The organism is uncultured Aquitalea sp., from assembly GCF_945957525.1.
GTDB lineage: Bacteria > Pseudomonadota > Gammaproteobacteria > Burkholderiales > Chromobacteriaceae > Aquitalea.
In genome coordinates, this window is sequence record NZ_CAMFLA010000027.1 from 1 (window position 1) to 51,152 (window position 51,152).

The following is a 51,152-nucleotide window of genomic DNA, read 5'->3' on the forward strand; positions in this document are numbered from 1 at the left end:
CGCGAGTTCAGCCGCGCCTGTGGCGACGGATTTTGCCCGGGGTTTCGCGCGACGCAGGGTCGCCTTTTCTTTGGGTACTTTCTTTTTGGCGAAGCAAAAGAAAGTACCTCGCCAGCGGGGCGAGACCCGCAAACATGACGGGGTAAAGGCGTAGCCGTCAGCCAAGGTATTAGTACAAGGTTGGCCGAAGGGGGGACAAGCCGTTTTGACTCTGGTGGCCTGCTGCGCGGGCGGGCCTGTGCGACAGCTTCGCCGTTTCTGCCTGGCAGGCGGGCGGGTGCGGGTCGCCGCCCCTGTATTTATTTGACGCGTTATCAAGTCTAACCGGAAGAAGTCAAATACCCTTCTTTGGTATTTTCACAATAAATTCTACGTGTGCAAATTTTTTTTGGTTTAGTAGAGCATTTTTCGGAGCGCTGTTAACTGTTATTTCTGTTTGATTTGCCTCAGCGCAAAGCTTGGCAATATACAGACCGAATCCACTGCCTTCGGCATCGACGCCAATGTTATTTCCGCGATATCCTTTTTCAAAAATTCGCTCCCTTTCATATTCTTCTATGTGAGGGCTTATTGTTTCAATGCGTATATACACATTTTCAGCATCTTCTGAAATTACTGCTGATATCTCTTGATTGCTAATTGAGTATTTAATAGCATTGTCAAGCAGTGATAGCAAAATTATTTTGAATGAGCTAAATAGGGTTATCTTTGCAAAGCAGTTGCCCTTGATGGCAATTTTCTTTTTTTGCTCTTTTGCCTGGGAATTGTTTAAAATTGTTGCAATTTTTACAAGTAAGCTGTGTATTGTTATTGACCCCTTTTTTTTCTTGGTGGCAGAACTGTTGTGTAAAATCGAGACTAAGTCTAGTGTGTCTTTTAGTAAAGTGGCTGTTTCATATATTGATTTTTCCAACGCTGAAGATGTGTTATATTTATCTTCAAAAGAGTGCCCTTTGTTGTTGTCAATAAGAGTGTTCGCGAGTCTGGCTAGTTGCCCTGACCATTTGTCAATGTCGTGCAGGGAGTCGTATGTGTTTTTTTGAATTAAATCGGATTCTTTGTAGATTTCTTGAATTATATTTTCAATTCGCTCAAATATTCTATCGATATCATCTGTTGTTCCTCTGAGCTTCTTGTATAATTTTTTTGTCCCAAAGAAGCTATTTTTTCCAGAAGTTAAGTCGACATCGACTGAGCAAATAATAATGCTTCTTCCTGAAATTATTCTTTTGTGATAGGAGAGTTTGTGCTTGCAAAATATAACGCCTTCATCCTGACTTTCAATGCTTGTCTTTAAGCATTCTTCGGTGCATGGCTTCTGCATGGGGATAGTCATCTCGCCTAGCTTATCATCTATGCAGATTGGCCATTTTGAATTGGTTATATTTGATATTATATATTTCATTTTTTGAAAAATTTTATTCTGTGAATTGTGTTAGCTATTCTTTGAGCTTCTTGGGATGTGCTTTTGTTTTTTATAATTTCTTCCACTGCAGCCAAGTCAAGTTTGCCTTGAATGTAGTCATAAGTGGCATTGCGTATTTTTATGCGATGAATTACGGACTGTTTGTTGGTAAAAATTTTAAATTCGTTAACTAAACTATTTATGTTCAGGTGCTCACTAATTAGAGAGGCGAACTTATCATCCCATTCGGCATTGTTTTCAAAATTTTTATCCCATTCGGCATCTGCACTTCGCATGTATTTGTTATTGCTTAGGTCAAATTTATTGTTCGATATTGCAACAAGTACCGGCCTGTCAGAATGCGCCCCTAATTTTTCAATGATGCGTCCTCCACCAGTTCTTTTGTCATCGGGTGAAACTCCAGTAAAGTCGATTAGGGCTATTTCATAGCTCAAAAGATCTTTATATTGATTTATCGGCAGCGATGTAATTTGCGATATGCTATTTTTGTTTGATAGGTATGCGTGAGGGTAGTATTCTTGCTCATCATCCAGTATTGCTAGTTTCCACTTTCCCTTTTCTTTGTTGATGAGACTTTCGATGTTTTTTTGGCTTTTTACTAAGGTTTTTCCAGTATTTGTTATTTTCTCCCAAAGCAAAAGGATTACAGCTATTAATCCTACTCCAGAGAGTGTGACAATGTTGGAAAGCCATGCAATGTTGTTACCAAAATCTTGAATGATCGACATGGCAGATGATGATGAATGCGGCATTGCTGATAAATCCAAAAAAAAAGGCACACCGAAGTGTGCCTTTGTCATTAGTGAGAGTCAATGCGCTATGTCAAATCAATCCCAGCTCAGCGCTCCGCCAGTCTGATACTCGGTAACCCGCGTCTCAAAGAAGTTCTTCTCCTTCTTCAAGTCGATCATCTCGCTCATCCACGGGAAGGGGTTGTTCACGCCCGGGAACAACTGGTCCAGACCAATCTGCTGCATGCGGCGGTTGGCGATAAAGCGCAGATATTCCTTGAACATGGCCGCGTTCAGGCCCAGTACGCCGCGCGGCATGGTGTCTTCCGCGTAAGCGTATTCCAGATCCACCGCCTGCTTGAACAGCTCGGTGATTTCCGCCTTGAAGCTGTCCGTCCACAGATGCGGGTTTTCCAGCTTGATGGTGTTGATCAGGTCGATGCCGAAATTGCAGTGGCTGGACTCGTCGCGCAGGATGTACTGGTACTGCTCGGCGGCTCCGGTCATCTTGTTCTGACGGCCCAGGGCCAGAATCTGCACAAAGCCCACATAGAAGAACAGGCCTTCCATGATGCAGGCAAACACGATCAGCGACTTCAGCAGCTTTTGATCGTTTTCCGGCGTGCCGGTCTTGAAGGCCGGGTCGCACAGCACATCGATGAAGGGGATGAGGAACTCGTCCTTGTCACGGATGGAAGTCACCTCGTGATAGGCGTTGAACACTTCGCCTTCGTCCAGGCCCAGGCTTTCCACGATGTACTGGTAAGCGTGGGTGTGGATGGCCTCGTCGAAAGCCTGACGCAGCAGGTACTGGCGGCATTCCGGGCTGGTGATCTGACGGTAGGTGCCCAGCACGATGTTGTTGGCGGCCAGGCTGTCGGCGGTGACGAAGAAGCCGAGGTTGCGCTTGACGATGCGCATTTCGTCTTCGGTCAGCTGGCCGGTTTTCCACTGTTCGATGTCGCGCTGCATGTTCACTTCTTGCGGCATCCAGTGGTTGGCGCACTGGGCGAGGTATTTTTCCCAGGCCCACTTGTGCTTGAAGGGCACCAGCTGGTTGACGTCGGTGGTGCCGTTGATGACTTTCTTGTCCACAACATTGACGCGGCCGGTGCCGTGGGCATCCATGGAATTGGTAGCGGCGGTGGCCGGTGCGTCGTCAAAGCTCAGCATGGGGTATCTCCGTTGATTCTGTTATTTGCCGGCAACGCCCGCGGGGACGCTGCGCTGGATGGTGATGGGTGTCTTGTTGCCACAGCCGGCGGTGTCGGCGTGGATGTTTTCCTGTTGCATGGCCAGGTTGAAATCACACTGGCGGATGATGCGGATGGCGGTGCGCGGCGGCGGCGGGTTGCGCGCGGCATCGCTCAGCGCCACGTTGATGCGGCCCAGCTTGCGGAAGCGGTCGGCTTCCGGGTTGGCCCCGGCGCGGGCAGCGGTACAAAAGAGGGTGGTGCTCATGCCTGCCTTCTCCTTGCGTGGATGCTGCTGGCCCGTGGGCCGTGTGTTGCGGTTGGCGGCGCGGCCTGCGGTGTTGGCCGAAGGCGCGCCCTGTTTGTGTCAGTTGGGGTGGTCGTCGTACTGCACGACGCCATACACCCGCCATTCGCCCTGGCTGCGCTTGAGGTGGTAGCCGGTGTGAAACCGCCAGGGCTCGGCATCAAGCCGGTGTACGGTCCAGTGCAGTTTCACGTTGGCCACGTCATCGCCAAAGCGCTGGGCTTCGGTAATCAATCCGTCGGCGCCTGTGGCGCCTTGCGCGCGGTAGTAGGCCATGATGCCGTGCGTGGCCTGCCGCAGCGCTTCGCCATCCTGTTCGCCGTACACGGTGGTTTCGCCGTGGTGAATGGCGATCAGCGGCATGGTGAACAGCTGGCTGATGCTATCCGCGTCCAGCGCCGAGTAGGCCTGGATATAGCGGTGAAAAAATTCTTGCAGTGTCATGCGTGTGCTCGCCTGTAGAAGCCCGGGGGCTTGTTCAGTAAGCGGTTGCCGTATCTTGAGCCGGCTGGCCGCTGCGCTTGGTCACACTTCACCCATTCAGAAACCGGCTGGGGTCAACCGGTTTGAGACTGGGGGTTGGCCGAAGGCTTCGGCCAACCTTGCCGTGCATCAACTGGTCCTGCTTGCTCGCCCTGGTGGGCTGCACCCCGTCGCCATGCTCCGGGGTGGTCCGGGTTGTTGCTTCGCATCAACCCTTCCTGCTTATTGGCCTTGCTTGCAAGCTTCGCAAGCCCGGCGGGCTGCACCCCGGTCGCCATGCCCCGGGGTGGTCCGGGTTGTTGCTTCGCATCAACCCTTCCTGCTCGCTTGCCTTACTGGCAAGCTTCGCAGTCCGGGTTGTCAATGCTGCAGAACTTCACGTCGGTGGCCGGGGTGTCGTCCACTTCCGGTGCCGCGGCCTGTTCGGCGGCGGCGTTGTAGCCGGCGGACGGGATGTTGCTGGACACGGCGTTCAGTTCGCCACCCTTGCCGGTGGACTTCTCGGCGCTGGAGGCGGCGAGGGTGCGCAGGTAGTAGGTGGTCTTGATGCCGCGAATCCACGCCAGCTTGTACAGGTCGTCCAGCTTCTTGCCGGAAGCGCCGGCCATGTACAGGTTGAGCGACTGCGCCTGGTCGATCCATTTCTGGCGACGGGCGGCGGCTTCAACCAGCCATTTCGGGTCGATTTCGAAGGCGGTGGCGTAGATGGCTTTCAGATCGGCCGGGATGCGGTCGATGCGGCCCAGGCTGCCGTCGAAGTACTTGAGATCGGCCACCATCACTTCGTCCCACAGGCCGGCTTTTTTCAGGTCGCGCACCAGGTATTCGTTGGTGACGGTGAATTCGCCGGACAGGTTGGATTTGACGAATAGGTTCTGGAAGGTGGGTTCGATGGACGCCGACACGCCAATGATGTTGGCGATGGTGGCGGTGGGCGCAATCGCCAGCGTGTTGGAGTTGCGCATGCCGTGCAGCTTGATGCGCTCGCGCAGGGCGTTCCAGTTCATGCGTTCGGTGCGGTCCACTTCCAGATAGCCGCCGCGCTCGGCCGCCAGCAGGTTGTTGCTGTCGTGCGGCAGGATGCCGCGATCCCACAGGCTGCCCTTGTAGGACGGGTAGCGGCCGCGTTCTTCGGCCAGATCGCAAGAGGCGGAGTAGGCGTAGAAGGCCACCATTTCCATGGATTCGTCGGCAAATTCCACGGCGGCGTCGGAGGCGTACGGGATGCGCTTGATGTGCAGGCAATCCTGGAAGCCCATGATGCCCATGCCCACCGGACGGTGCTTGAGGTTGGAGTTGCGCGCCTTCTTCACCGGGTAGAAGTTGATGTCGATCACGTTGTCCAGCATGCGCAGGGCGATGCGGATGGTGCGCTGCAGCTTCTCGGCGTTCAGGCTGCCGTCTTCCTTGAGGTGGGCGGCCAGGTTGACGGAGCCGAGGTTGCACACGGCGATCTCGTTCTCGTTGGTGTTGAGGGTGATCTCGGTGCAGAGGTTGGAGCTGTGCACCACGCCCATGTGTTGCTGCGGGCTGCGGATGTTGCACGGGTCCTTGAAGGTGATCCAGGGATGGCCGGTTTCAAACAGCATGGTCAGCATCTTGCGCCACAGCGACAGGGCCGGGATGCGCTTGTACACGCGCAGCTCGCCGCGCTCGCCCATGGCTTCGTATTCCTTGTAGCGCTTCTCGAAGGCGCTGCCGAACAGGTCGTGCAGGTCCGGTGCTTCGGACGGGGAGAACAGGCTCCAGTCCGCGCCTTCCATCACGCGCTTCATGAATAGGTCCGGAATCCAGTTGGCGGTGTTCATGTCGTGGGTGCGGCGGCGGTCGTCGCCGGTGTTCTTGCGCAGCTCGAGGAATTCTTCCACGTCGGCGTGCCAGGTTTCCAGGTAGGCGCAGACCGCGCCCTTGCGCTTGCCGCCCTGGTTGACCGCCACGGCGGTGTCGTTCACTACCTTGAGGAAGGGGACAATGCCCTGGCTCTTGCCGTTGGTGCCCTTGATGTGGGAGCCCATGGCGCGCACCGGAGTCCAGTCGTTGCCCAGGCCGCCGGCAAACTTGGACAGCAGGGCGTTTTCCTTCAGGCCTTCGTAGATGCCGTCCAGGTCATCGGCGATGGTGGTCAGGTAGCAGCTGGACAGCTGGCTGCGACGGGTACCGGAGTTGAACAGCGTGGGGGTGGACGACATGAAGTCGAAGCTGGACAGGATGTTGTAGAACTCGATGGCGCGGGCTTCGCGGTCCACTTCGTTCAGGGCCAGGCCCATGGCGACGCGCATGTAGAAAGCCTGCGGCATTTCGATGCGGGTGCCGTCGATGTGCAGGAAGTAGCGGTCGAACAGGGTTTGCAGGCCGAGGTAGCCGAATTTCAGGTCGCGCTTCGGGTCCAGCGCCGCGCCCAGCTTTTTCAGGTCGAACTGGGCGAGGGTTTCATCCAGCAGTTCGGCCTTGATGCCTTTTTTGATGAATTCCGGGAAGTAGTCGGCGTAGCGCTCGGCCATTTCTTCCTGGCTGAGGGATTCGCCGATGATTTCCAGGCGGATGCTGTCCATCAGCAGGCGGGCAGTGACATAGTCGTAGGTGGGGTCCTGCTCGATCATAGAGCGAGCGGCCAGAATGGCGGACTTGTTCACTTCGTCTTCCGGCACGCCGTCGTAAATGTTCTTCAGCGTTTCGGAGAGGATGGCGTCGATGTCGATATTGGCCAGGCCCTGGCTGGCGGATTCGATGCGGGCGCGCAGACGGGCGATGTCCAGCGGCTGCTTGCGGCCATCCTTGCGGATGATGTTGATCTGGATCTGGGTGAGGGCTTCGCCGCGGGCGGCGCGCTCTTGCGAGCGCTGTTCGCGGTACAGCACGTAGGCGCGGGCCACGTCGTGTTCGCCGAAGCGCATCAGCGACAGTTCCACTTGGTCCTGGATGTCTTCAATGTGAATGGCGCCGCCTTCCGGCTTGCGACGCATCAGGGCGTTGACCACCTGTTCGGTCAGCTGGGCCACCTTGTCGCGGATGCTGGCGGACGTGGCGCCTTGATGCCCCATCACGGCCAGAAAAGCCTTGGTCATGGCGATGGAGATCTTCACCGGCTCGAAAGCTACCACGGCACCGTTGCGGCGGATGGTCTTGTACAGGCTGAAATCAGCCTGCGGAGCGGCGGCCCGGCCCAGTTCTGCGGCGGTTTGCCCTTCAAAGGTGGTCAATTGCATTCGTGCCCTCTTTGGGTGGTTGGTCCCGCCGCTGGGCCGTCGTTTTCCAGCGAGGCGGCAGGGGCTGTGGACAATTCTGTTGAAAAGCTGTGTGTTTGCTGTGGGTAAACACAATATGTACTGTTTGTACTGCTCAATGGACCCAAATTCTAGGGGTGCGAGCACGCTCCGACAAGTCTTGACAGTGTTTTAAAACCTCGAAATCCGCGTCAGGCAAGGCTTGGCGGGGTGTAAGATTTTTTTGGCATTTTGTTGGGGGAGCGTGGCGAAAATGCTAATAGCTTGATTATCAAGCTTGTGGGGGCGGGTGTGTTGCGCAGCACAAGATGTGGTGGAAATACGTAGTTGCACACATGCCACGCCGTCGGCATGAATTGTTTGTGACGCGTCATGAAACATGTTGTGGGTCGGTTTGCGGCTTGCACGCAGGATTCATGACAGGCGCGGGGCGGCGTTGGCTGGGCTGGGGCGGGCGGACTAGGGGGTAAGGCGCATTGATCGGGCCGACTTGTCGCCCTGGCGAGCAGGGTGGGTAAGACGGCCCGGTGCTGGCTCAGTCTTGCAACCAGATCAGGCTTGCCATGCGGCCGGTGACGCGGTCGCGGCGGTAGGAGTAGAAGCGGGGACGGTCGATAACGGTGCAGAAATCTCCGCCGTACACTTCGGTCACGCCCAGGGCCTGCAGGCGCTGGCGCGCCAGCAGGTAGATGTCGGCCAGGTATTTGCCGTCAGCGATGGGGCTGAAGGCGGCGTCTGCCGCCGGGTCTGCCGCCATGAAGGCGTCGCGTACTTCGCCGCCCACTTCGAAAGCGTCCGGGCCGATGGCGGGGCCCAGCCAGGCCATCAGGGTGGCCGGCTCGGCGCCCATGCTTTCCACGGTGGCTTCGATAACGCCATCGCACAGGCCGCGCCAACCTGCATGGGCCGCGCCAACCGTTGTGCCTTCGCGGTTGGTCAGCAACACCGGCAGGCAGTCGGCTGTCATTACCACGCACACCGCTCCCGGCGCGCGCGCTACGCTGGCGTCGGCGTCGACCAGGATTTCGCCGATGTCGGCGGCATCAACCACATGCGTGCCGTGCACCTGATTGAGCCAGGCCGGCTCGGCGGGCAGCAACTGGCGCAGCTGCTCGCGATTGGCCGCTACGTGGGCTGGGTCGTCCCCCACGTGGGTGCCAAGATTGAAGCCGGCATACGGGCCCTGGCTGGCACCGCCCTGACGGGTGGTGATCAGGGTGCGTACGCGAGCCGGTGCGGGCCAGTCGGCGCTCAGCCATGCCGGCTGGGCATTACTCTCGGACATAGATCACCTCGATGTCGCCATCGTCTTCGTCGTCCCAGTCTTCGTCATCGTCTTCTTCATTGTGCGTCGGGGCGGCTTCCATGAATTCGCCTTCTTCGCCGCGCAGGGTTTCCAGCAGGCGGCGGAAATCGTCCGGCAGTGGCGCTTGCCAGCTGCGTTCCTCACCGGTGGCGGGGTGAACCAGCGCCAGCTTGTAGGCGTGCAAGGCCTGGCGGCCCAGCGCTTTCACCGCGTCGGCGACCGGTTCGTCCATCTTGTGGCGCGGATTGCCGTACAGTGCGTCGCCGGCCAGCGGATGGCGGGCTTCTTTCATGTGTACGCGAATCTGATGGGTGCGACCGGTTTCCAGCTTGCATTCGATGAGGGAGTGGCTGTCGAAGCGTTCCAGCACGCGCACGTGGGTGATGGCCGTCTTGCCGCCAAATTTCAGCACCGCCATTTTGAGGCGGTTGTGCGGGTCGCGGCCAATCAGTGTATTGATGACGCCGTCGAAGGGTACGACGCCGTCGGCAATGGCGCGGTAGATGCGCTTGACAGTGCGGGCCTGCAGCTGGCGCACCAGCTCGGTTTGCGCTGGCACGGTTTTGGCCACCACCATCAGTCCGCTTGTGTCCTTGTCCAGCCGGTGCACGATGCCGGCGCGGGGCACCTGGGCCAGTTGCGGGCAAAGATGCAGCAGGCCGTTGAGCAGGGTGCCGGACCAGTTGCCGGACGCCGGGTGCACGACCAAGCCCGCCGGTTTGTTGATCACCAGGATGTGTTCGTCCTCGAAAACGATGGGGATGTCCATCGGCTCCGGATGAAAAGCCATTTCTTCATTGGACTGAACAATGGTAACTTCCAGCTTTTCGCCGCCCAGCAGCTTGGTTTTGGGTGCGACAGTCTTGCCGTCTACCAGTACCGCGCCGTCCTTGATCCATTGGGTCAGGCGGCTGCGGGAGTAATCGGGGAGGAGTTTCGCCAACGCGGCGTCCAGTCGCTCGCCGCAAAGCGAGAGGGGGACGTCGATCTGTTGTCGAGCGGGTACCTCGTTTTCGGAGATATCGCTATAATCCTCCGAGTCAAAGTAAGGATCGGTCATGAAAAGATACGTTGTGGCAGCAATGTTGGTGATGGGGCTTGCGGGTTGCGCAACCACGGAAACCTACGACGAAACGCGCGGATGGACCGTGGAAAAGCTCTACTCGGAAGCCCGGGATGAGTTGAATAGCGGTAATTATACCCGCGCTGTCAAGCTGTACGAAACGCTGCAAGCCCGTTACCCCTACGGTCGCTTTGCGCAGCAGGCCGAAATGGATCTGGCTTACACCCACTACAAGGATAACGAGCCCGAGCTAGCTATTGCGGCGGCCGATCGCTTCATCAAGCTGCACCCGGCGCATCCCAACGTCGACTACATGTACTACCTGAAGGGCTTGGTCTATTACAACGACGACCAGGGCCTGCTGTCCAAGTGGGCCGGCCAGGACATGAGCGAGCGCGACCCGAAGGCCGCGCGCGAATCCTTCCTCGCTTTTCGCGAGCTGACCACCCGTTTCCCCGCCAGTAAATATAGCCCGGATGCGCTGGCCAAGATGAACCGTCTGGTGGATGCGCTGGGCGGCAGCGAAATGCACATCGCCCGCTACTACATGAAGCGCGGCGCCTGGTTGGCCGCGGCCAACCGCGCGCAGGGCGTGGTGAAGGACTATTCCAACACCAAGTACCCGGAAGAAGCGCTGGCGGTGATGGTGGTGGCTTACCAGAAACTGGACATGCCCAAGCTGAGCGACGACGCCAAGCGCGTGCTGGTACTGAATTATCCTAACAGCCAGTATCTGCAAACACCGTGGCAAGTGAAAGAAATGCCCTGGTGGAAACTCTGGAAGTAAGCTCCCTTGCTCGGCCATTCCGGCCGGGCAGGCAAGAAAAAAGGCCGCGGAAGCGGCCTTTTTTCTTGGGTGGTCAGGTGCCGGCTCAGATGGCTTCTTCGTTGATTTCGCCAGTGCGGATGCGCACAACCTGTTCCACGGGCGTGACGAAAATCTTGCCGTCGCCAATCTTGCCGGTGCGGGCGGAAGCTACCACGGCTTCAATGGCGCGCTCGACCAGATCGTCCGGAATCACCACTTCCACTTTGACCTTGGGCAGGAAATCCACCACGTACTCAGCGCCCCGATAGAGCTCGGTGTGGCCTTTTTGGCGGCCAAAGCCTTTCACCTCGGTCACGGTGAGGCCGTTGATGCCGATGTCAGACAGGGCTTCGCGCACCTCGTCCAGCTTGAAAGGCTTGATCACGGCTTCCACTTTTTTCATGCTGTTCTGCTCCTTGACGCAAGATGAATATTCCGAATGGCGCGGCAGTATAGGTATTTGTCCCGAAATCTACCGTGAATGGCCTTAAATTGCAGGCCGTTTTGCTGTATTATGACGCGCTTTCCTGATACTTGTCGCGGGTGTTGCATGTCGCACATTCTCAAGCTGCGGGGCGGTGCTGCCCTGTCCCAGTTTCGTCTTGAAAAACTTCTTGCCGCGGCGGCCGAAGCCGGCCTGCCGGACCTGAGCCTGAAGGCGGAATTCTGGCATTTTGCCGAGAGTGAAACCCCGCTTTCCACCGAGCAGCAGGGCACGCTGGGCAAGCTGCTGAGCTACGGCGAAGCGCCGTACGCCGAAACGCCGGAAGGCGAACTCTTTATGGTGACGCCGCGCCTGGGTACGTTGTCGCCCTGGGCTTCCAAGGCCACCGACATCGCCAGGCACTGCGGCCTGGAGCAGGTGCAACGCATCGAACGCGGCACCGCCTTCTGGGTAAAAACCAGCGGAATATCTTTAAGTGAAGAGGCTCGTCAGATTCTGACGGGCCTCTTGCACGACAGGATGACGGAAACGGTATTGTCCTCGCTGGACGACGCCGACCGCCTCTTCGTGCACATCGATCCGCAGCCGATGACCAGCGTGGACATCCTCGCCGGCGGCCGCGCGGCTCTGGCTTCGGCCAACCAGACGCTGGGTCTGGCCTTGTCCGAAGATGAAATCGATTATCTGGTGGAAAACTTCATCAAGCTGGGCCGCAATCCCAGCGACGTGGAACTGATGATGTTCGCGCAGGCCAATTCCGAGCACTGCCGCCACAAGATTTTCAACGCGCAATTCATCATTGACGGCGTAGAGCAGGGCAAATCCCTGTTCCGCATGATTCGCGACACGCACGACGCGCATCCCGAAGGCACGCTGGTGGCCTACAAGGACAACGCTTCCGTGATTGAAGGCGCCTTCATCGACCGCTTCTATCCGGCGCCGGAAACCCACGCTTACGCCTACAGCACCGAACCCACCGACATCCTGATGAAGGTGGAAACGCATAATCACCCGACGGCCATTTCGCCGTTCCCGGGCGCGGCCACCGGCTCCGGCGGCGAAATCCGCGACGAAGGCGCTACCGGTCGTGGTTCCCGCCCGAAAGCCGGCCTCACCGGCTTTACCGTGTCCAACCTGAACATCCCGGGCTTTACCCAGCCTTGGGAAAAATTCAGCGACGCGCAAGCGGAATACGGCCGTCCGGGCCGCATCGCGTCGGCCCTGCAAATCATGCTGGACGGCCCGATTGGCGGCGCGGCCTTCAACAATGAATTCGGTCGCCCGAACCTGACCGGTTACTTCCGCACCTTTGAAGAGCTGTTTGAAGGCGAAATGCGCGGCTACCACAAGCCGATCATGATTGCCGGCGGTCTGGGCAATATCCAGCAACAGCAGATCCACAAGAATGAAATCCCGGAAGGCGCGTTGCTGATCCAGCTGGGAGGCCCGAGCCTGCTGATCGGTCTGGGCGGCGGCGCGGCATCCTCGATGGACACCGGCGCCAATAGCGAAAATCTGGACTTCGATTCCGTGCAGCGCGGCAATCCGGAAATCCAGCGCCGCTGTCAGGAAGTGATCGACCGTTGCTGGCAGTACGGCGATGCCAACCCCATCGTGTCCATTCATGACGTGGGCGCCGGAGGTCTGTCCAACGCCTTCCCCGAGCTGGTGAACGACGCCGGCCGCGGCGCCATCTTCGAGCTGCGCAAAGTGCATCTGGAAGAAAAGGGCATGACGCCGATGCAGATCTGGTCCAACGAGTCGCAAGAGCGCTATGTGCTGGCCATCCTGCCGCAGGATCTGGATCGCTTCACCGCTTTGGCCGAGCGTGAGCGTTGCCCCTTCGCCGTGCTGGGCGTGGCCACCGACGACGGCCATCTGCAGGTGCGCGACGATGTGTTCGGCAACAGCCCGGTGGACATGCCGCTGAATGTTCTGCTGGGCAAGCCGCCGCGCATGACGCGCGACGTGAAAACCCGCGACAGCGAATTCAAGGTGTTCGACGCATCCCGCTTCGATCTGAAAGAAACCGCCTTCCGCGTTCTGCGCCACCCCACCGTGGCGGACAAGAGCTTCCTGATCACCATCGGCGACCGTACCGTGGGCGGCATGACCGCGCGCGACCAGATGGTGGGCCGCTGGCAGGTACCAGTAGCCGACGTGGCCGTGACCACCATGGGCTTCAACAGCTATCGCGGCGAAGCCATGGCCATGGGCGAGCGCACGCCGGCGGCGCTGTTCAACGCCGCCGCATCCGGCCGCATGGCGATTGGCGAATCGCTGACCAATATTGCCGCCAGCTTCGTCGGCAATCTGGGCAATGTGAAGCTGTCCGCCAACTGGATGGCCGCTGCCGGTCACCCCGGCGAGGAAGCCAAGCTGTACCAGACCGTGGCCGCCGTGTCCGAGCTGAGCCAGCAGCTGGGCGTCAGCATTCCGGTGGGCAAGGACTCTCTGTCCATGAAAACCGTCTGGGAAGATCAAGGCGAGAAGAAGGCTGTTACCGCGCCGGTATCGCTGATCGTTACCGCCTTCGCCCCGGTTGAGGATGTGCGCAAGACCGTCACCCCGGCACTGAAGGACGAGAAAGACACCGATATCATTCTGGTGGACCTGGGCTATGGCCGGTGCCGTCTGGGCGGTTCTATCTATGGTCAGGTATGGAAAGCCATGGAAGGCCGTGCGCCGGATGTGGAAAGCCCGTCGCAATTGGCGTCGTTCTTCCATGTGGTGCAGAGCCTGCTGCGCGACGACATGCTGCTGGCCTACCACGACCGCTCGGACGGCGGCCTGTTCGCCACCCTGAGCGAGATGATGTTCGCCGGCCATGTGGGCCTGACCGTGGACCTGCAAGAGCTGGTGATCGAGCGCAAGAACACCCAGCGCATCATCGACGACTTCGTGCAGCCCACCCCGGCTGCCGCCACGCACGGCCGCATCATGCGCGTTTTGTTCAATGAAGAGCTGGGCGCCGTGCTGCAGGTGAAAAAGGCGCATACCTCCGAGGTGATCTCGCGCTTCATGGGCGCAGGCATCGGTCGCGAGCTGTTTGTACTGGGCAAGCTCAACAGCAAGGATCGCTTGGTGATCAACCATCGCGGCGAAGAGCTGTTCAGCGAAAGCCGCGTGGAGTTGCACAAGGCCTGGTCCGAGACCAGCTATCAGTTGCAACGCCTGCGCGACAATCCGGCCGGCGCCGACAGCGAGCATCTGCTGCTGTCCAACGCCAAGTCGCGCGGTCTGTTCGCCAACCTGAGCTTTGACGTCAACGAAAACCCGGCGGCGCCGTTCATCGCCACCGGCGCCCGTCCGCGCATGGCCATCCTGCGCGAGCAGGGCGTCAACGGCCAGATCGAAATGGCCGCCGCGTTTGATCGCGCCGGTTTCGATAGCGTGGATGTGCACATGAGCGACATCATCAGCGGCCGCGTGTCGCTGGCTGATTTCAAGGGCCTGGCCGCTTGCGGCGGCTTCAGCTACGGCGACGTGCTGGGCGCAGGCGAAGGTTGGGCGAAGAGCGTGCTGTTCAATCCGCGCGCCCGCGACCAGTTCGAGGCTTTCTTCGGCCGTGCCGATACCTTCGCGCTGGGCGTGTGCAATGGCTGCCAGATGATGTCCAACCTGTCGTCCATCATCCCGGGCGCCGAGTTCTGGCCGAAGTTCCAGCGCAACGCTTCCGAGCAGTTTGAAGCCCGCTTCGCTATGGTGGAAGTCACCCGTTCGCCATCCATCTTCCTCTCGGACATGGTAGGCAGCATGCTGCCGGTGGTGGTAAGCCATGGCGAAGGCCGCGCGGTGTTTGCGCCGGGTAGTCAGGACAAGGTGAGCATGGCGCTGCGCTACGTGGACTTTGACGGTCGCGCCACCGAAACCTACCCGCTGAACCCCAACGGTTCGCCGGCAGGCGTGACGGGCGTTACTACGGCTGATGGTCGCTTCACCATCATGATGCCGCACCCTGAGCGCGTGTTCCGCACCGTGCAGAACAGCTGGCATCCGGCAGAGTGGGGCGAGAACGGCGGCTGGTTCCGCATGTTCGCCTCCGCCCGTCGCTGGGTGGGTTGATCGCCCGCCTTGGCGGCAAAGCAAAACGGAAGCCTGCGGGCTTCCGTTTTTTTATGGCTGAGCTGCTGGGCGTGTCAGCCGGCGGCGTCGGTCAGGTTTTTCGGGCCAAAGGCGTGCGGCAATAGCTGGTCCAGCGTGGTCTCTATCACCTCGTCGCCATCGCAGACGCAGCGCACGGCCATGGCCGGGCCGAATTCATTGAGCACCTGACGGCATGCGCCACAAGGCGTGGTAGCGCGGGCGGTGGGGGTGTACACCACCACGGAGATGATTTCCTGCAGGTCGTGCAGCACGCGGGCCGAGTAAATGGCGGTGCGTTCGGCGCAGTTGCCTAGGCCGTAAGACGCGTTTTCCACATTGCAGCCCGGGTGGATGCCGCCCTGGCTATCCAGAATGGCGGCGCCCACGGCAAAGCGGCTGTAGGGTACGTAGGCGCGCTTGGCCGCCAGACGGGCGGCGCGCTCGAGTTGCGCCCATTGTTCGGGCGTGGGAGTGAGGGGCGTTGTCATGCAAGGCTCCTTGTGGGCGGGGCGTGATCTTGCGCCGGCTGTCTCCGGCTGTCAATCGCCGCCGCGCGAGGGTGCGGCAAGACCTTGTTGCAGATGGGTTTTCCCATAGCGCACCAGCGCTTCTGCCAACTCGCGCGCCAGCGAGGACTCCACGCGCCAGTGGTGCCACCACAAGGGCAAGTCCACGTAACGGCCGGGCAGCAGATCTACCAGCCGGCCTTGCTGCAGGTCGTCGCCTATCATCAATTCCGGCAGCAGGCTGTAGGCTAGGCCAAGCCGGGTGGCTTCGACAAAGCCCTGCGGCGTGGGCAGCAGAAAATGGGGATAGGGGCCGTCATAACCGGTTTCCTGTTGCAGGAACTGGTGGTGCAGGTCGTCCTTGCGGCTGAACACAATCGCCGGTGCGCGCGATAGGGCGTCGGCGTTGACGCCTTGCGGGAAGTAGTCTTCGGCAAACCCCGGCGTGGCCAGGCACAGGTAGCGCATGCTGCCAAGAAAGTGGCATTCACCGCCCTGTATCGGCGTAGGCTTGGTGCCGACGCAGCCGGCCACGTGGCCGCTGCGCATCAGCTCATGGGTGTAGTCCTGATCGTCCATGGCGATGTCCAGCAGCAAGCGGCGCGAACGGATTACCGGCGCGGCGGCTTCCAGAAACCAGGTGGCCATGCTGTCGTTGTTGACGCCCACCGCCAGCGTGGTGAAGGCCTGCTCCGCCGACTCCGGCCCCAGCGCCGACATCAGCTCTCCCTCCATCAGCGATAGCTGACGATAATGTTGCAGCAGTTTGCGTCCGGCGGCGGTGGCGTCCACCGGAGAGGTGCGGGTGAGGACGGGTTGCCCCAGTTGCTCCTCCAACTGACGAATGCGTTGCGAGATGGCGGACTGGGTGAGAAACAGCTTGCGCGCGGCCTTGTCGAAACCGCCGGTTTCCAGTACGGCGGACAGGGCTTGCAGGTGGCGTGGGTCCAGCATGGCACTTCCATTGGCTTTATTAGTAAAAATGATGATACATAAAAATTATCAGTTTTACTTGTTATGCGAATGGCCTTAGCCTGACAGGCAACAAGGAGTTCGCCATGTTCAATTTCAATGTGTATTTGGCTGCGCTGGGGCTGTCCACCAGCCAGATCGTGGGCATCGGCCCGCAAAACGCCTATGTATTGCGGCAAGGCATCGGCCGCAGCCATATCCTGCCCATCGTGCTGATCTGCATCGTGGCCGATGTGTTGCTGATCAGTGCCGGCGTGCTGGGCATGGGGCAGGTGATTGCCGGCATTCCGGGCTTCATTCGCGTAGTGACCTGGCTGGGTGCGGCCTTTTTGCTGTGGCTGGGCATCAAGTCGTTCCGGGCGGCGTGGAGCGCCGGCGGCATGCAACTGGAAGGCAGCGTGGAGCGCGATCGGCAGCGCGCCATTCGCACCATTCTGGTGGTGACGCTGCTCAACCCTTACGTTTGGCTGGATACGGTGATCCTGATCGGCAGCGTGGCGTCGGTATACGGCAGTCATGCCGCGCCGTCCTTCATTCTTGGCAGCATCACGGCGTCCATCTGCTGGTTCGCCGGCATTGGCTTCTTTGCCGGCAAGCTGGCGCCTTGGTTCAAGAAGCCGGGCAGCTGGCGGGCGCTGGATATCATCATCGGTCTGGTGATGGTGTTTACCAGCAGCATGCTGGTCTGGAATTACGGCCTCAATCACTGAGCGCGGCCAATAGCGCTCCTGATGCTGCGTGCGCCTGCATGTGTTGCCTGTGTCGGCGCGCCTTGGCTCAGTCGGGATGCTGATTGTTGTCAGCCGCTCTGAATCGCCCGCGCATAAAAGCCTTCGGCCAACCTTTACAACAGGTTGGCCGAAGGCTTTTTCGGACTGGCGCGCCGCGTGGACCCGCTGACAAAACTGCAGATCCTGCGTTGCGCTATCTTGGCGTACTGCATGCACCGCCTGTGTCGGTGCGCGACACAGGCTTGTGTGAGTCGCTCTTAGTTGTCGGCAGCCAGTCCGGCTACCAGCTCTTCGCGTGTCAGCAGGAAAACGAAGCCGTCGCCGCTGGCGGTTTCCAGCCAGGTGAAGGGCAGGCTGGGGAAGCACTCTTCCAGCATGTCGCGGTTGTGGCCAATCTCCACCAGCAGCACGCCGCCGTCGTTCAGGCGGTCTGCGGCCTGGCGCAGGATTTCGCGGGTGGCATCCAGGCCGTCTTCGCCGGAACCCAGCGCCAGTTCCGGTTCGTGCAGGTATTCCTGCGGCAACGCGTCTACCGATTCCGCATCGACATAGGGCGGATTGGAGATGATCAAGTCGTACTTGTCTTCCAGGCCTTCGAACAAGTCGGTATGGATCAGCTGCACCTGTTCTTCCAGGCCGTAGTTCTGCACATTGATGGCCGCCACTTCCAGCGCGTCCAGCGAGATGTCCACGGCGTCCACCTCGGCATCCGGATAGTGATGCGCCAGCTGGATGGCCAGGCAGCCGGAGCCGGTGCACAAATCCAGCGCGCGGTGCACCAGCTCGGGGTGTTCGATCCACGGCGACAGCGGCTCGCCCAAGAGTTCGTGGATGAAGGAGCGCGGCACCAGCACGCGCTCATCCACGTAGAAGCTGAAGTCGCCCTGCCAGGCTTCGTGAGTGAGGTAGGCCACCGGCACGCGCTCTTCGGCGCGACGCTCGATGAGATCCACCACGTCTTTGACCTCGGTGGGCAGCAGACGGGCGTCCAGATAGGGTTCCAGCCGGTCGATGGGCAGTTTCAGCGTGCTGAGGATGAGGTAGGCGGCTTCGTCATGGGCATTGTCGGTGCCGTGGCCAAAGGTCAGGCCGGCATCGTTGAAACGCGAAACGGCGAAGCGCAGCAGATCGCGTACGGTGGTGAAAGTGTCGGCGGCTTGTGCGTACATGGCGCATCCTTATCAAAGCAAACGGGCACAGGGTATCACCTTGTGCCCGATGGGTCCGGTTCAAGATCCGCTTGCAAAACTCTGCTCCCGCCATGCGCCTTCTTGTCGTGCTTTGCGCACGGCCCGCGCCGGCGCGCATTGGCTAGGGGTGGCTATGAGATTTTGTCAGCGGCTCCAAATCAGGTTCGGGTGTTGCGACGCCTTGCGAAGAGGCGGGTCAGAACGGCAGCGCCGCGCTGGTGGCGGCAGCCAGCACGCGGCGGAAGTCGCTCTTGATGCGCTCCAGCGCGGCTTCGTTGTCGGCCTCAAAGCGCAGCACGATCACTGGCGTGGTGTTGGAGGCGCGCGCCAGGCCGAAGCCGTCGGCGTACTCCACGCGCAAGCCGTCCATCGTGTTGACTTCTTCCGCGCCGTCAAAGCTGGCGGTTTCCTGCAGGCGGGCGATCAGCGCGTGGTTGTCGCCTTCCTTTTCCATCTTGAGGTTGAGTTCCGGCGTGGAGACGGCGTTGGGCAGCGCATTAAGTAGCTCGCTGGGGTCTTCCACGCGCGACAGCACTTCTAGCAGGCGCGCGCCAGCGTACATGCCGTCGTCAAAGCCGTACCAGCGTTCCTTGAAGAACACGTGACCGCTCATCTCGCCAGCCACCAGCGCGCCGGTTTCCTTGATCTTGGCCTTGATGAAACTGTGGCCGGTGCGGCACATCACCGGCTTGCCGCCGTTTTCCTTGATCCAGGGCTTGAGCAGGCGGGTGGATTTGACGTCGTAGATCACCTTGGCGCCGCGATTGCGCTCCAGCACATCCGCGGCAAACAGCATCAACTGGCGGTCCGGCCAGATGATGTTGCCGTCCTTGGTTACCACGCCCAGGCGGTCGCCGTCGCCGTCGAAGGCCAGGCCTATTTCCGAGTCGGTCTTCGCCAGCGCCTCGATCACGTCTTGCAGGTTTTCCGGTTTGGCCGGGTCGGGATGGTGGTTGGGGAAGGTGCCGTCCACCTCGCAGAACAGCTCGCGCACGCGGCAACCCAGCCGGCGGAACAGCACGGGAGCGAAAGCGCCCGGCACGCCGTTGCCGCAGTCCACCACGATGTTCATCGGGCGATCCAGTTTGATGTCGGAGGTGATGCGGTTGATGTAGGACTCGGCGATGTCGTGGGTGTCGTAGCCGCCTTCTCCCTGAGCCAGATCGCCATTGACGATGCGCTGATACAGGGCCTGGATGTCTTCGCCGGCCAGCGTGTCGCCGGCCAGCATCATCTTGAAGCCGTTGTAATCCGGCGGATTGTGGCTGCCGGTCACCATTACCCCGGACAGGGTGCCCAGCTCGTGGGCGGCAAAGTACAGCATGGGTGTGGCGACGCGGCCGACATCGATGACGTCGACGCCGGCGGCGCGCAGGCCCTCGCCCAGAGCTTCGCAGAGGGCGGGGCCGGACAGGCGGCCGTCGCGACCGATCACAACGCGCTTCACCTTGCGGGCAAGGGCTTCGGAGCCGATGGCCTGGCCAATCAGGCGGGCGGCGTCTTCGGTAAGGGTATTGCCCACCACGCCGCGGATGTCGTAGGCCTTGAAGATGTCTTTGGAAAGAGTGCTCATGGCTTTGGGTATCTTGCTAGGAGAAATGACAAGGCCGGTCTTGACCGGCCCCTGTGTTCAATGGCTTGCCATCGACTGGCTTAGCCGGATCAGCTGATCCAGCTTGGCGCGTGCCTGGCCCGAGGCCAGCGCTTCGCGCGCCATGGCGATGCCGTCGCGCAGTGTGCCGGCGATGTCGGCGGTGTAGATGGCCGCGCCAGCGTTGAGCAAAACAATATCCTGTGCCGGGCCGGGCTGGTTGTCCAGCACGGACAGCAGCACATCGCGAGAGGCGGCGGCGGAGTCGGCCTGGATAGTTTTCAGCTCAGCAATCTGGAAACCGTAGTCGCGTGGGTCCAGTTCGAACTCTTCGATGTAGCCGTTTTTCAGCTCGGCCACCATGGTAATGGCGCCAAGGGTGATCTCGTCCAGCCCGTCCTTGCCGTGCACAATCATTACGTGCTTGCTGCCCAGTTGCTTGAGCACGCGGGACTGAATGCCCACCAGATCGGGGTGAAACACGCCCATCACTTGGTGATCGGCGTCTGCCGGGTTGGTCAGCGGGCCGAGAATATTGAAGATGGTGCGCGCGCCCAGTTCCTTGCGGATGGGGGCCACATGCTTCATGGCGCTGTGATGATTGGGCGCGAACATGAAGCCGACGCCGATTTCATCGATGCAGCGGCCTACCTGCTCGGGCGTCAGGTTCAGGTTGACGCCCAGCAGTTCCAGCACGTCGGCACTGCCGGAGCTGGACGACACCGATCGCCCGCCATGCTTGGCCACGCGCGCGCCGGCCGCCGCGGCGACGAAGGCCGAGGTGGTGGAGATGTTGAAGGTGTGCGACTTGTCGCCGCCGGTGCCGCAGGTGTCGATCAGATGCTCGCGCTTTTGTACCGGCACATGGGTGGCGAATTCGCGCATCACAGTGGCGGCGGCGGCAATCTCCGACACGCTTTCCACCTTGGTGCGCAGGCCGATAAGAATGGCGGCTGTCTGCGCCGGCGTCAGCTCGCCGCGCATGATCTGGCGCATCAGCTCCAGCATTTCGTCGAAGAACAGTTCATTGCCGTCAATCAGACGGTTGAGAGCGGCCTGGGGAGTCAGCATTCAGCTTTCCTGAGGTAGGGCGGGCGTTCCGGCGCAAGGTTGGCCGAAGGCGCTCAGGCGAATTCTTTAAGGAAGTTGTCCAGCATCTTGTGGCCATGCTGGGTCAGGATCGATTCGGGGTGGAATTGCACGCCCTCGATTGGCAGTGTCTTGTGTCGAACACCCATGATCTCGCCATCGTCGGTCCAGGCGGTGATGTCAAGACAGTCTGGCAGGGTTTCGCGCTCGATCACCAGCGAATGGTAGCGGGTGCAGGTTACCGGATTGGGAATGTCGCGGAACATTCCGACATTGTGGTGCGATACCGGCGACACCTTGCCGTGCATCAATTGCTTGGCGTGAATGATATTGCCGCCGAAAGCCTGGCCGATGCTCTGGTGGCCGAGGCATACGCCCATGATGGGGAGCTTGCCGGCAAAGTGCTTGATGGCGGGCACGGAAATGCCGGCTTCGTTCGGCGAACAAGGGCCGGGAGAGACCACCAAGTATTGCGGCGCAAGGCGTTCGATGTCTTGCAGCGTAATCTCATCATTGCGGAACACCTTCACTTCCTGTCCCAGTTCGCCGAAATACTGCACCAGGTTATAGGTGAAAGAGTCGTAGTTGTCGATCATCAAAAGCATAATCGTGTTAAACCCTTGATTTAACTAGAGGCTGTCGGCTTTCTAGTGTTTTGATACCCCCTTTTGTACCCCGTTTTACTTTCACTGGGCCAGAAGTGCAGGCAAATGAAGACGATGGCCATAACTATACCGGATTCGCGGCTCTGTGCGAACGCAGAGGCACAGCCTGCCTGGATGTCTGCCGCCGCCTGAGGCTGGCCTGGGCGGCACGTAGCGGGAAACCGGCGGCAGGTGGTGTGATGGCTGGGCCCGGGGCGCTTGCTTCCACACGGCTCCGGGCCCGGCAAAAAGCACCCGTGGCGGGGTGCCCAAGTCGAAAACAGCAATCCGCGCCGGCGGGCCTGCTTAGAACTTCCAGCCGTAAGCGATGCCGAGGATGTTTTCCTGCAGCTGGATGTTGGCTTCGCCGCCGCCAAAGGAAGCCGGGATGGATGAGGATCCGGATACCTTTTGCCGGAAGCCGTGGGTGTATGCCACGCTCAGTTCGCCGTTGCCGCTGGTCTGGTAAGTGGCGCCCAGAGACAGGTGGTTCTGGATCACGCCCGGCGCCAGAATGTTGAACAAGGTCTGGCTGGCGGGAATGGGCTGGCTGGAGTGGTTGTAGCCCGCGCGCAAGGTCAGCTCCGGCGTAGCTTGATAAATCACGCCCAGCTTGTACACCGTCACGTTTTGCCAGCCGAACCCCGCGCCGCCGGCCGCGCCAAGCCCATTGCCGATGTTGGACAACGGGTTGTTGATGCTGGCAACGTCGCCGTAGAGGATGCGCTCGACATCCGCCGCCAGCGTCAGGCTGTCGCTGGCCTTGAACGCGAGGCCGGCGCCGTAGCTGGCCGGGATGTCAAAGCTGCCGCTGTCGGCAAACAGCCCCTTGTACTTTTCAAACTTGCCGGCGTGGATTTTGGATGCCCAGGTGAGGCCCAGTCGCAGATTGGGCAGCACATCACCCTGCCAGCCCAGCCGCACGCCCCAGCCGCTGGAGCTGTCGCTACCCTTGTTGGTGACATTGCCGGGACTGGTGGAGAAGTTGGCGTTATCGAAATTTTGCAGGCCGTCGGCGGAGAAGCGCTGATAGGCATAGTTGAGCGCCAGACCCAGCGAGTGCTGTTCATTGAGCTTGTAGGAAATGGAGGGGGTGATGAACAGCTGTTCCAGATTGACGCCGGCCTGACCGCGGCCGAACAGGGGCAAGCCTTTGTCGTACTGGGTGTTCATGCCGCCATTGCCGTAGATGGCGAGGCCGAGCGCGAGGTCGGGCGACAGGCGTTTGATCAGGCCCAGTTCCGGCAGGTAAAAGTTGCTCTTGCCATTGCCGTTGTACTGACCGGCTGTAGGGTTGGGAGCAGTGATGGTGGTTTCGCGCTGGGGCGAAAACCAGGTGATGCCGGCATCGATGCGGTCTTCCAGAAAGGCGGCGCCGGCCGGGTTTGTGGCGCCGGCCAGGCCGTCCTGCGAGTAGGCGATGCCCACGCCGCCAGCGCCTTGCGATTTGACGCCGTAACCATGCTGGAAATAGCCGTCGGTGGCGTGCGCCAGCAAGGGGACGGCCAGCAATGCCGCCAGAGTGAGGGTTTTCAAGCGAGCTTCCACGCGATTCTCCTGTTGTTGTCGGGCGAGGCGGGCGGGAGAGCCCGGCCTGCCGTTTGGAGAAACCAGTGTAGAAGCGGCCTGGTTTGGCCGGAATCAATATGATTTCATAACATTATCGATTTAGTGAAAATGACAAGGGCCAGCGAACCAGGCCGACCCTCGCCGCGCAGAGGACAGGGGCGTTATTGTCGCCACCCCTCCGGCAAGCCTTCCTGCAGGGTGGCCACATAGCTGGCGGTGCGCGGGTTGCGCGGCTGCAGGAATAGCTCGCGGCTGTCGCCGTGCTCTACGATGCGGCCATCTTCCAGAAATACCACCGTATCGGCCAAGGTGGCCGCTAGTCGCAAGTCGTGAGTGGCGATCAGCATGGTCATCCTGTTTGCGGCCAGATCGCGCAGTACGGCCACCACCTCGCTGGCCAGCTCCGGGTCCAGCGCCGAGGTGGGCTCATCGCACAGCAGCAGGCTGGGCGATTGGGCCAGCGCGCGGGCGATCGCCACGCGTTGTTGCTGTCCGCCCGACAGCGTTCCCGGCCAGGCATCGGCCTTGTGCGCCAGCCCCACCTGCTGCAGCAGTTCCAGTGCCCGGGCGGCGGCCTGATCCCGTGACCACTTGCGGACTACCAGCAAGCCCTCCATGACGTTTTCCAGCGCGGTGCGATGCGGGAACAACTGGAAATTCTGAAACACCATGCCGGTTTGCAGGCGCAGTGCATGTATATCTTGCCGGCTGGGCGGAGGGCTGTCAGGGCTGAACGTGAGCTTGGCGTCGCCCACCGCCACCGTGCCGGCGGTGGGGGTTTCCAGCAGATTGACGCAACGAAGCAGGGTGCTCTTGCCGCTGCCGGAGGGGCCGATCAGCGCAGTGACCCGTCCTTGGGGCACCGTCAGCGAAACATCGCTCAGCACTTGATGCTGACCGAAGCGCTTGTCGATATGGTTCAGTTGAATCATGGCTGCTCCTTCGGCTCGGACAGATGTTGGCCGAAGCGTTGTTCCAGCTTCTGCTGGCCGGCGGACAATACCGAGCTGAATACCAGATAAATCAATGCCGTTTCCGTATAGAGGATCAATGGCTCATAGGTGACCGAGGCAATGCGCTGCGCGGCCTGGAATATTTCCGGCACGGTCAGCACCGCCGCCAGCGAGGTGTCCTTGATCAGCGAAATGAAGGAGTTGGCCAGCGGCGGCACCGCCACGCGGCTGGCTTGCGGCAGAATGGTGCGACGCATGGCCTGAGCCCATGTCAGGCCGATGGAGTAGGCCGCTTCCCATTGGCCGCGCGGCACCGCCAGCAAGGCGGCGCGGATCACTTCCGAGGTGTAGGCGCCCACGTTCAGGGAAAAACCAAGGACGGCGGCGGGCAGTGGATCGAACACGATGCCGGCCTTCGGCAAACCATAAAAAATCAGGAACAGTTGTACCAGCAAGGGCGTGCCGCGGATCAGCCACACGTAGAAGCGGAAGCCGTCGGCCAGCGCCCTGGGGCCGTAAAGACGGGCCAGCGCAGTAACAAAGCCCAGCGTCAAGCCAAAGGCGAAAGACAGCAAAGTGAGCGGCACGGTGAATACCAGTCCCGCGTATAACAGGGGAGGCAGCGACTCCCACATCAGTTTCAGCCAGTCAGGCATGGCGATTTCTCATTTATCAGGCTGGAGCAAGTGGAAAGCAACTGCCCCGCGGCGCGGGGCAGTATGGGCGAGCTCGCGCCGACAGGGATTGTCGGTGCAACGCAGGTTTTGCCGGCGACGCTTAGCGGGAAACGTCTTCGCCGAAGTACTTGAAAGAAATCTTCTGATAGCTGCCGTCCGCCTTGATATCGGCCAGCGCCTTGTTGATGGCGGCCTGCAACTGCGGGTTGCCCTTGCGGAAAATGATGCCGGAGAAGTCGGCGTCCTTTTCCGTGGCGGCGATCTTCAATTTGGAATTGGGCTGATGCTTCTTGTAGTCGAGGAAGGACAGGCTGTCGTTGATGGTGGCGTCCACGCGGCCGGAGGCCAGCAGTTCCAGCGAATCATTAAAACCTTGTACAGGCACGATTTCCGCGCCGAAAGATTGCGCTAGTTTGCCGAAGTTGCTGGTCAGTGTGTTGGCGGATTTCTTGCCTTTGAGATCGGCGAAGGTCTTGATGGCGGTATTGTCGCCGCGCACGATCAGCGCCGCCTTGGAGGCGATATAGGGGCTGGAGAAATCGTACTTGGCCTTGCGCGCCTCGGTAATGGACACTTCGTTGGCCACCGCGTCATAACGGTTGGCGTCCAGGCCGGCAATCAGGCCATCCCATTTGCCTTCGATGAATTCCGCTTTGACCCCCAGCTTGGCGGCGACGGCCTGGGCGATTTCCACATCGAAGCCCACCAGCTTGCCGCTGGCGTCATGGTAGGTAAACGGCGCGTATGTGCCTTCGGTGCCTACGCGGATAACGCCGGCGGATTTGATTTTGGCGAGATCCTCGGCAGCTGCCAGGGCGGGTATCAGGGCGATCAGCAAAGCAATGGTGGCGCGTTTCATTGTGTACTCCAGGCTGGTTTTGTCGTGATTTTTCAGAGTTGCCAACCGTGTTCGCAAAGGCCTTTTTGCCATGCGAAAAGCGGGTTTTACAGGCGTTTCTGGTCGCTGTTGCGGCGACTTGGGGCGACTATACCAAGCTGTTGTTATTCCCGATAAACAAGAAAAACGGCTTTCTTAATCTGCTTTTGGAATAACAAGACTGTGGGCCTACCAGCCTGGAAAACCGCATAAGCTTTGCAGGAATTGATGGTTCGCTAGGGAAAGGCGCAGGGCTAGTATCCACAATAATTTAGTGGTTATTCGCCGTGCTGCGAAATCCGCCTTACTCTGCCTACAGGAACCGACATGAGCTTCTATCAGGACTACAACGACAAACTGGCCATCGAAAACTGGAATCGTCGCGAGCGCGCCAGTTTCAAGCATTTTGACGCCAGGCCGATTTCTCCCGCGCTGGGCGCGGAGATTCGCGGGCTGGATCTGTCCGCGCCCTTGTCGGACGAGCAGTTTGCCGAAGTGCGCCAGGCATTGTCGGATTACCTGGTGCTGACTTTTCCCGATCAAAAACTGGATCGCGAAGCGCATAAGGCGTTTGGCCGCCGCTTCGGCAAACTGCATCAGCATGTGCTGGGTGACAGCACCGCGCTGACTGCGCGCAGCGGCGACCCGGAAATCCTGGGTTGGCAAACCGGTCGCACCACGCGTTACACCGCCGGCGACGCATGGCACAACGATGTCTCTTGCGATCCGCATCCCATCTGGGCTTCCTTGCTGCGGGTAACGCGCTTGCCGGAAGTCGGCGGCGGGGATACCGCTTTCGCGAATCTCTATCTGGCCTTTGAATCATTGTCCACGCCGTTTCAGCGCTTCCTGGAAGGGCTGAGCGCGGTGCACGACGGACGCGAGGGTTGGAGCAATGGTTATGGGGCGCAGCCCAAGGATGGCCAGATATTCAACGCCGCCGTGCATCCGGTGGTGGCGCGCCACCCGGTGACCGGGCGTAAATTCCTCTTCGTCAACGAGGCGTTTACCTCGCACATCGTCCAGCTGACTCGCGCCGAGAGCGACAAGGTACTGGCGGCCTTGTACCAGCACATTGAAAAACACCAATCCTTCCAGGCGCGCATCCGTTGGCAGACAAACCAACTGTTGCTGTGGGACAACTGGGCCACCCAGCACCACGCCATTTGGGATTACTACCCGTTTGAGCGCTGGGGCGAGCGCGTTTCCGCTTATCTGGAGCATGGACCGGAGGCTGCTGGCGACATCATCGCGCCGGCGCAAGCGGACTGAACTCCGGCGTTGAATGTTGAGCGGCAAACAAACACGCCGCGCGCTCACCGCAGCGTGCGGCGTTTGGCTATTCGGGCTCTGCTGCAGGGCAAACCGAATAAGCTTTGCGCATTTTCTTGGTTGGGTCGCGACGGGGCGACGATTAGATTCGGCTTTTCTACCGTTTGTCTGAGGATGTTTCATGAAACCGATCGCGCGATTGGCGCTTATCGCCGGCGTTTTGCTGGGAAACGCCGGACTGGCTCTGGCTGATGTCACACTGCTGAACGTGTCCTACGACCCCACCCGCGAGTTTTATCAGGATTACAACGCCCAATTTGCCAAATACTGGAAAAGCAAGACCGGCGAGACCGTCACCATCAAGCAATCGCACGGTGGCAGCGGCAAGCAGGCCCGCTCGGTGATAGATGGTCTGGACGCCGATGTGGTGACGCTGGCGCTGGGGCTGGACATTGATGAAATCAGCAACAAAGCGGGGCTGATCGATCCCAAATGGCAGCAACGTTTGCCGAACCACGCCTCGCCGTACTCTTCCACCATTGTGTTTCTGGTGCGCAAGGGCAATCCGAAAGGCATACGCGACTGGGGCGACCTGGCCAAACCTGGTGTGGAAATCGTTACCCCCAATCCGAAAACCGGCGGCGGGGCGCGCTGGAACTATCTGGCGGCCTGGGGTTACGCGCTGAAGCAGCCCGGCGGCAATGAAGCCAAGGCGCAAGATTTCGTCAAGCGGCTGTACGGCAACGTCAAGGTGCTGGATTCCGGCGCGCGCGGTTCGCTGATTACCTTCACCCAGCGCAATATCGGCGATGTGCTGATCTCATGGGAAAACGAAGCTTTTCTGGCCACCAAAGAGCTGGGGCCGGACAAATACGACATCGTGACGCCGTCCGTTTCCATTCTGGCTGAGCCGCCGGTGAGCGTGGTGGACAAGGTGGTGGACCGCAAGGGCACGCGCAAGGTGGCCGAGGCCTATCTGAAAAACCTGTACACGCCCGAGGCGCAGGAGCTGGCCGCCCGCCATTACTACCGCCCGCGCGATCCTAAAGTAGCGGCCCGTTACGCCGACCGTTTCAGCAAGGTGAAGCTGTTTACTGTGGAGCAGCTGTTTGGCGGCTGGGCGCGCGCGCAGAAGACCCACTTTGACGATGGCGGCGTGTTCGACCAGATCCAGCCGCATTGAGCAGAGCCTGGGTCTAAGCAGCACTGCCTCATGTGAAACAGGCAGGCATTGCGAAAAAGCCATCGCTTGTCGGTGGCTTTTCATTTGCCGGCGGAGCTGGCAAAAAACGGCCGGCATATTATCCGGCCTAGAGCAAAGGAGGAAAACAGAAACCGACAGGGTAGGGGGCTGCCTTGTCGGTGGCGCAAGCCACCCTTTTTTTATTGTGCAAGGCTGCCGTCAGGCCCGCCGGCAATCGCCCTGTCAAACCGTTTTCCCGGCGCGGTATTCCTGATTTGGCCGCGAAGGGCTGCGCCGACTGACGCGGCTGGATCAAACAAGACGGGACGGGTGGTTGACCCTGACAGCCGTCATGGCACTATGATTGATAAAGAAACAAGCATCTGCTTGGGTTTGTGATCATCAGAAGGGGGCGGGAGTGATTGCTTTTCTGGAAGCGCAGCGCGCGGGTTTGTTCCGCCGGGACAACTGGGCGGGCAACATCACGGCGGGCATCGTGGTGGGCGTGGTGGCGCTGCCCTTGTCGATGGCTTTCGCCATTGCCTCCGGCGCGCGGCCGGAACAGGGCCTGTACACGGCCATTATCGGCGGACTGTTTGTGTCCCTTTTTGGCGGCAGCCGGCTGCAAATTGCCGGGCCTACCGGCGCCTTTATCGCCATTCTTTCCGGCATCACGCTCAAATACGGCATCAGTGGTTTGCAGCTGGCCACCCTGATGGCGGGCATCATCCTGCTGTGCATGGGCGCGGCCCGGATGGGGGGCGTGATCAAATTCATTCCGGACCCGGTCATTGTCGGCTTCACCGCCGGCATCGGTGTCATCATCTTTGTGGGGCAGTGGAAGGACTTCTTCGGTTTGCCAGCGGTTGGCGGCCTGCACTTCCACGAAAAATTCTGGCATTTGCTGGAGGCGCTGCCACATCTGCACCTGGCCACCACCGCACTGGCTGTTTTCAGCCTGGCGCTGGTGCTGCTGACGCCGCGCATTCCTTATCTGTGCAAGGCGCCCGGCCCGCTGGTGGCCATGCTGGCAGCCACATTGGTGCAATCTCTTTTTCATTTTGACGGCGTCGCCACCATCGGCAGCACCTTTGGCGGCATTCCTGGTGGTTTGCCGAAGCCCGCCTTGCCTAGCGTGAGCATGACGCAGGTCGTGGAGCTGATCGGCCCGGCCTTCGCCATCGCCATGCTGGGGGCGATTGAATCCCTGCTGTCCGCCGTGGTGGCGGACGGTATGGCGGGCACCAAGCATGACTCCAATCAGGAACTGATCGGGCAGGGGCTGGCCAATATCGCCGCGCCGTTGCTGGGCGGCTTCGCCGCCACCGGCGCCATCGCCCGTACCGCCACCAATATCCGCAATGGCGGCACCAGCCCGCTGGCCGGCATCGTGCATGCGGCGGCGCTATTGTGCATCATTTTGTTTCTTGCGCCACTGGCCGCCAATATTCCGCTGGCGGTGTTGTCGGCTATTCTTTTTGTCGTGGCCTACAACATGAGCGAGCTGGGTCACTTTGCGCATATGCTGCGGCGCGCGCCCAGAGCCGATGTGGCCATTTTGCTGATTACCTTTTTCCTGACGGTGTTCACCGATCTGGTGCTGGCTGTGAACATCGGCGTCACCCTGGCCATCCTGCAGTTCATGCGGCGCATGACCGAATCGGTGGAAGTGCAGCAACTGAGCGATCAGGCCTTGAAACTGGAGCTGTTCAGCCAGGGCCTGTTCAGCCTGCCGCCCGGTGTGCTGGTTTATGAAATCGACGGCCCGTTTTTCTTTGGCGCAGTGGAAAACTTTGAACGGGCCTTGCTGCAGACGCATACCGACCCGGACATTCTCATCCTGCGCTTGCGGCGCGTGCCTTTCACCGATATCACCGGCATACAGACGCTGGAAGAAGCCATCGTCAAACTGCAGAAACGCGGCGTGCGCGTGATGTTGTGCGAGGCGAACGAACGAGTGCAAAGCAAGCTGGAAAAAGCCGGCATTCTTGAAAGGTTGGCCGAAGGCGATTACGCCGACGACTTTGCCACCCTGTTGGAGCGTGCGGACGGCATCAGCGGCGGCAAGGAGGAGGGGCACAGGCTGGACGCCAACGCGCGCGGCCTGATTGAAACCAGTCGAGTGTTCTTCCGCAATGAGGACAACAACAAGCACTAGCCCGCGCTGTGGGCAAGGGGCGCTTGTCCTGAGCAGCATTCCGCAGAAAACAGGCCTGCCATGCGGCAGGCCTGTTGCGTTTGCTCATTTGTCTGGGCGGACAATCAGTTGAACGGAGTGGGTTTGGGCGTTTTGTTGCTGGAGGGTGGCAGGATGGGCAGCACGATTTGCGGCTGCTTGCCGGTGAGTGTGTTCAGGAAGGCGACAATATCGCCCACTTCTTGCTGACTGAACTCTCTGCCCAGTTGCAGTTTGCCCATGGTGGCGACAGCGGCTTCCAGCGTGGGCGCGCCGGCATCATGGAAGTAAGGCGCGCGCAAAGCCACGTTGCGCAGCGAGGGCACTTTGAACGTCATGCGGTCAGCGTCCTTGCCTGTCACGCCAATGCGCCCTTGCGCCGGATTGCTGGTTTGATACGGCGCAACCAGGCCCATCTTCTGGAAGGAGTTGCCGCCCACTGCCGGTCCATTGTGACAAGCGACGCAACCGGCGGTCTTGAAGGTTTGATAGCCGCGTACTTCCTGCGCCGACAGTGCTTTCTTGTCGCCCTTCAACCATTGATCGAAACGCGCGTCCGGCGTGACCAGGGTTTCTTCAAAAGCGGCGATGGCGCGGGTAACGTCTTCCATGCTGATACTTTTACTGCCAAACACTTTATCGAACTCATTCACGTACTGCGGGATGGAACGCAATACATCCAGCGCCAGTACGTGATTGGAAGCCATTTCCTTGGGGTTAGCGATCGGGCCGCTGGCCTGCTCTTCCAGAGATTTGGCGCGGCCATCCCAGAATTGGGCCACGTTCATGCTGGAATTCAATACCGATGGCGAGCGTATGGGGCCTTGCTGCCAATGGTCGCCAATTGAGGAGGGCAGATTGTCGCTGCCGCCGGTGGATAAATTGTGACAGGAATTGCAGGAAATAAAGCCGGATTTGGATAGGCGCGGTTCAAAAAACAGTTTTTTGCCCAATTCCACCAGTGCGGGGTTTTTGACAACCGCTTTGGGAATGGGTTGAATGGGCTCGCTTTGAATGGATGGCGCGGCCAGGCTGACGCCGGACGCCAATAAAAGCGGAAGAACAAGGCCAAGTGCTTTCACGAGTTTCATCATAATGTCCCACGGTGGAAAAATGACGGCACCCATGCCTCACGGTGTTTTTATGAATGGATTTGCGCCCGAATAGGGGTTGATTCAACGGGCGCGCATTAATATTGACTGATCGGGCATGGGTTTCATTGCCCTCACAATGATGGTTTTTTAAATGGGCCTATTTGTGACAGGTCAAATAAAAACCCAAAGCTTGCCTCAGTTTCAATTGATTATTGCAATCAATGCAATAGCATAAAGTTATGAACATCTGCGTGAGCGCCAGTTTCTCGCTTCGGCCAGAGGTTTTCAGCGATAGCGTCTACACAATGGGGAAAGGCCAATTCAGGAAAATTGCCTGCCAGGTTTAATGAAATGCCGGCCTGGATTGAACAACCAGCAGGAACTCATCGCCGCAGCAGCCGTTAGGGCAGGCCATGAAAGCCAGTCGCAGTCAGTCGTGGATATCGGCCTGCCGGCGCAGGCAAGGGGCTAGTCATCGGCTAGCGGCAGGCCCAATTGCTGTTGGAATGCCGTCGCGGCGTTGCCTCGCCGTGCTGCCGGGACGGCTTGCCGCGATCCATGGCGATTCACAACAGCGGCTTTGCCGGCCCGAACAGCAGGCTGCTTGCGCAAGCCATGCAGTCTTTGCTTGGCCGCGCGCGTGGCGCTTTCCAGCTCCACCGGCGGCTTGGCCGGCCAGCCTGCCTGGTCCAGCCCGTAGCGTTGGCGAAGCTCATCCGGCATTTTCCAGGGCTCGAACAGCCAGACATCCGGCACTTGTCGCAGCGCCGGCAGCCAGCGCCTAACAAAGCGACCCTGCGGGTCATGGTCCATCGCCTGCTTGACCGGGTTGTAGACACGGGTGGCGTTGATGCCGGTGGTGCCGGACTGCATTTGCAACTGACTCCAGTGAATACCGGGCTCGTAGTCCAGAAAGGCGCGCGCCAGCCACAGACCAACCGGCCGCCAGTGCAGCCACAGGGGATAGGCCGCCACGGAAACCAGCATGGCCCGCATGCGGAAGTTGAGCCAGCCGGTGTGGTTGAGCATGGCCACGCAGGCATCCACCAGCGGCCAGCCGGTGCGTCCCGCCATCAGGGCGGCGAGCTGCGCTTCGTTGTGTTCGTTCTCGCGCAAGCCGTCGTAGCCGCGATGCATATTGCGCCATTCGATCTCCGGCTCGGATTCCAGCTTCTGCATGAAATGGCAATGCCAGTGCAGGCGGCTGATAAAGGCTTGCAGGCCTTTGCGCTGGCGGGTGTTTTCCTTCGGCAAACGCGCCATCTGGCGACGGGTGGCCTGCACGATTTCCCGCAGGCTGAGGCAGCCGGCGGCCAGGTAGGGCGACAGGCGCGAGCAGGCTGTGGGTGCGGAGAGTGGAGAGGAAATGCCGCCACGGTACTGTGCGCTGCGCTGTTCGAGAAAATCCCGCAGCACCGCGATGGCGCGTCGTCGTCCGCCGAGTTGCCGCGCTGGCGGGTTGAAGGGAAACACACCTAGCTCTTCGGCCGTGGGCCAGGTTTGCGAGGGCTGCGGCAAAGGAATGCCGCTCAGTGACGGTGCCGGCAGGCAGGGCTGCGCGACAAAGCTTTCCCAGCGCGCTGCCCAGCCATCGCGATTGGTCAGCCTACGGATGACGCCGGTTTGTGGATATTCGCGCCAGACTACACCGCGCCGCAGGCACCAGCGCGCCACGGCTTTGTCCCGTTCAAAGGTAAAACCGTTGCCGGTTTCTTCATGCGAGTAGAGCGCGGTGAACGGCGCTGCGCGGTGGAGTTGTTCCAGCACGGCAACGGGTTCGCCGATGCGGACCAGCAGCTTGCCGCCGCGATGCGCCAGCGAGTCGGACAGATCTTGCAAGCATTCCAGCATGAAATGGTAGTGCTGGCTGGAGGCGTCGGCTTGCCGCCACAGGTCTGGCTCGATGATGTAGAGACACAGCAGACGCCCATCGATGCTGGCTGCCGTCAATGCGGCATGGTCGTGCAGACGCAGGTCGCGTTTGAACCAGACCACGCCGTAGCTCACTTTGCTGCCCGCTCCATCGCTTGATTGGCCAAGTGCCGGCCGCTGAGCCAGGCGCCTTCCACTTTGCCGCCATGCAGCCAGTCTCCGCACAGGCCAATACCCAGCTCCGAGCTCCAGGCGCTACCGGTGTCGGTGGCATTGCAATCCGCATAGCGCCAGCGATGCGCACTGAAGACGGCGGCGGGAGGGCCGCCGAGTTGGCCGAAGGCCGCCAGCAGAGCGTGCGCCACGGTGTCCGCATCATCTTCAAGATGTTCGGCGCTCCATGCTGCATTGGCTTGCAATACCCAGCATTCGAGCCCGCTGCGACCCGGTTTGCTGTTGTTGCGGGCCAGCCAGCGCAGTGGGCCCGCATTGACGAAGGCAGCATCGAAGCCGAGTGAGGCCGGTGCTGCCGGCTGCGCCATGACCGTCCAGCATGGCAACATGCTGTGGGCTGCGGCCAGCGCGGACAGCGCTGGACAGGCTTCCTTCAGCAGGGCGGCTGCTTGCGGCGAAGGCGTCGCCACCAACACTTGCGCATAGAGGCCCGGCAGCAAGCCGTGCTCCGCGCTGGCCAGTCGCCAGCCACCGGTTTCACGGGTCAAGGCCTTGATGGTGTGGGCGGTGTGAACCTCCAGTCCGGTCGCCAGGGCTTTGGCCGGTGCGGACATGCCCGGCACGCCGACATAGCGCAGCGGGGCGTCATGTGCGGGGACGCGGCTGTCGCCCAGCACAGCAGGGAGGGTCTGCCAGACGGCGATGGCACCGGCGTCCAGCCAGTGCAGCACTTGCCGCTGGAAGTCCGGGTGGCGGGCGGTAAAGTACTGCGCGCCGTGATCGGCCTGCCAGTCCGGGCCGCGACGCGTGCACAGGCGTCCGCCCAGCCCGCGGCTTTTATCGAACACGACGACATGATGGCCGGCGTCGCGCAGGGCGGCGGCACAGGAAAGGCCGGCGATGCCGGCGCCGATAATGGCGATGGATTTGCTCATGGGGTTCCGGTTTTAAAGTGCGAGTATCAATGCCAGCCTTGCCGCCAGCGTTCGGCGTCGGTCAGCGTTTTCCAGGGGATGATGCGGCTGCGTCGGCTATAGACCGCTTCCAACTCCACTTCGGTAATGGGTGCTTGCGGGTCTTCAGGCTGCAACAACCGCACCACCAGAAAGTGTTTTTCCTTGTTTTGCGGCTGCAGCGCGGTCCATTTGCTCAACAGCAGCTTGCGTGGATTGAGTTTGACGCCCATGGCTCAGCCGTCGCTGCGGGTCTGGCCGACGCGAATCAGCTGGTCGGTGTCAAAGCCCAGTTGCCGCGCCTGCATCAACAGCCGGGCCACCACCTCATCCGGCAAGCGTTTTTCCCGCGCCAGAATCCAGAGATAGGAATGGTCGTTGCCCGCCACCATGGACCAGCGGTAATCCGGATCGAGCGCCACGACGTGGTAGCCGCCGTAGAAGGGGCCGAAGAAGGATACTTTCAGCGAGGCGCTGTGCGGGTCGCCGTTGAACAGTGCCTTGCCTTCCGCCTGTTTCCAGCGACCGGTTTCGCCGTCATGACCGCGATTGATGACGCGGACGCTGCCGTCCGCTTGCGGCGTATAACTGGCGCTGACATCGCTCAGGCCACGCTCGAAACTGTGGTCCAGGCGGGCGATTTCATACCACTTGCCGCTGTAGCGCTGCAAATCAAAACCGCTAACCGGTGTGATGCCCGGCGGCGGCAGGGTGGAGCAGGCGGACAGCAGCAAGCCGCAGCCTATGAGCAGGAGACGGGACAATCTGGGCAGACGCATGGTGGTTTCCTTGGTCAAGAGGTTTACAGGGTTTCCAGCCGTTGCAGGATGTTTGCGGCGCTGTCGGCCAGGGCGCTTTGTTCTGCTTCGCTCATCTGCGCCAGCTGTTTGTAGACCAGCCCCAGTCGAGGGTTGCCCTCCAGCAGGTCGCGCTGACGACGGAAGAAGTCCCAATACAGGGCATTGAACGGACAAGCGTCCGCGCCATGACGCGCCTCGCGTCGGTAGCGGCAGTCGCCGCAGTAATCGCTCATGCGGTGCAGGTAGGCATGGCCGGAAACATAAGGCTTGCTGGCCAGCAGGCCGCCATCGGCAAACTGACTCATGCCCAGGGTATTGGGCAGTTCCACCCATTCGAAGGCATCGATGTACACGCCCAGATACCATTCATGCAGCGCCTGCGGCGACAAACCGGCCAGCAGGGAGAAATTGCCGATCACCATCAGCCGCTGGATATGGTGGGCGTAGGCATCGCTCAGTGATTGGCCTATGGCGTGAGCCAGGCAGCGCATGCCGGTGCGGCCATGCCAGAACCAGCCGGGCAGGGGGCGGTGATGCCGGAGCACATTGCTTTGCGCGTAGTCCGGCATGCGCGCCCAGTACACCCCGCGCACGTATTCGCGCCAGCCGAGAATCTGGCGCACAAAGCCTTCCACGGCCGCCAGCGGTGCGCTGCCGGCCCGCCAGGCTTGCTCGGCGGCGGTCACCACCTCGTGCGGCGACAGCATCTTGGTGTTGAGCGCGAAAGAGAGCAGCGAGTGGAACAGTCGCGGCTGCGTGGTGTGCATGGCGTCCTGATAGTCGCCAAACCGGGGCAGCGCCTGCTGGATGAAATCCGCGAGCTGGCTTAGCGCTTCCTCTCGGTTCAAGGGCCAGCGCAGCGCATCGGCGCAAGGTTGGCCGAAGGCGTCGACGCCGGCGGCCTGCAGGGTTTGCCACAGCGCGCGGTGATCGTGACTGGGGCGCATATCGGCCGGTGGCGGCGGGTCGCCTCGCCACGGCTTGCGGTTGTCCTGGTCGAAATTCCATTTGCCGCCCGCCGGCCTGCCGCCGTTCTCCAGCAACACGCCGTGCAGCTTGCGCATCTGCCGGTAGAAGGTTTCCATGCGCCACTGCTGTTTGCCGGCAAACAACTGGCCGGCCTCGTGGCGGCGGGTATAGAAATGCTCACTGTCCACCGCCTTGCAGGGAATGGTCTGTCGCGCCGCCCAGGCGCGCAGCTGCTGATCCAGCCGCCACTCGTCCGGCAGCTGCCAGCAAAACGCGCGGGCTTGATAGTGACGCAGCAGCGCATCCAGATTGTCTTCCAGCGAGCCGCGATTAGATGGGTGATCAATCGCCACATAACGCAGCCGGTGGCCTGCGGCTTTCAGCTTGCCGGCAAAGTCGCGCATGGCCGCCAGCACCGCCAACAGCTTTTGTGCGTGATGCAGCACGTAGCCGGTTTCCTGACGCAGTTCCAGCATCAGGTAAACCACGTCGTCGCGCTGTTCGGCAAACCAGCTGTGCCGCGGGTTGAGCTGGTCGCCCAGTATCAGCCGCAGCTCGGTCATGCAGCGCTCCACAAGGCGCGGTAAGCGCCGTCGGCATCGTATTCGGCAGCCTGCTTGTCCGGGTTGAAGCGTCGGCCGCCGCGCGGGTCGGTACCCAGGCCAGCGATGTAGAGCCAGTTGCCGTGATTGAGGCTGCAATCGTAGTCGATCAACGCGGATTCGAACCAGGCCGCACCGGCTCGCCAATCACATTGCAGATCATGGATCAGATAACTGGCCACGATCTGGCGCATGCGATTGCCCAGATAAGCGGTGGCGGCCAGCTCGCGCATGCCGGCATCCACCAGCGCCTGCCCGGTATCGCCGCGCCGCCAGCGCCGGAAGGCCTCCTCGTCGTGCGGTGGCGGTGCTTTGCCCGGCAGCCCGCCGGCGCGGTACAGCTGTTTGCCGTATTTGAGTTGCAACAGCTTGAAATAGTCTCGCCACAGCAACTCAAACCAGAGCCAGTCACTGCTGGCGCTGGCACCGTGTACGGCTTCGAATGCTCTGAGCTGTTGCAATACCAGGCGTGGCGATAGCGCGCCGCAGGCAAACCAGGGCGACAGCTTGCTGGAATAGTCGATGCCGCTCAGTCCGTTGCGGGTGGTCTTGTAGCTGTGGGGTAGCCCGCGCGCCAGATATTGCGCCAGGTGCGCCATGGCAGCGTCCTCGCCGCCAAGGAAGCCGGTACGGGGAAAGGGGAAACTGGAGCGTGGGTCAGCCTGCTCGGTAGGGCTGTCGAGTCTGGCGCTTGCCATGGCCTCGGCCTGCTCTGGTAGGGGCGGCAGGTTGGGTGTCGGCAGGGGCGGCGCAGGGGTTGCTCCTGCGCGCGCGAGGGTTTGCCGAAAGGTGGTGAACACATCGGGCAGATCCTGTGGCGCCCACGGCAAGGCATCCGGCGCAAACAGTGTTGCTTGCCAATGGCTGCGGACAGCCCAGCCCTGGGCGCGCAAGGCCTGCAGGTCGGCGGCTTCTTCCGGCGTGGCGATGTCTTCGCAGTAGATGGCATCGGCATTGGCGGCGGCCGCCAACGCCGGCAGGGCCTGCGCCATCGAGCCTTGGCGCACGATCAGCCGGCTGCCCTGTCGACGCAGGGCGGCGTCCAATGCAATGGCGGCGCTGGCGCGAAATGCGCTCCGGCGCGTGCCGATGCGGGCAAAGCCCCAGGCGGTGTCGGCCGGCGTTGGCGTCAGCCACACAGGCAGCAGGCGGTCGGCCGACGCGCAGGCCGCCTGCAAGGCCGGGTTGTCATGCAGGCGCAGATCGTCGCGGAAACAGTAGAGCAGGGTGCGCATGAGGTCAGCGCTGCCGGCGGCAGCGTTCCGAACAGTATTTCACGTCATCCCAGCACTGCGCCCACTTGCGTCGCCAGCTCATGGGTTTGCCGCAGGCTGCGCAAGGTTTGGCGGGCAGGGCGGATTTATTGCCCTTGAAGCCGGTTTTCATGTGGACGGGCCCTCGTCGCGCACCGACAGCATGCGACGCAGCAGACGCAGTGGCGGGCCGATCAGCGGCAGCTTGTGCAGCAGCTCTTCGGCTGAGTCCCAGTAGTCGCGGTGCCGGGTGACCTTGCCGCGCGCATTGAAGCGCAAGTGGCTGCCACCATGCAAGGCATACGCCTTGCCCGTCTTGCAAAAGCGGAAGTCCCAGGTGATGAAGGCCTGATCGCCATCCAGCAATTGCTCGCGGATGACGAATACCGGCTGCTCGAGCGTCTGGAACATGTGGCGGAATACGTCGGCAATGCCTTCCCTGCTGTGCACGGTATTGAAGGGGTCCTTGAAACTGGCTGTTGCCGCGTAGAAATAGCCAATGTCCACCAGCGTGTCCGAGCTCAGATGGGCGTACCAGTCGGCCAGCTCCGCCAGACGCTGCCTCAGGTCCGCGCCAGATGGCGCAGCAGCGGCAGTCTCAGACGGTAGGGCAGCATCGCGATCAGCTTGATCCATAGCGTAAACCTGCGAGGAAAGTGGATTTCAAAACAGCCGCGCTCCATTCCGCGCACGATGCTGGCGGCGGCTTGGTCGGGGCTGATGATGCCTGGCATGGCGAAGTCATTGAGCGCGGTGAGGCGGGTGGCGACAAAACCGGGGTTGATCAGGTACACGCTCAGACCGTGGCGTTTCAGTTCCGCATGCAGCAGTTCGGCCAGGTTGATCAGCGCCGCCTTGCTTGGCCCGTAAACGCTGGCGCCGGGCAGACCGATGTAGCCGGCCACGCTGGCCACCAGGGCAATACCGCCGGCGCGGCGCGCCATCAAATCCGGCAGCATGGTTTCCAGGCCGAAGTACACGCCGGCCAGATTGGTGTCCAGGGTTTGCCGAACCTGCTCATGCCGCAGTTGCCAGCTTTGCTCGGGCCGGTAGTCGGCGGCGCAGAAGACAATGAGATCCGGTAGACGATGCAGCTCGCTCAGTTGCGTCCAGCATTGGCGCCAGGAGTCGGGGCTGGTGACATCGTGCGGCAGGATGAGCGCGCGGGGATGAGCGTCGGCCACCTGCATGAGCGAGGTTTGCCGGCGGGCGGACAGCACTACCTCGGCGCCCTTGTCGAGCAGGTGTCTGGCCAGCGCGGCGCCAATGCCGCTGGAGGCGCCGACAAGCCATACCCGCTGGCCGGGCCAGTCGCGCAGGGGCGGGTTGAGAGGCGGGAAGGGCATGGCCTTACTCCTTGCGGAAAAACAGGCTGACTTCACCCAGCCCCAGGCCGAATTTGCTCATGCGCGCGCTATTGAGCATGGCGCGATCATCCAGCAGGAACATCCAGTCATCGAAGTCCACTTCCCATTCGCGCCCATTCACCGGCAGACGCAAACTGTAACGCCAGCGCAGCGCGTTCCCTGCCACTTCGCCTTGCGCTTCGCCGATTACATCCGGTGCCGTGCCGCGCCACTGGCCATTACCTTTGGGTTCGAGCCGCCAGCTGCGCTGCTGGCGCGCGCCGTCGGCGTAGACGAAGCGTTCATCCAGAATCAGGGCGTCGCCGTCGCGGCGGCCGTTGATATCCACTGTGAAACGCTTGACCAGCTGTCCGTTGCGGTCGCGAAACATGCCCCAGGCCTGGGTATGGCCGGTGAAAAAGCGGTACAAGTCCAGTTTTGGTGTGTTGTCGCGGTAGCTTTCTACGTTGGAGGTGCCGCAACCAGCCAGCAGCGCCAGCCCGGCCAGCAAGAGCTTGCGCAGGCGTTTCATGTCCGCGCCTCCTGCAAGACAAACTGCGATACGCCGATGCTGTCTTCGTCGAAGCCGGCTTCGCAGTAACACAGATACAAACGCCAGACGCGGATGAAAGCATCGTCAAAACCGAGCTTGCGCACTGCGTCCAGCGCGTGTTCGAAGCCCATTCGCCAGCGGCGCAAGGTTTCAGCGTAGTCGCGGCCAAAATCCAGCCGGTCGTGCGTATCCAGTCCTGCTTTGCGAGCCTGTCGCTGGAACTCATTCCGGCTGGGCAGCATGCCACCTGGGAAAATGAACGCCTGGATAAAGTCGCTGCCGGCGCGGTAGCTGTCAAAGCGGCGCTCATCAATGGTGATGCTCTGGACCAATGCTTTGCCGCCTGGTTTGAGCAGGCTGCGCAGCTTGCGGAAATAGCCTTGCCAGTAGGCTTCGCCTACTGCCTCAAACATCTCGATGGAGACGATGGCGTCGTACTGCCCAGTCAAGTCGCGATAGTCGCGCCACTCCAGTAGCGCCAGGGCGTTGTCGGCCAGGCGCTGCTGGGCGAACTCAAGCTGAGCGTCGGAAATGGTGACGCCATGCACAGCGATGCCTTGCCGCGTGGCATGCTCGGCAAAACCGCCCCAGCCACAGCCTATTTCCAGCACCCGCATGCCGGGTTTCAGTCCCAGGACATCGCAGATGCGCTGGTACTTTGCCGCTTGCGCCAGTGCCAGCGGCAAATCGTAATGCCCGTCAAACCAGGCGCTGGAGTAGGTCCAGCTCGGGTCCAGCCACAATTGGTAGAAGTCGTTGCCCAGATCGTAGTGCGCATGGATGTTGCGCTTGCTGCCGCTTTTGCTGTTGCGGCGCAGCTTGTGCTTCAGCCAGTACCAGGTCCGGGCCGGCAAACTGCCTGCAGCGGCGGAGCCGAGCGCGGCTTCGTTGCGCAACGCCAGTCGCAACAGGGCCGTCAGGTCGGGCGAATCCAGCAGGCCGTCGCGATAGGCCTCGGCAAAACCGATATCGCCAGCCAACAGCAGTTTGCGGCAAGCCGCCCAGTCATGCAGCCGCAACTCGGCTTCCGGCATTTCCCCATCAGCACCGAACCAGTGAGCCGAGCCGTCCGGCGCGATCAGGCGCAAGCTGCCGTGGGTGATGTGCTTCAGGCGCGACAATAGCAGGCGCGCGGCAAACGGCGGCGCGCAGCGCGGCGCGTCCAGCGTGCGGGATAGGCTCATGGTTGGTACTCCTGCCCGTGAGTCAGACTGTTGGAAGGGGGGTGAGGTTTGCCGAAGAAAGGCACTTTCTTCAGCCACAGGCGCAGCGCTTGCCAGTGAATCCGGACAATGATGGAGACGGTCAGCAAGGGCTGGGCGAGGAGGGCGGCGCGCGCGGCGGCCGGTGTCAGCGGGCTCAGGGCGCCGGATACGCTGGTATTGAGCAGCAGCCCGTTCTCATCGTGGTAATCGATGCGCATCAGCATACGGTCCGGTTTTTCCGCCAGCCGGAAGGCGTAATGCCCTTCCACCCGGCAAAAGGGGGAGACATGCAAGCGCTTGCGGCAGGTAAGCGCTTGCCCGTTTCGTATGGGGCCGCCTTGTCGATTGGCCAGCAAGTAGGCGTGGTGCTCGCCAAAGGTGTTGTTGACATCGGCGAGTATGGCCACCAGCTGACCGGTGGCATCATGGCAATACCAGAAGCTGACCGGGTTGAAAGCGTAGCCGAACAGCCGGGGAAAGGTGTGCAGCCACACCTCGCCATCGTACGGCAGGCCGGCTTCTGCCAACTGCCGGCGAATCCAGGGCAGCAGCGGGCTGCCGTCGCGCGGGCCATAGTCGCGCGTTTGCACAGAAACAGGCCGTCGACGGTTGACGCCAAACCAGGCATTGCCGATGTCGTCCAGCGCCGACAGGCGCAAGCGCACGGCAAACACCGGGTAAAGGAAACGGTGGCGGGCGGGACGCAGGCGCTGATGCATCACCAGGCCCTTAACGAGGTAGGCGTCGGCCATCAGTCCAGTCTCGCCCAGGCCGGCAGCGCGACAAAGTCTTGCGCCACCCGCAATGCCGACTTCAGGCCATCCTCATGAAAGCCGTAGCCTGTCCAGGCGCCGGCGAACCAGGCGCGGCGCTTGCCTTGCAAGCTGGGCAGCCGGGCCTGCGCCTGGATGGCGGCTTGGTCAAACAAGGGATGTTCATAAATGAAGCGCGCGAACTCCAGCGAGCGCTCCGGCTCGCGTACCGGGTTCAGGGTTACTATCACCGGGGATGAAACGGGCAGCGGCTGCAAGGTATTGAGTAGGTAGCTGACGCAGACGGCGCGTTGCGACGACTGTCCACTGTCAGCCAGGAAGTTCCACGCCGACCACACTTTGCGTCGCCTAGGCAGCAAGGCCGGGTCGCCATGCAGGATGGCGGTATTGGGCTGATAGCGCACCGGCGCCAGCACCGCGCGCTCTTCGGCGCTGGCGTCCTCCAGCATGGCGAGGGTTTGCGGCGCGTGGGTGGCAAAGATCACGCTGTCAAAGCGCTCCTCGCCGTGGCGACTGTTTACGATGACGCCCTGGTCATCTCGTCGCACCGAGAGCACTGGCGAGGACAGGCGCAGATCGCGTATGCGCTCCAGCAGTTTTGTTACGTACTGGCGCGCGCCACCCGGGACCGTAAACCAGCGGGGACGCTGACTTACCTGCAACAAGCCGTGATTCATGCAGAAACGCAGGAAAGTGGCTGCCGGGAAATCCAAAATCTCACTACTGGGGCTGGACCAGATGGCAGCGGCCATCGGCACCAGATAGTGATCGCGGAAACGTTGGCCGAAGCCCTCCAACCGCAGCAACTCTCCCAGCGTCAAGCCCAGAGCGGAAGCGCTTTCCAGCAAGCGTGGCGCTGCTTTGTTGAACCGCAGGATGTCGTACAGCATGCCGTGGAAGCGCGGGGACAGCAGTTTGGCCCGTTGCGCGAACACGGTGTCGAGATTACTGCCGGCCCATTCATCCCGCCCTTGATCCAGCGATACGCTGAAGGACATCTCGGTGCTGCAGGACGGCACGCCCAGTGCGGCGAACAGGGCGATCAGGTTGGGGTAGGTGCGTTCATTGAATACCAGAAAACCGGTATCAACCGACAGGTTGCGGCCCTCCAGTTTCAGATCCACCGTGTTGGTATGGCCGCCGGCGTAATCTGCCGCCTCGAACAAGGTGACGTCATGGCTGCCGGACAGCAGCCAGGCGCTGCCAAGACCGGCGATGCCCGCGCCTATAACGGCAACGCGCTGACGTTGTACTGGATTAGCTTTCACCTGGGCTCCCGACATTATGGATTTGATCGCTGCGGCATATCGCCTTGGCTGCCCGCACCCTTGTGGTGCCATGATCCAATCCGGCTATCAGTGGTGAGATGCTCAAATTGCTTGGCAGGGGGCTGCGCAGTGCTTATATTCAGCATATAACTGCTTTGGAAAAAAAGCTACTGATTAGTAAAAGGTCGTACTCATGAGTATTTTAAGCAAGCTCAGCTTCAAGGATCAGGCGTTCAAGCTGCGTGAACAGACCGTGCTGGACGCCACCACCCGCTTGTTGGCGAGCAAGGGTTTCGACCTGATGACCATGGACGATGTGGCTGATGGCGCCGGCATCTCCAAGCCAAGTCTGTACAAGCATTTCAAATCAAAAGAAGACCTCGCCACCGAAGTGATGATCCGTTTGCTCGACGGTGCGCTGACGTATCTGGACGGGCTGGAGGAGACACTTGGCGGTAGAGAGAAGCTGGAAAGCCTGCTGGAATGGGCGCTGCGAGTGCGGCTGGAAGGCGGCCTGCCGTTCCTGCCTTCTACTAGTCCGCAGGTGCGGGAAATGCTGACCCGCAGCCTGCGCTACGTGCAAAGAGTGTACAAGCTGCACAAACAGTTGCAGGGGATGGTGGAACAGGCCAAGAGGGCGGGCGATATTCGCAGCGACCTGCCGACGGATGTATTGCTCTACACCTACTATTCGCGGACTTGCGACCCTGCGGTGGACTACATGAAGGACTATGGCCGTTACAGCGACGATGACATCGTGTCGCACATGCGCGCCATTCTTTTTGCCGGCATTGCCGGATGATCACTTTTCAGACGGGCAGCGTCAGGTCCGCGTCGTGCAGGCAGCTTTCAAACAGGGGCATCGATAGCAGGTAGCCCTGGATCAGCTCAACGCCGGCATCTTGCAAGCAAAACAGTTCGTCCCGTGTTTCGACGCCTTCCGCAATCAGCTGTATGTCCAACTCGTGACAGATGCCGGCAACGGCGCGGACGATGGCATGGCTGGTTTTGCGTTTGTCGATACTTCGGACCAAGCTCATATCCAGCTTGATGATGTCCGGCTGAAAATCTGCCAGCAGATTCAGCCCGGCGTAACCAGCGCCGAAGTCGTCGATGGCAGTCAGAAAGCCAATGCGCTGGTATTCGCGGAACACCTCCGCCAGCCATTTGCCGTCCTCGATACGCTCGCCTTCGACAGTTTCGAAAATGATCCGGTCGATGGGGAAACCACAGGTCTCGGCCGCCCTCAGGGTGGTGCTGATGCAGACTTCGGGACGGTAAATGGCATTGGGCAGGAAGTTGATGGACAGCTTGCCGCTCAGCCCTAGGCGCGCGGCAGTCTCAATGGCGCGTACCCGACACGCTTGGTCAAACTGATAGCGATTAGCCGGGTTTACCCTTTCCAGCACAGTCTGCGCAGGCTCGCCGCCCAGCCCGCGAATCAGGGCCTCATGAGCAAAGACCCGCGCCTTGCGCACATCGATAATCGGCTGAAAAGCGTAGCTGAAGTCGAAATCCAGGCTGCCGCCATGTCGGCACAATGAGCAGCCCGCCCCTCGGGCGGGCTCTATCGAATGGGTTTTACCGCCGCTATTGTTCATCGCGTCACTTCCCGGTTTGCCCTTGCCGGCATCATTCTACGAATGATGGATGAGTTTGAGAGTAGTTCAAGCATGCAGGTCTTGATAAGGATTGCTCCCGAGCTAGGGCATGAGGGAAAAGCGAGGGCAGGGCCGCTGATGACTTCACCTCTTGTGCGGGGCACGTCCCCCTCGGCAAAAGCGGTGTGGCCTGATCTGTTTTTCGGGCTCTTGCGGCGGAACCTCGGCAATGGCACTTTTTTCAGATGAATTCAACAGGGGCTGCTGCTTGCCGTTTCAGAGTGCTGTGCGCACTGGCATGGTGTCATGTGTGTGAAGGTGGCTCGGCCATGAATTTTCAATAACTGTCGTTTTGTAGCGACATTATTTTTAGATGTAAGTGTTTGTACGAAGTCATCATCATCTTCCCTTGTTTTCCGCAGGTTTTGGCAACGCCATCCGCCAGATATCAGGCTTTTCAGCCTTTTCCGAGTCCCAAAGACTGCCACGGCTACTTGGATGAGTCATATCCCGTCTTTACCATGCAATCTCATTAAAAAGTATGAGTTTGCATTGACAAGATGGTCGCTCGTTCCCCGTACGCCTGCAGTTTGCTGCTAACGCTAAGCCTTTGTTCCCCTAACGCTATCGCCACCTCGCTCTCAGATCAGGAATTCCTGCGTCAGCAGGAACGGACTCGCAGCCTGCGCCAAGAGCAAGAGGTCGCACCCGATGTCCACCTCCAGCAGGGTGTGCCCGCTAGTGCTATGGCCCCCCTGCCTGTCAACGAAGCTCCTTGCTTTCGCATTCAACAGCTCAAGCTGGTTGGGGATCAGGCTTCGGCGTTCTCTTGGCTTGCTGAATCAACGAGGGGCCATTCAAGCCGCCCAATCCCTGTCCGCGGACACTCAGGGCGAACAGCTTCGCAATCTGGATAGCGGCGCGCAGGGTATGGTCAGCGGCGGACAACTGACGCTCAAGGCCGGTAGTCTGGACAACGCGGCGGGCTACATCGGCAGCAAAACCGGTCTGCAAGTGACAGCGCAAAGCCATGTCAGCAACCAGGGCCAGATGGTGAGCGAGGGGACGGCAAGCATCAGCACCGGCTCGCTCGACAATCATCAAGGCAAATTGCAATCAGCTGGCGATTTGACGGTACAACTGAACCAGGGCGCGCTGAACAACCAGCAAGGCTTGCTGCAAAGCGGGCAGCATCTGGCAGTAACGGCCGGCGCTGTCGACAATAGCGCCACACACAGTACGGTAAGCGCCGCTGCCGGAGGTGACATGACGCTGACCGGCAGCCAGGTGGTGAGCGATCAAGGCACGCTGCTGCAAGCGGGCGGCAACCTCACGCTCAAGGAGGCGCGCTCCACTGACGAGTACCTCAACCACCGTGTCGAAAAAGAGTCCGGCATCATGGGTAGCGGCGGATTTGGCATTACCATCGGCAGCCGCGAACAAGGCCTGGATGGCAGCACCAGGATTACTCAGGCCACCGGCAGTACGGTTGGCGCCATCTCCGGCGACGTAACTTTGCTGGCCGGCCAGAAATACACCCAGACAGGCAGCAGCGTCATGGCAACCGGGGTGAATGGCGGCGGCGACGTCAACATCCTCGCCAAAGACATTGCCATCACCGAAGCCCGGGAAACCACGCAGAACGTCACCGACACCTGGTTCAAGCAAAGCGGGCTGACTGTTGCCATCTCGAATCCGGTGGTCAATGCCATCCAGACCGCCGATCAAATGGCCAAAGCCGCCAGCAATACCAGCGATTCCCGCATGAAGGCGCTGGCCGCCGCCAGTACCGGCATGTCAGCCTACTCCGCTTACAAAGCGGTGCAGGAGGGACAGGGGACAACGATCGACGGCAAGGACAACCAGATCAAAACCGGCAAGACCGGCGCCGACGGCAAGCCGGAAACCCGCGATGCCAACAGCGCCGACAAGGCCGGGGGGATTGATCTGAGCATCTCGCTCGGCAGCAGCCACAGCGAATCACATAGCGAATCCTCTTCCAATACCAGCACAGGCAGTCGCATCAATGCCGCCGGCTCCATCAACCTGGTCGCCACCGGCGCAGGTCAGGACAGCAACATCCTGATTCAGGGCAGCGACCTGAAAGCCGCCAAAGATATTGCCTTGGCCGCCGATAACCGCATCCAGCTGCAGGCCAGCCAGGATACGGAACAACAGCATGGCAAGAACTCCGGCAGCAGCGCCAGTATTGGCGTTAGCATTGGCAGCAGCGGCTTCGCGGTGAGTGCCAACGCCTCCAAGAGCCGGGGCCATGCCGATGGCGACAGCGTCAGCTACAACAACACCCATCTCAATGCCGGCGAGAACGTCAGCCTGAGCAGCGGCGGCGACCTGGCGCTTAAAGGCGCCGTGGTGGCCGGCAAGCAGATTACCGCCGATGTGGGCGGCAATCTCAGCATTGAAAGCCTGCAAGACAAAAACCACTACGACAGCAAACAACAAAGCCTGGGTGGCAGCCTCTCCTTTGGCACGAACGGCATCGGCGGCAGCCTCAGCTACAGCAAGAGCAAGGTCAACAGCGACTTCCTCAGTGTGGGTGAGCAGAGCGGTTTACTGGCTGGCGATGGCGGCTTCAACGTCAAGGTAAAAGGCGATACCACGCTCACTGGCGGCGTGATCACCAGCACCGAACAGGCCGTGCAGGAGCAAAAGAACCAGTTCGAAACGGGCGGCAAGCTCGCCATGACAGACCTGCACAACCATGCGGAATACCAAGCCAGCAGCGAGAGTGTCAATATCGGCACCTCGATGAACATGCAGGGAGCCTGGAGTCCGTCCGGTTCAGGGATTGGCTTTGGCAATGACAGCGGCAGCGCCGACAGCGACACCCGCAGCGGCATCAGCGGCGTGGCGGGCAACACCGCCGCCCGCACGGGAGATGCGCAGACTGGCCTCAAGCCGATCTTTGATGCGGACAAGGTGCAGAAGGAGGTGGACGCGCAAGCGCAAATCACCCAGACCTTCGGTCAACAGGCGAGCAAACTGGTGGGGGACTATGCAGCCGAAAAGATGAAGGAGGCCAATGTTATCCAGAACAAGGCAATTAAGGCTCGGGTTGAGGGGAATGATGCTGAAGCGGACAGTCTTGATGCTCAGGCCAAACAGATCAGCGATCAGTGGGGCGATAACGGTACTTACCGTATTGGGCTTCACACCGTTATAGGTGGACTGACAGGTGGCGCATCAGGGGCTGCAGGCAGCTTGACGGGGAGTTTGACGGCAGCACAAGCCGCTGACTTGCTTCAGTCCTCCGGTATTACACAAGAAAACGACCCCGCACTTTACAATGCCCTAGTCACATTGGCTGGAACGGCAGCTGGTGCAGCGGTTGGTGGCACTGCGGGGGCCAGTACAGCATTCAATGAGGTTACAAATAATTATCTCAAGCATCAGCAGATCGCTGACTTGGCAAAAAAAGTGGCCGCTTGTCGGGCTGCGCATGATAGTGGTTGTGTAAAGACCGTAGTTGACGAGGCTACAAAACTATCAGATGCCAACTCAGAAGCTATGCGCGCCTGCCAGACAAGATCTTGTTTGGATAGTCATATGCGCGAGATTAATGATGCGGCACTTGTATATAATCAAATCCAGAACTTGGCCCAGGGTGGTGTTGATGTAGCAAACTTGGCTTTTGGTAACAGCAAGACTCCAAGAGAAACGGATACTCGCTATTATTTGGATGTAATTCGTCAGAATCCAAGCTTACAAACCCCATATGAAAAGCAATTCTATGCCATGGACCATGCAAAGAGGGCTGGATTTGAACAGCTGCTCTTCGGACATCCTTTGAGTGAACAAGAGCGTTATGCACTGTTAACTGGGGCATCAGGCAATCCGATACAAGGGGTTCTTGCTGATGCGGCTGCTGATTATGCAAAAGGATTGGGAGTTAGTAATCAGCAGTTGGCAATATTAAGTATTGGTCTTGGTGTATTAAAAAAATCAGGTACTTCTGTAGCCAAGCCTCTTGGCTTGGGCTCTACTGGCAGAACGACTCCGGCTAATCTTACTGAACAACTTGCAATGCAGCAGGTAATGTCAAATCACACTGCTGGGCGGCAACTTCCTGTGCCAATGACTGACCCTAGATGGCCTGCAAGTGATGGATGGGTTAAGATGAGTCAAAATGTAAATGGGGTGGAGATTCACTATGTATACAATAGGATTAGTGGCACTGTCGATGATTTCAAATTCAAATGAAACGGATAGTCAATGAAAGTTTTATGTTTATTTAATTCTGGAGAGCATGTTGGAAGTGAAGAGCGCTTTCTAGCAGAGTCCGATGATACTAAGTATTCACCCTTGGAGGTGGGTGAGGTGTACCGCGTTATGGGTATAATTTTTTATGAAAAAAGGATTGATTATCTTGTCAGCAAAAAGAATATTCAACCTATCTGGGCTCCATCCTCTCTATTTCGCATTGAGAGTAATAAATTTCCGCAGCATTTTTGTGCTGAAAAAATAAATGACGGTCAGTATAACTGGTTGGCTCAAGAGTATGGGGCAAAGTTTATTATTGGCTACCCGGCTCTTGTAAATTCATTTAGTCACTTTGTAGGCCTTCAGGAGCGAGAAGCTACTGATCTTGCTATTTTTTACAGTGCATATGAGGAAGGCTATGGAGAGCAGGATTCGGAATTGTAAGTGCAGTACCAAGTTGCACTCAGGGTGCATTGTGAATTGCTGAGGAAACGACGCTGTGACAAAGCGGCATGGTGGTCAACCACAAGCGGATGGGCCGGCTTAATGAATAGCAGCTCGGTAGAAATGGGTGAGTGCCCTTGCTGTGGTGATCGCACAATTTCCGTTTTGGGAGATTATGAGATATGTCCAATTTGCCTTTGGGAAGATGATCCGGTTCAGTTTAAAAAACCAAATATGGAGGGAGGAGCAAATGAGCCTAGCCTTAACCAGGCGCGGGAAATATGGTTTCGCAGCCCACATGGAAAGTAACACGTGGCTGATCAGACCCAGGTCAATGGCCTTGGTTTTGATGGTAGTGCCTGTTGCAAGGGCTTTGTTGCATAAATTAGTACTTGCGACCATCCGGTGTAGAGTGACATGAAAAAATGAGTTAGCCAGGCTTCTTTTTAATATCAGGAAATACTGCGGCCGATGTTATTAATTCATACAAAAATTCCTCCTATTTAATTTTTGAACTCCCTGACGGGATTTTCTCAAAGGACACTTTTTGCAATGGCGTTAGAGCAACATTGCCGCTTGACCCTCCTCTGGCAAGCAATCACAGCTGGGATGCCATTAATGATTCGCTTTGGTCTGGGTTGGAATTATTGCCGGAGGAGAAATTGCTAATAATATGGCGCACTGCAAGTGAAATGAGGGCTCATGATATTCATAATTTCAAGATAGCATGTGATACCCTTGAAGATTTGCCAAAGTATATTTGTGACAGCAAAAAGCGAGAAGGCAAAGAGGCAAGTTTAGCTATTGTTGTTGTGGTTTGATTCCTAGTTGCCGGTCGCGACATTCAGGCAGTAGCGGCTGATATCTCCAGCAACAAGGGGCAGGTCCAGTTGCAGGCTGCGCGGGATATCTCACTGGACAGCGGCCAGCAAACACGCACGGTTGACTGGCAGGGCCACCATACCGAAGAAGGCACCTTCTCCAGCAAAACCATCGATGAGCGCTATCATGACCAACAAACCATTGCCAAAGGCAGCAGTGTTTCCGGCGTGACGGTAAGAGCCGCTGCCGGCGGCGACATGACGTTGACCGGCAGCCAGGTGGTGAGCGATCAAGGCACGCTGCTGCAAGCGGGCGGCAACCTCACGCTCAAGGAGGCGCGCTCCACTGACGAGTACCTCAACCACCGTGTCGAAAAAGAGTCCGGCATCATGGGTAGCGGCGGATTTGGCATTACCATCGGCAGCCGCGAACAAGGCCTGGATGGCAGCACCAGGATTACTCAGGCCACCGGCAGTACGGTTGGCGCCATCTCCGGCGACGTAACTTTGCTGGCCGGCCAGAAATACACCCAGACAGGCAGCAGCGTCATGGCAACCGGGGTGAATGGCGGCGGCGACGTCAACATCCTCGCCAAAGACATTGCCATCACCGAAGCCCGGGAAAGCACACAGAACGTCACCGACAGGCTTTGTTGCACAAATCAGGGCTTGCGCCTGTCCGGTAGAGTGACCGCATGAGC

General features: G+C 59.8%; 46 protein-coding genes. 12 read left to right on the forward strand and 34 right to left on the reverse strand.

The genetic code is table 11. The annotated features are described in order from the left end of the window. Nucleotides 1–334: 334 nt before the first annotated feature. The 8 genes from Q0P52_RS18185 to rluD all read right to left on the reverse strand — a co-directional run bounded on the left by Q0P52_RS18185 (nucleotide 335) and on the right by rluD (nucleotide 9,730). Nucleotides 335–1,336 (reverse strand): sensor histidine kinase, encoded by a 1,002-nt coding sequence (locus tag Q0P52_RS18185; RefSeq protein ID WP_293813791.1) that lies wholly within the window; start codon nucleotides 1,334–1,336, stop codon nucleotides 335–337. 65 nt (nucleotides 1,337–1,401) lie between these two features. Next, entirely contained in the window at nucleotides 1,402–2,226 is an 825-nt protein-coding gene (locus Q0P52_RS18190) for a hypothetical protein (protein WP_293765981.1), read from the reverse strand. A 27-nt stretch (nucleotides 2,227–2,253) separates the two neighbouring features. Next, nucleotides 2,254–3,330 (reverse strand): ribonucleotide-diphosphate reductase subunit beta, encoded by a 1,077-nt coding sequence (locus tag Q0P52_RS18195; protein ID WP_293765980.1) that lies wholly within the window; start codon nucleotides 3,328–3,330, stop codon nucleotides 2,254–2,256. A gap of 21 nt (nucleotides 3,331–3,351) precedes the next feature. Further along, nucleotides 3,352–3,618 carry a hypothetical protein gene (locus Q0P52_RS18200; protein ID WP_293765979.1) on the reverse strand — a complete coding sequence of 89 codons (267 nt, stop codon included), beginning with the start codon at nucleotides 3,616–3,618 and terminating at the stop codon, nucleotides 3,352–3,354. A gap of 99 nt (nucleotides 3,619–3,717) precedes the next feature. Continuing rightward, nucleotides 3,718–4,101, reverse strand: coding sequence for a DUF4440 domain-containing protein (locus Q0P52_RS18205; protein WP_293765978.1), 384 nt, complete (start codon nucleotides 4,099–4,101; stop codon nucleotides 3,718–3,720). A gap of 371 nt (nucleotides 4,102–4,472) precedes the next feature. Continuing rightward, nucleotides 4,473–7,346: a ribonucleoside-diphosphate reductase subunit alpha gene (locus Q0P52_RS18210; RefSeq protein ID WP_293765977.1), complete on the reverse strand. Its 2,874-nt coding sequence runs from the start codon at nucleotides 7,344–7,346 to the stop codon at nucleotides 4,473–4,475. Between the two features lie 553 nt (nucleotides 7,347–7,899). After that, nucleotides 7,900–8,649, reverse strand: coding sequence for a peptidoglycan editing factor PgeF (gene pgeF, locus Q0P52_RS18215; RefSeq protein ID WP_293765976.1), 750 nt, complete (start codon nucleotides 8,647–8,649; stop codon nucleotides 7,900–7,902). Continuing rightward, nucleotides 8,636–9,730, reverse strand: a complete 1,095-nt coding sequence (rluD, locus tag Q0P52_RS18220; protein ID WP_293765975.1) for a 23S rRNA pseudouridine(1911/1915/1917) synthase RluD — start codon at nucleotides 9,728–9,730, stop codon at nucleotides 8,636–8,638. Before rluD ends, pgeF begins: the two co-directional genes overlap by 14 nt. Here rluD and Q0P52_RS18225 point away from each other — a divergent pair. Further along, on the forward strand, nucleotides 9,729–10,520 hold the full coding sequence (locus tag Q0P52_RS18225; RefSeq protein ID WP_293765974.1) for an outer membrane protein assembly factor BamD: 792 nt from the start codon (nucleotides 9,729–9,731) through the stop codon (nucleotides 10,518–10,520). The two genes, rluD and Q0P52_RS18225, sit on opposite strands and share 2 nt — an antisense overlap. Before the next feature lie 85 nt (nucleotides 10,521–10,605). On the opposite strand, the gene Q0P52_RS18230 is transcribed toward Q0P52_RS18225, so the two are convergent. Continuing rightward, nucleotides 10,606–10,944, reverse strand: coding sequence for a P-II family nitrogen regulator (locus tag Q0P52_RS18230; RefSeq protein ID WP_293765973.1), 339 nt, complete (start codon nucleotides 10,942–10,944; stop codon nucleotides 10,606–10,608). 147 nt (nucleotides 10,945–11,091) lie between these two features. Between Q0P52_RS18230 and purL the strand changes: the two genes are divergently transcribed. Beyond that, nucleotides 11,092–15,051: a phosphoribosylformylglycinamidine synthase gene (gene purL / locus Q0P52_RS18235; protein ID WP_293765972.1), complete on the forward strand. Its 3,960-nt coding sequence runs from the start codon at nucleotides 11,092–11,094 to the stop codon at nucleotides 15,049–15,051. Between the two features lie 74 nt (nucleotides 15,052–15,125). Here purL and Q0P52_RS18240 read toward each other — a convergent pair whose 3' ends face one another. After that, entirely contained in the window at nucleotides 15,126–15,560 is a 435-nt protein-coding gene (locus Q0P52_RS18240) for a cytidine deaminase (RefSeq protein WP_293765971.1), read from the reverse strand. A gap of 51 nt (nucleotides 15,561–15,611) precedes the next feature. Next, a complete protein-coding gene (locus Q0P52_RS18245; protein WP_293765970.1) occupies nucleotides 15,612–16,532 on the reverse strand; it encodes a LysR family transcriptional regulator ArgP in 921 nt (306 codons plus the stop codon). Nucleotides 16,533–16,636: 104 nt separating this feature from the next. Between Q0P52_RS18245 and Q0P52_RS18250 the strand changes: the two genes are divergently transcribed. Beyond that, entirely contained in the window at nucleotides 16,637–17,260 is a 624-nt protein-coding gene (locus tag Q0P52_RS18250) for a LysE/ArgO family amino acid transporter (protein WP_293765969.1), read from the forward strand. 278 nt (nucleotides 17,261–17,538) lie between these two features. On the opposite strand, the gene prmB is transcribed toward Q0P52_RS18250, so the two are convergent. The 8 genes from prmB to Q0P52_RS18290 form a co-directional block, all read right to left on the reverse strand. Continuing rightward, on the reverse strand, nucleotides 17,539–18,450 hold the full coding sequence (gene prmB / locus Q0P52_RS18255; protein WP_293765968.1) for a 50S ribosomal protein L3 N(5)-glutamine methyltransferase: 912 nt from the start codon (nucleotides 18,448–18,450) through the stop codon (nucleotides 17,539–17,541). A 217-nt stretch (nucleotides 18,451–18,667) separates the two neighbouring features. After that, the gene (locus tag Q0P52_RS18260; RefSeq protein ID WP_293765967.1) at nucleotides 18,668–20,044 is read right to left on the reverse strand and encodes a phosphomannomutase/phosphoglucomutase; all 1,377 of its coding nucleotides are present in this window, start codon (nucleotides 20,042–20,044) and stop codon (nucleotides 18,668–18,670) included. A 57-nt stretch (nucleotides 20,045–20,101) separates the two neighbouring features. After that, nucleotides 20,102–21,133, reverse strand: a complete 1,032-nt coding sequence (gene trpD / locus Q0P52_RS18265) for an anthranilate phosphoribosyltransferase (RefSeq protein ID WP_293765966.1) — start codon at nucleotides 21,131–21,133, stop codon at nucleotides 20,102–20,104. 53 nt (nucleotides 21,134–21,186) lie between these two features. Then, nucleotides 21,187–21,756, reverse strand: coding sequence for an aminodeoxychorismate/anthranilate synthase component II (gene pabA, locus Q0P52_RS18270; protein WP_293765965.1), 570 nt, complete (start codon nucleotides 21,754–21,756; stop codon nucleotides 21,187–21,189). 345 nt (nucleotides 21,757–22,101) lie between these two features. Continuing rightward, a complete protein-coding gene (locus Q0P52_RS18275) occupies nucleotides 22,102–23,343 on the reverse strand; it encodes an outer membrane protein transport protein (RefSeq protein ID WP_293765964.1) in 1,242 nt (413 codons plus the stop codon). A gap of 182 nt (nucleotides 23,344–23,525) precedes the next feature. Further along, nucleotides 23,526–24,296, reverse strand: coding sequence for an amino acid ABC transporter ATP-binding protein (locus Q0P52_RS18280; RefSeq protein ID WP_293765963.1), 771 nt, complete (start codon nucleotides 24,294–24,296; stop codon nucleotides 23,526–23,528). Beyond that, a complete protein-coding gene (locus tag Q0P52_RS18285; RefSeq protein WP_293765962.1) occupies nucleotides 24,293–24,973 on the reverse strand; it encodes an amino acid ABC transporter permease in 681 nt (226 codons plus the stop codon). The genes Q0P52_RS18280 and Q0P52_RS18285 overlap by 4 nt, the downstream gene beginning before the upstream one ends. A gap of 121 nt (nucleotides 24,974–25,094) precedes the next feature. Next, nucleotides 25,095–25,853 (reverse strand): amino acid ABC transporter substrate-binding protein, encoded by a 759-nt coding sequence (locus tag Q0P52_RS18290; protein ID WP_293765961.1) that lies wholly within the window; start codon nucleotides 25,851–25,853, stop codon nucleotides 25,095–25,097. 345 nt (nucleotides 25,854–26,198) lie between these two features. Between Q0P52_RS18290 and Q0P52_RS18295 the strand changes: the two genes are divergently transcribed. The 3 genes from Q0P52_RS18295 (at nucleotide 26,199) to Q0P52_RS18305 (ending at nucleotide 30,484) form a co-directional block, all read left to right on the forward strand. Further along, on the forward strand, nucleotides 26,199–27,143 hold the full coding sequence (locus tag Q0P52_RS18295) for a TauD/TfdA family dioxygenase (RefSeq protein ID WP_293765960.1): 945 nt from the start codon (nucleotides 26,199–26,201) through the stop codon (nucleotides 27,141–27,143). Between the two features lie 181 nt (nucleotides 27,144–27,324). Next, nucleotides 27,325–28,326, forward strand: a complete 1,002-nt coding sequence (locus tag Q0P52_RS18300; RefSeq protein ID WP_293765959.1) for a sulfate ABC transporter substrate-binding protein — start codon at nucleotides 27,325–27,327, stop codon at nucleotides 28,324–28,326. A gap of 418 nt (nucleotides 28,327–28,744) precedes the next feature. Continuing rightward, nucleotides 28,745–30,484 carry a SulP family inorganic anion transporter gene (locus Q0P52_RS18305; protein ID WP_293765958.1) on the forward strand — a complete coding sequence of 580 codons (1,740 nt, stop codon included), beginning with the start codon at nucleotides 28,745–28,747 and terminating at the stop codon, nucleotides 30,482–30,484. 104 nt (nucleotides 30,485–30,588) lie between these two features. Here the strand turns inward: Q0P52_RS18305 and Q0P52_RS18310 are convergent, their stop codons facing one another. From Q0P52_RS18310 to Q0P52_RS18375, 14 genes are all read right to left on the reverse strand, one after another. Beyond that, on the reverse strand, nucleotides 30,589–31,629 hold the full coding sequence (locus Q0P52_RS18310; protein WP_366062707.1) for a cytochrome-c peroxidase: 1,041 nt from the start codon (nucleotides 31,627–31,629) through the stop codon (nucleotides 30,589–30,591). Nucleotides 31,630–32,064: 435 nt separating this feature from the next. Beyond that, a complete protein-coding gene (locus tag Q0P52_RS18315; RefSeq protein ID WP_293765956.1) occupies nucleotides 32,065–33,603 on the reverse strand; it encodes an FAD-binding domain-containing protein in 1,539 nt (512 codons plus the stop codon). Next, nucleotides 33,600–34,577, reverse strand: coding sequence for an FAD-dependent oxidoreductase (locus Q0P52_RS18320; RefSeq protein ID WP_293765955.1), 978 nt, complete (start codon nucleotides 34,575–34,577; stop codon nucleotides 33,600–33,602). The genes Q0P52_RS18315 and Q0P52_RS18320 overlap by 4 nt, the downstream gene beginning before the upstream one ends. 26 nt (nucleotides 34,578–34,603) lie before the next feature. Beyond that, nucleotides 34,604–34,828, reverse strand: a complete 225-nt coding sequence (locus Q0P52_RS18325) for a TIGR02450 family Trp-rich protein (RefSeq protein WP_293813792.1) — start codon at nucleotides 34,826–34,828, stop codon at nucleotides 34,604–34,606. Nucleotides 34,829–34,831: 3 nt separating this feature from the next. After that, a complete protein-coding gene (locus Q0P52_RS18330; protein WP_293765953.1) occupies nucleotides 34,832–35,374 on the reverse strand; it encodes a lipocalin family protein in 543 nt (180 codons plus the stop codon). Nucleotides 35,375–35,397: 23 nt separating this feature from the next. Beyond that, the gene (locus Q0P52_RS18335; protein WP_293765952.1) at nucleotides 35,398–36,927 is read right to left on the reverse strand and encodes a cryptochrome/photolyase family protein; all 1,530 of its coding nucleotides are present in this window, start codon (nucleotides 36,925–36,927) and stop codon (nucleotides 35,398–35,400) included. Continuing rightward, nucleotides 36,924–38,201, reverse strand: a complete 1,278-nt coding sequence (locus tag Q0P52_RS18340) for a DASH family cryptochrome (RefSeq protein WP_293765951.1) — start codon at nucleotides 38,199–38,201, stop codon at nucleotides 36,924–36,926. The genes Q0P52_RS18335 and Q0P52_RS18340 overlap by 4 nt, the downstream gene beginning before the upstream one ends. A gap of 4 nt (nucleotides 38,202–38,205) precedes the next feature. Continuing rightward, the gene (locus Q0P52_RS18345) at nucleotides 38,206–38,352 is read right to left on the reverse strand and encodes a DUF2256 domain-containing protein (protein WP_293765950.1); all 147 of its coding nucleotides are present in this window, start codon (nucleotides 38,350–38,352) and stop codon (nucleotides 38,206–38,208) included. Then, nucleotides 38,349–38,855, reverse strand: a complete 507-nt coding sequence (locus Q0P52_RS18350) for a nuclear transport factor 2 family protein (protein ID WP_293765949.1) — start codon at nucleotides 38,853–38,855, stop codon at nucleotides 38,349–38,351. Before Q0P52_RS18350 ends, Q0P52_RS18345 begins: the two co-directional genes overlap by 4 nt. Next, nucleotides 38,783–39,565, reverse strand: coding sequence for an SDR family NAD(P)-dependent oxidoreductase (locus Q0P52_RS18355; protein WP_293765948.1), 783 nt, complete (start codon nucleotides 39,563–39,565; stop codon nucleotides 38,783–38,785). Before Q0P52_RS18355 ends, Q0P52_RS18350 begins: the two co-directional genes overlap by 73 nt. A gap of 4 nt (nucleotides 39,566–39,569) precedes the next feature. Next, nucleotides 39,570–40,097: a DUF3833 domain-containing protein gene (locus Q0P52_RS18360; protein ID WP_293765947.1), complete on the reverse strand. Its 528-nt coding sequence runs from the start codon at nucleotides 40,095–40,097 to the stop codon at nucleotides 39,570–39,572. Beyond that, the gene (locus Q0P52_RS18365; RefSeq protein ID WP_293765946.1) at nucleotides 40,094–41,302 is read right to left on the reverse strand and encodes a cyclopropane-fatty-acyl-phospholipid synthase family protein; all 1,209 of its coding nucleotides are present in this window, start codon (nucleotides 41,300–41,302) and stop codon (nucleotides 40,094–40,096) included. Before Q0P52_RS18365 ends, Q0P52_RS18360 begins: the two co-directional genes overlap by 4 nt. Then, complete coding sequence (locus tag Q0P52_RS18370) at nucleotides 41,299–42,075, reverse strand: DUF1365 domain-containing protein (protein ID WP_293765945.1); 777 nt, start codon at nucleotides 42,073–42,075, stop codon at nucleotides 41,299–41,301. The genes Q0P52_RS18365 and Q0P52_RS18370 overlap by 4 nt, the downstream gene beginning before the upstream one ends. Beyond that, nucleotides 42,075–43,364, reverse strand: coding sequence for an FAD-dependent oxidoreductase (locus Q0P52_RS18375; RefSeq protein WP_293765944.1), 1,290 nt, complete (start codon nucleotides 43,362–43,364; stop codon nucleotides 42,075–42,077). The genes Q0P52_RS18370 and Q0P52_RS18375 overlap by 1 nt, the downstream gene beginning before the upstream one ends. A gap of 193 nt (nucleotides 43,365–43,557) precedes the next feature. Between Q0P52_RS18375 and Q0P52_RS18380 the strand changes: the two genes are divergently transcribed. Further along, nucleotides 43,558–44,166 (forward strand): TetR/AcrR family transcriptional regulator, encoded by a 609-nt coding sequence (locus Q0P52_RS18380; protein ID WP_293765943.1) that lies wholly within the window; start codon nucleotides 43,558–43,560, stop codon nucleotides 44,164–44,166. A gap of 7 nt (nucleotides 44,167–44,173) precedes the next feature. Here Q0P52_RS18380 and Q0P52_RS18385 read toward each other — a convergent pair whose 3' ends face one another. Beyond that, complete coding sequence (locus Q0P52_RS18385; protein ID WP_293765942.1) at nucleotides 44,174–44,965, reverse strand: EAL domain-containing protein; 792 nt, start codon at nucleotides 44,963–44,965, stop codon at nucleotides 44,174–44,176. An 834-nt stretch (nucleotides 44,966–45,799) separates the two neighbouring features. Between Q0P52_RS18385 and Q0P52_RS18390 the strand changes: the two genes are divergently transcribed. The 5 genes from Q0P52_RS18390 to Q0P52_RS18400 all read left to right on the forward strand — a co-directional run bounded on the left by Q0P52_RS18390 (nucleotide 45,800) and on the right by Q0P52_RS18400 (nucleotide 51,150). Next, entirely contained in the window at nucleotides 45,800–49,186 is a 3,387-nt protein-coding gene (locus Q0P52_RS18390) for a hemagglutinin repeat-containing protein (protein ID WP_293765941.1), read from the forward strand. Nucleotides 49,187–49,198: 12 nt separating this feature from the next. Then, a complete protein-coding gene (locus Q0P52_RS18395; RefSeq protein ID WP_293765940.1) occupies nucleotides 49,199–49,630 on the forward strand; it encodes a hypothetical protein in 432 nt (143 codons plus the stop codon). Between the two features lie 123 nt (nucleotides 49,631–49,753). Beyond that, a complete protein-coding gene (locus tag Q0P52_RS19360) occupies nucleotides 49,754–49,939 on the forward strand; it encodes a CPCC family cysteine-rich protein (RefSeq protein WP_366062714.1) in 186 nt (61 codons plus the stop codon). A gap of 218 nt (nucleotides 49,940–50,157) precedes the next feature. Continuing rightward, on the forward strand, nucleotides 50,158–50,451 hold the full coding sequence (locus Q0P52_RS19365; protein WP_293765983.1) for a barstar family protein: 294 nt from the start codon (nucleotides 50,158–50,160) through the stop codon (nucleotides 50,449–50,451). Nucleotides 50,452–50,520: 69 nt separating this feature from the next. Beyond that, entirely contained in the window at nucleotides 50,521–51,150 is a 630-nt protein-coding gene (locus Q0P52_RS18400) for a hemagglutinin repeat-containing protein (protein ID WP_293765939.1), read from the forward strand. Nucleotides 51,151–51,152 lie beyond the last annotated feature (2 nt).

What these genes read in the sequence shown, in the direction of transcription:
- Q0P52_RS18185 (WP_293813791.1), bottom strand. Translation starts at nt 1,336, where the DNA reads ATGACTATCCCCATGCAGAAGCCATGCACCGAAGAATGCTTAAAGACA.
- Q0P52_RS18190 (WP_293765981.1), bottom strand. Translation starts at nt 2,226, where the DNA reads ATGACAAAGGCACACTTCGGTGTGCCTTTTTTTTTGGATTTATCAGCA.
- Q0P52_RS18195 (WP_293765980.1), bottom strand. Translation starts at nt 3,330, where the DNA reads ATGCTGAGCTTTGACGACGCACCGGCCACCGCCGCTACCAATTCCATG.
- Q0P52_RS18200 (WP_293765979.1), bottom strand. Translation starts at nt 3,618, where the DNA reads ATGAGCACCACCCTCTTTTGTACCGCTGCCCGCGCCGGGGCCAACCCG.
- Q0P52_RS18205 (WP_293765978.1), bottom strand. Translation starts at nt 4,101, where the DNA reads ATGACACTGCAAGAATTTTTTCACCGCTATATCCAGGCCTACTCGGCG.
- Q0P52_RS18210 (WP_293765977.1), bottom strand. Translation starts at nt 7,346, where the DNA reads ATGCAATTGACCACCTTTGAAGGGCAAACCGCCGCAGAACTGGGCCGG.
- pgeF (WP_293765976.1), bottom strand. Translation starts at nt 8,649, where the DNA reads ATGTCCGAGAGTAATGCCCAGCCGGCATGGCTGAGCGCCGACTGGCCC.
- Q0P52_RS18225 (WP_293765974.1), top strand. Translation starts at nt 9,729, where the DNA reads ATGAAAAGATACGTTGTGGCAGCAATGTTGGTGATGGGGCTTGCGGGT.
- rluD (WP_293765975.1), bottom strand. Translation starts at nt 9,730, where the DNA reads ATGACCGATCCTTACTTTGACTCGGAGGATTATAGCGATATCTCCGAA.
- Q0P52_RS18230 (WP_293765973.1), bottom strand. Translation starts at nt 10,944, where the DNA reads ATGAAAAAAGTGGAAGCCGTGATCAAGCCTTTCAAGCTGGACGAGGTG.
- purL (WP_293765972.1), top strand. Translation starts at nt 11,092, where the DNA reads ATGTCGCACATTCTCAAGCTGCGGGGCGGTGCTGCCCTGTCCCAGTTT.
- Q0P52_RS18240 (WP_293765971.1), bottom strand. Translation starts at nt 15,560, where the DNA reads ATGACAACGCCCCTCACTCCCACGCCCGAACAATGGGCGCAACTCGAG.
- Q0P52_RS18245 (WP_293765970.1), bottom strand. Translation starts at nt 16,532, where the DNA reads ATGCTGGACCCACGCCACCTGCAAGCCCTGTCCGCCGTACTGGAAACC.
- Q0P52_RS18250 (WP_293765969.1), top strand. Translation starts at nt 16,637, where the DNA reads ATGTTCAATTTCAATGTGTATTTGGCTGCGCTGGGGCTGTCCACCAGC.
- prmB (WP_293765968.1), bottom strand. Translation starts at nt 18,450, where the DNA reads ATGTACGCACAAGCCGCCGACACTTTCACCACCGTACGCGATCTGCTG.
- Q0P52_RS18260 (WP_293765967.1), bottom strand. Translation starts at nt 20,044, where the DNA reads ATGAGCACTCTTTCCAAAGACATCTTCAAGGCCTACGACATCCGCGGC.
- trpD (WP_293765966.1), bottom strand. Translation starts at nt 21,133, where the DNA reads ATGCTGACTCCCCAGGCCGCTCTCAACCGTCTGATTGACGGCAATGAA.
- pabA (WP_293765965.1), bottom strand. Translation starts at nt 21,756, where the DNA reads ATGCTTTTGATGATCGACAACTACGACTCTTTCACCTATAACCTGGTG.
- Q0P52_RS18280 (WP_293765963.1), bottom strand. Translation starts at nt 24,296, where the DNA reads ATGATTCAACTGAACCATATCGACAAGCGCTTCGGTCAGCATCAAGTG.
- Q0P52_RS18285 (WP_293765962.1), bottom strand. Translation starts at nt 24,973, where the DNA reads ATGCCTGACTGGCTGAAACTGATGTGGGAGTCGCTGCCTCCCCTGTTA.
- Q0P52_RS18290 (WP_293765961.1), bottom strand. Translation starts at nt 25,853, where the DNA reads ATGAAACGCGCCACCATTGCTTTGCTGATCGCCCTGATACCCGCCCTG.
- Q0P52_RS18295 (WP_293765960.1), top strand. Translation starts at nt 26,199, where the DNA reads ATGAGCTTCTATCAGGACTACAACGACAAACTGGCCATCGAAAACTGG.
- Q0P52_RS18300 (WP_293765959.1), top strand. Translation starts at nt 27,325, where the DNA reads ATGAAACCGATCGCGCGATTGGCGCTTATCGCCGGCGTTTTGCTGGGA.
- Q0P52_RS18310 (WP_366062707.1), bottom strand. Translation starts at nt 31,629, where the DNA reads ATGGGTGCCGTCATTTTTCCACCGTGGGACATTATGATGAAACTCGTG.
- Q0P52_RS18320 (WP_293765955.1), bottom strand. Translation starts at nt 34,577, where the DNA reads ATGAGCAAATCCATCGCCATTATCGGCGCCGGCATCGCCGGCCTTTCC.
- Q0P52_RS18325 (WP_293813792.1), bottom strand. Translation starts at nt 34,828, where the DNA reads ATGGGCGTCAAACTCAATCCACGCAAGCTGCTGTTGAGCAAATGGACC.
- Q0P52_RS18330 (WP_293765953.1), bottom strand. Translation starts at nt 35,374, where the DNA reads ATGCGTCTGCCCAGATTGTCCCGTCTCCTGCTCATAGGCTGCGGCTTG.
- Q0P52_RS18335 (WP_293765952.1), bottom strand. Translation starts at nt 36,927, where the DNA reads ATGACCGAGCTGCGGCTGATACTGGGCGACCAGCTCAACCCGCGGCAC.
- Q0P52_RS18340 (WP_293765951.1), bottom strand. Translation starts at nt 38,201, where the DNA reads ATGCGCACCCTGCTCTACTGTTTCCGCGACGATCTGCGCCTGCATGAC.
- Q0P52_RS18345 (WP_293765950.1), bottom strand. Translation starts at nt 38,352, where the DNA reads ATGAAAACCGGCTTCAAGGGCAATAAATCCGCCCTGCCCGCCAAACCT.
- Q0P52_RS18350 (WP_293765949.1), bottom strand. Translation starts at nt 38,855, where the DNA reads ATGGATCAAGCTGATCGCGATGCTGCCCTACCGTCTGAGACTGCCGCT.
- Q0P52_RS18355 (WP_293765948.1), bottom strand. Translation starts at nt 39,565, where the DNA reads ATGCCCTTCCCGCCTCTCAACCCGCCCCTGCGCGACTGGCCCGGCCAG.
- Q0P52_RS18360 (WP_293765947.1), bottom strand. Translation starts at nt 40,097, where the DNA reads ATGAAACGCCTGCGCAAGCTCTTGCTGGCCGGGCTGGCGCTGCTGGCT.
- Q0P52_RS18365 (WP_293765946.1), bottom strand. Translation starts at nt 41,302, where the DNA reads ATGAGCCTATCCCGCACGCTGGACGCGCCGCGCTGCGCGCCGCCGTTT.
- Q0P52_RS18370 (WP_293765945.1), bottom strand. Translation starts at nt 42,075, where the DNA reads ATGGCCGACGCCTACCTCGTTAAGGGCCTGGTGATGCATCAGCGCCTG.
- Q0P52_RS18380 (WP_293765943.1), top strand. Translation starts at nt 43,558, where the DNA reads ATGAGTATTTTAAGCAAGCTCAGCTTCAAGGATCAGGCGTTCAAGCTG.
- Q0P52_RS18385 (WP_293765942.1), bottom strand. Translation starts at nt 44,965, where the DNA reads ATGAACAATAGCGGCGGTAAAACCCATTCGATAGAGCCCGCCCGAGGG.
- Q0P52_RS18395 (WP_293765940.1), top strand. Translation starts at nt 49,199, where the DNA reads ATGAAAGTTTTATGTTTATTTAATTCTGGAGAGCATGTTGGAAGTGAA.
- Q0P52_RS19360 (WP_366062714.1), top strand. Translation starts at nt 49,754, where the DNA reads ATGGGTGAGTGCCCTTGCTGTGGTGATCGCACAATTTCCGTTTTGGGA.